We start from the raw sequence: 41,494 nt of genomic DNA on the forward strand, positions 1-41,494 counted from the left end.
TCCAAGAATGTACACAACTCTAGCTTGTTTCGTATCTAGTTTTCAAGGTGCAAGCCATCTTGAATGAAATAGTTCCTTTATTCCCTGATAGCTCAGTTGGTAGAGCACTCGACTGTTAATCGAGTTGTCACAGGTTCGAGTCCTGTTCGGGGAGCCATATGGAGAGGTGTCCGAGCTGGCCGAAGGAGCACGATTGGAAATCGTGTAGGCGTCACAAGCGTCTCGAGGGTTCGAATCCCTCTCTCTCCGTAGATTTTTTTTAACGAAAGGCCCGTTGGTCAAGGGGTTAAGACACCTCCCTTTCACGGAGGTAACAGGGGTTCGAATCCCCTACGGGTCACCAATTTAATATTGGTACAAGTAATGTTTTGTGGTATAATACCCATTATGGAGGCTTAGCTCAGCTGGGAGAGCATCTGCCTTACAAGCAGAGGGTCGGCGGTTCGATCCCGTCAGCCTCCACCATAGAAGTATATAATGACGCGGGGTGGAGCAGCCCGGTAGCTCGTCGGGCTCATAACCCGAAGGCCGCAGGTTCAAATCCTGCCCCCGCAACCAATTAACAAAAGTGTGGAGCCGTGGTGTAGAGGCCTAACATGCCTGCCTGTCACGCAGGAGACCGCGGGTTCGAATCCCGTCGGCTCCGCCATTTTTAAAAAACAAATAAGGCTCGGTAGCTCAGTCGGTAGAGCAGAGGACTGAAAATCCTCGTGTCGGCGGTTCGATTCCGTCCCGAGCCACCATTTTCTTGATAAATTTTTGCCGTTGTAGCTCAATTGGTAGAGCAACTGACTTGTAATCAGTAGGTTGGGGGTTCAAGTCCTCTCGACGGCACCAGTAGTATTCGGAGGCTTAGTGAAGTGGCTAAACACGGCAGACTGTAAATCTGCTCTCATCGAGTTCGGTGGTTCGAATCCATCAGCCTCCACCACTTTCATAGGGGCATAGTTTAAAGGTAGAACAAAGGTCTCCAAAACCTTTGGTGTGGGTTCGATTCCTGCTGCCCCTGCCAATATCATAATTGTGGCGGTCGTGGCGAAGGGGTTAACGCACTGGTCTGTGGCTCCAGCATTCGTGGGTTCAAGTCCCATCGATCGCCCCATTATTGTCTTGATTATTGGGGATTAGCCAAGCGGTAAGGCAACGGACTTTGACTCCGTCATGCCTAGGTTCGAATCCTAGATCCCCAGTTTATTATATGCGGAAGTGGCTCAGCGGTAGAGCATCGCCTTGCCAAGGCGAGGGTCGCGGGTTCGATTCCCGTCTTCCGCTCCATTTTATATTCTGGCGCCATAGCCAAGTGGTAAGGCAGAGCTCTGCAAAAGCTTTACCCCCAGTTCGAGTCTGGGTGGCGCCTCCATTCTTTTAACCCACTCGCCGGAGTGGCGGAATCGGCAGACGCACAGGACTTAAAATCCTGCGGTAGGTGACTACCGTACCAGTTCAAGTCTGGTCTTCGGCACCATGTAACAACTTAATATTATGCGTCCTTAGCTCAGCTGGATAGAGCGTTTGACTACGAATCAAAAGGCCAGGAGTTCGAATCTCTTAGGACGCGCCACCAAGCCGGTGTGGCGGAATTGGCAGACGCGCGCGACTCAAAATCGTGAGGGAAACCGTGGGGGTTCGAGTCCCTTCACCGGCATAAAAAGACCCGAGAAATCATTAATGATTTCTCGGGTCTTTTTCTTACCCAAATTAGTCGTCAAGATTCTCCTATTCATTTTAACTTGGTGGGCCTAAGCTAAAGCCGTGCGTAATATTGATTCAGTGAATCTAAAATTTCAACACAGTAGGTGGTCTCATCTTCTGTTTTCTCTGTATCCTCATCCTTACTGACTTGTTCAAAGCGTTGGACTAAAGCATCGGTAACAAACTCCGCACTAACACCATAATGCTTAATGATGGCGAAAAGACCTTCAAGATTCTTATGGTTGTCGATAATCTCGGATAAATGGCTCATCGGATAGCCTCCTTAGGGGTGGAATGTATTGGAATATTTCAATGTACATATAGAGTAAACAAAGTCTAGCCCATTGAATAGTTTTTGCAAAATGTGTTGTTTTATGTGGGGGTATAGCAAGCGGACTTTGGGTCCATCCTATCCTGTAAGACAAGAAAATACAAAAAGGAGATATGACGTTATGGCGAGACGAAGAAGCAGCGGCAGGCTAGTCGTGCCAGAGGCCTCTCAGGGTATGGAGAGGTTTAAAGGTGAAGTCATGAGCCGATATGGTTATCATGTTAATGCTAATGAACCGCAAAATGTAAAATATGAAGTAGCAAAAACATTGGGCATACCGCTGTCGAGTGAAGGGAATGGAAATTTAACAACCGAGCAGGCTGGAAAAATCGGGGGACAAATCGGTGGAACGATGGTCAAGGAAATGATAAGGTTGGCACAGCAAAAACTAGTAAACGAGCGCGGACGAGTCTGATTAGCAACAATAGCTGAATAGGAGCAAGCGAAAAAGTGAAGCAAGAATCTCTGGAAAGCGCGCAAGGGAAGACGAGCTCTGTAAGTAAAAGTGCTGAAAGCACGCAAGGATAGACGAACTCTGTAAGTAAAAGGGCTGAAGCACGCAAGGATAGATGAGCTCTATAAGCAGAAGGGTTGGAAAGCGCGCAAGGGAAGACGAGCTCTATAAGTAGAAGGGCTGGAAAGCGCGCAAGGGAAGAGGAGCTCTGTAAGAAAAAAGGACTGGAAAGCCAGTATGCGTAATTCTGTGAGCAACAATATTGTAATAAGCATTAGCGCAGGAGATTAATGGATTCATACAATGAATTAAAGATCATGAGATCATGCACGGTTCATTCATACTGCTGGCAAGAGCAAAAGTGGTTAGTCGATAAATGAAGGATGAAGAAGTAAGGGGCTGATTCATAACAATCGGGCCCCTTTTTCTTTTATAAATTAAGCTTTATTGTTGTTTGGAGACCTTCAGAAGTTCTGGTAACGTAACCAGATGATATCCACGGGACTGCAGTGACTCGATAATGGTCGGCAGTGCGGAGACCGTACCGGAAAGATTTTGTTCGGGGCCGCCACCGGAATGCTGTAAGATGATCGAGCCTGCTTTAGCATGGTTTAACACATTAGCCGTTACTTGAGCCTGATCCAGCTGCTTCCAATCCTTCGAGTCGACATTCCAATTCACAACAGTAAAATGATGACTGGTAGCCCACAGCAGTTGGCTTTCGGAAATTTCACCGTAGGGCGGGCGCAGCAGCTTTGGTGTGTAGCCTATGGTTGATTTCAACAGTTTTTGGGTTCTATTCACCTGAGCTTGAAACTGCTCGTCGCTTATACGGGTGAGAAGGGAATGGTTGAAGGTATGATTCCCGACGACGTGCCCTTCTTGCGCCATTCGTCTCACAACCCCTGGATGCTTCTCTACTAGCCGGCCAACGACGAAAAAGGTGGCTTTAACGTTATATTTTTTTAAAATGTTCAGCACTTGGGGTGTGTATTTCGTATCAGGGGCGTCATCAAACGTGAGAGCCACTTTATTCGACCCCATAGGCCCATGAAGCAGCAGCAGATCCGGGTATTTTTTGATCAACTGAGAGAGCGTCAGCCTCTTCTTGTTATGATTTTGATTTTGCTGTAAAGCTGTTGTACGCGACGGTTTATCCGGCTGTTTGGCTTTTTTGGGAGCAAGCTCGGCTGAAGGCGATGGCGGAGCCGGTTGAGATTGCTGTGGGGCCAAAGGGATTTGCCCCGTGTGTGTCGGGCCTTCGGCAGCCTGACCTTCCAGCTGGGTCGGGAACGGAGGCGGGTCTACTTTTTTATGATTTAACTCCTTGGCGGGAGCTTTGTAATCGGTCATGTCCACTTTTTCCAAGCCTGTATAGGTTATTGTAGTCGGATCAAGTGCATTTGGGTTTTGATAAGACGAATTCGGCTGTACCGACGGCGGAGACTGGGCTGTACAGGCTGTCAGCATGAAGGAAGCCGATAAGACAGTCCCTAAGCAGGCACGAAGATAGGATGATGTTGGCATAAAAAAACTCCCCTCGAACAAAAGATACACTTAGTGTTCGAGAAGAGGAGAAAGATTATCCTTCGGTTTTTGAAAATGTCAGGCCGCCGTGATTCCTTCCCAAATCATTTTGATGGCGACCAAGAAGAAGGTAATGCGCAGCACCCACATCAGCTTTTTCGTGCTCAGCTTACTGGCAATTTTGGCACCGAGCCAACCGCCTACGAGAGCGCTGGGAGCTAAGCCAAGCACCATCCAAAAATCCACCTCGCCAAGGCTCAAATGGGTAAAGCTTCCCATAATCGAGGAGAGGAAAATGACGAACATGGATGTAGCTGTTGCAATATGAGGCGGGTAACGGAAAATAATAACCATAGCCGGAACAAAAAGCGAGCCGCCGCCGATTCCGAACAAGCCGGAGACGATACCTACAGCCAAGCCGATGACAAGTGCGGAAACGATGCCATAGCCGTAAGAGTGGGTTGTCCCTTGGGCATCGGTAAAGCTTCTCTTGATCCTCCAGTCAATATCCAGCGGCTTGATATAGTCCCGCAAAATGAGCAGGGAAGCCATAAATAGCATGAAAATACCAAAGGATAACTGAAACGATTTCGCATTGACAAATTGGGTCAGGTAAGAACCGAGCATGGCTCCCGGACCGCAAGTAATAAAATAGAGCCATCCGCTTTTAAAATCCACTCTCTTTTGTTTGAGAAAGGTGAGGGTGGACGACAGAGCTGTGAAAATGAGCACAGCGAGCGAAGTTCCTACGGCGGTTGCCACCGAGATTTCTTTTCCGATCAACACAGGACCCAAATACACTAAAGCGGGGACGATGATGACGCCCCCGCCTAATCCAACCAAGCTGCCTAAAGTGGCAGCCAATAAACCGACTGCAGTGTAAAACAAAAAAACCATCTGACTGACCTTCTTCCGAAACATGATGAATTCATGTAAATTTTAACATAATTGCGGAGAAGGTCAATGCTCCATTTTATAGTGCCTCGCCAAGCAAAGGTTTGTTAGGCAAGTAATGATTCGAATGAATAAAACGAATCGTCCGGGTCTTGGCCCTCATGACAATAGAGTGCGTTTCGGCTCTTTGGTGGGCTGTGTACTGCACGCCTCCCAGAAACTCGCCCGGTGTGATACCGGTGGCGGCGAAGATGACATCTTGATTGCCCACCATGTCTTCCATCGTCAGCAGCTTCAACGGATCGGCAATCCCCATTTGGATGCAGCGCTGAAATTCCTCGTCATTGGAAGGCATCAGACGCCCTTGCAGCTCCCCGCCGAGGCAGCTCAAAGCGGCGGCGGCAAGTACGCCCTCTGGCGCTCCACCCGAGCCCACGTACATATCAATTCCCGATTCCGGCATGGCAGGTGCCATTGCACCGGCAACATCGCCGTCACTTAATAGCTTGATTCTAACACCGACGCGGCGCAGCGTTTGGATGATATCCTGATGTCTGTCACGATCCAAGATCATAATCGTCAGATTGCTCAGCGGTTTATCGAGATGTTTAGCAGCTTTTGCAAGCGTAAGCTCCAAAGGGTCGTCCAAACGAAGCTTCCCGGCTAGAGCAGGGCCGACGGCGAGCTTTTGCATATACATGTCCGGGGCATGCAGCAGGCAGCCTTTATCGGCAATGGCGATAACGGCCAATGCATTGTTCAAGCCTTTGGCGACGAGCTCGGTACCTTCCAGTGGGTCCACAGCGATATCGACTTCAGGTCCCTGCCCGTTCCCGACCTGCTCTCCGATGTACAGCATAGGGGCCTCGTCCATCTCTCCTTCACCGATCACGACGGTTCCCTGAACGGAAACGGAATCGAACATCGTACGCATGGCTGTAGTCGCGGCGCCATCCGCCTGATTCTTATCCCCACGGCCCATCCATTGCGCAGCAGATAGTGCAGCTAATTCGGTTACACGGACAATCTCCAATGCCAATTCTCTTTCCATTCGGTACAGCCTCCCTGAAACTTAGATATGGATCCAACGATCACTTGATGGTTTATCGAAAATCAAAAGAGCACACCATTCGTTGAATACAGTATAATAATTAAATATAAAGCGTGCAATAATTATTATTAATTTTCAAAAATTGTACACTATTAAGGCGGTAAATTGAGTTTATCATGATAAAGAGATATATGGAATGATATTTCTGATTTATATCACGGCATTTTTTTGGTAATATCAATAAGATAAAGGATTGAGGATTAGATTTTCCAGATGAGGGAGGTTACGGCCATCGAACTGACAGCTCGTCAATTGCACATCGTGGAGCTCGTTAAACAGCATGCCCCCATTACAGGGGAACAAATAGCTGAAATGCTCGGTCTGAGCCGTCCGACTTTGCGATCGGATTTAGCATTGCTCGTGATGCTGGGGCTCGTAGATGCCAAGCCTAAAGTCGGTTATTCTCCAGGCTCCGTAGTATCTTCGGGGGGAGAAGTATCGCGCAGACTTCAGGGGATGAAAGTAAAGGATATCCAGGCTATGCCTGTCATTATTCGTGAAAGTTCTTCGGTCCATGATGCGGTAGTCACACTTTTTATGGAAAATGTCGGAAGCCTGATTGTCGTAGATGAGGAGAGCTGTTTGTCCGGGGTGATCTCAAGAAAAGACCTGCTCAAGTTTACGCTCGGCAATCACAATGCGTCTTCCATGCCGGTCAGCATGGTGATGACGAGGGAGCCGAACGTAATCCACGTGTTTCCGGAGGATTCGGTCATTGAGGCGGCGAGAAAAATGATGCACCACCAAGTGGACAGCCTGCCTGTCGTAGCCCGTTCCAAGCAGGAATCCGCCCAAGCGCAAGGACGAATCCGCTGGGAGGTTGTCGGCCGGGTGACCAAGACGATCATGACCCAGCTGCTGCTGGATTTGGCGACAGAGGGCGTGTAGCGGCAAGGGTTGTAAATGCAATTGTAAACAAAGGAGAAGAACCGGATGACTGACCTTCAACATTATGAAATAACGATTTGCTCCGACTCTGTGGGAGAAACGGCTGAAGCAGTAGTAAAAGCAACCATGCGCCAATTTGAAGCGCAGCATGTCAAAACGAAACGGATCGGCCACATCAAGCATGAGGATGAAATCCGGGCGATTATGGAGGAAGCGGCCAACCGAGGGGGATTCGTAGCGTATACGCTGGTACAGCCGGAGCTTCGGGAGATGATGAGGGAGGAAGCGCTCCGGTTAGGTGTTCGGGCGGTAGATATTATGGGGCCGATGATGCAGGCCTTCATCGATACCTTCAATGATTCTCCTAAGCGCAAGCCGGGGCTTCTTCATGAGATGGATGAAGCGTATTTCAAACGCGTAGAGGCGATCGAATTTGCTGTCAAATGCGACGATGGCCGCGATACCAGTGCCCTGCTAAAGGCGGATATCGTACTGATCGGCGTGTCGAGAACGTCGAAAACGCCGCTCAGCATTTTTTTGGCGCACAAGGGGCTGAAGGTGACGAACCTGCCTTTGGTGCCTGAGGTTAAGCCGCCGAAGGAGCTGTTCATGCTTCCGGGCAACCGTATTGTAGGATTAATTATGGACCCGGAAAAGCTGCTGAAAATTCGTACGGAACGGCTGAAAGCGGTAGGACTGCCTTTTGGGGCCAAATACGCTGCGCTTGAACGGATCGTAGAGGAGCTTGATTATGCCCAAGCCCTCATGAAGCAGGTAGGTTGTCCGGTTATTAATGTGACGGACAAGGCTATTGAAGAAACAGCCGGTATTATTATGGGATATTTATAACTCTTTCAGAAGGAACATGCATGGATGTCTGCCGTTATTGGCGGGCTCCATGTTTTTTTTATGGGCTGAAGGCGATCATTTAAGGTTTTTGTAATATTTGCGGGCCGCCGGTATGATAAAATGAAGCTGCAGCTACCGTTACGGTTGGGAGCGATAGGATAACCGCGAACGGAGTGGAGATAAGCGGATGAGTCTGTCGATGCTCTGGATGGATACCGCCTATGTGAGCATGGATCTAGTGGTAGCAGATGGCAGTATGAAATAAAATAACCGGAAATGACCAAACCAAGGGGCCCCAATCTTACGTATACATAATAATCGCCCGGTGAGGAAAGCAGCTTCGCCGGACGCTGAATAAAAGAAGAAAGGCGGTGAATCCGATGGATTCATGGAGAAGCTGGTTAAAGGAGCCCTATGGCAAAAAGCTCGCCAAGCTGCACGCATGGAACGCTTGGCTGGTGCTTGCGCTTGCAGTGACAGGCTTGATCCTCTTCGTTCCATCCATTCGCGGGGATTTGGGGGCAGCGCGCGTTATTTTGAAGCAGGCGCACATTTATATAGGTATCGTCTCCATAGCTGTGCTTGCCTTGTATCTTCCCGTGCTGCCAAGACACTGGAAGCAAATTCAAGGGAAGCTGAATCAACGTTGGAACTTGAGCGGCGTCTTGTTTCTGCTTGCAGGCTGGAGCATTACGGGAGTGATCCTGTGGCAGTTCCGCAAGCTTCCGACGATATGGAGCAACAGCGCGCTGCTGCTGCATGATCTTTTTACGTGGGTTGGCGTCCCGTATGCGATTTATCACTCGATTTCCCGAAGCAGATGGTTGAAAACGGTGCGTCAGCAGGAGAAAAAGCGAGCTGCTGCCTCCCGGGAAGCTGCTGCACAAGCTGCGAAAACGCCGGATGGAAGGGCGGCTTCAGCGCACTTTGGGCCAGCTGCGGAGAAGAAAATGTCTCCTCAAGCGTTCGTCGAGTATTTGAAGAGAGCGCCGATTTCACGCGCTACCTTTCTTCGCACGGCAGCGGGATTGCTGCTTATTCTGGGAATAGGCCCGGCATTTTATCGTTGGATGAAGAGTGCGGCAGACAACGGCGGAACCGACATCGAGAAGCTTGCAGGCAGTGACGGTAATCGTATGGTGCCTGCTCCAACGGCCTTGGCGGAATCGAATCCTCCCATTGGCGGTGGGGGACAGGGGCAGTTTCGGATTTATACGGTTACCGAAATCCCTGCCTTTTCAAGCGAAACGTGGCAATTTGCCATTTCGGGGCTGGTGGATAAACCGCAGTCTTGGGATTGGGAAAGCTTTTTGAAGCTGACGCGCAGGGTACAGGTGAGCGACTTTCATTGCGTTACGGGCTGGTCGGTTTACAAGGTGACTTGGGAGGGAGTGCCTCTGTCAGAGCTGTTAAAGCTGGCAGGCGTAAAATCATCTGCCAAGTTCGCCAAGATGTATTCAGGAGATAAAGTGTACACGGATTGCCTATCACTGGATCAAGCGGGCATGGATGATGTGATGGTGGCGGTACTCATGGACGGCAAACCGATCCCGCAGCAGCTGGGGGGACCGGTACGCTTGATCGTCCCGAAGATGTATGCCTATAAATCAGTGAAGTGGCTGCAGGCTATCGAATTGATCGACAAGGAGCATATGGGCTACTGGGAGGTGCGTGGCTACGATAATGATGCATGGGTTCCGGGGAACCGGTTGTCTTAAGGCTTAATGAATCGCAGCCGGACGTGGGAATTGCTCTGGGGCATATGGGGGAAGGTGACAGTGTAAGCTTAAAGAGATAGATTCTGTCCCGCTTTTCTTATATAGTAAAGAAAAAGCCAGTTCTCGCAATAGACGGGGACAGGGAAAGGATGGATGAGTAGCTTATGCAGCTGTTGTCGTTGAATGTTGCAATGCCTGTAGAAATACAATATCAGGGAAAGCCGCTATCTACGGGGATCTATAAAAAGGCCGTGGAAGGAGCCGTATACCTATCCACCGTACAATTGGCTGGTGATGGTCAGGCCGATCTCGTGAATCATGGCGGGCCGGATAAAGCGGTATGCGTATACCCCTCCGAGCATTATTCGAGCTGGGAAGAAAGGCTGGAGAGGGACTTGGAGTTCGGCACGTTTGGCGAAAATTTTACAGTGAGCGGCCTTACGGAGACTCAGGTTCACATTGGCGATATATTCGAGTTGGGGGAGGCTCTGCTGCAGGTGAGTCAGCCGCGGCAGCCCTGCTTTAAGCTCGGCAAAAAGCTGGAGCTGGCGGAAATGCCCTTCTGGGTGCAGCAGACGGGGCATACCGGGTATTACTTCCGTGTACTTAAGGAAGGGCACGTCGAGTCCGGACAGCAATTTCGACTTGTGGAACAGGACGCAGCAGGTATCACTGTCGCTGAGGCGAACCGGCTGAAGTATCACGATAAATCGGATTGGGAAGGCATCCGTTCGTTATTGAAGGTTGAAGCGCTGTCTGAAAGCTGGCGCGATTCGTTCCAGAAGCGGCTGGACGCTGTGGAGAAGGGATGAGCGGGCGAGAGCAGCACAGCGTGAGCCGTGAGCGAGGCGAGAGCGGAGCAAGCGGCAGCGTGCAGGTGGGTGCGGACGCAGCGGCGAGCGGGCGAGAGCGGCACAGCGTGAGCCGGGAGCGAGGCGAGAGCGATGCAGGCGGAAGCGCGAAGGCGAGTCTGGACGGAGCGGGCGGGCGAGAGCGGCACAGCGAGAGCCGGGAGCGAGGCGAGAGCGGAGCAAGCGGAAGCGCGAAGGCGAGTGCGGACGGAGCGGGTAGCGGGCGAGAGCGGCACAGCGTGAGCCGGGAGCGAGGCGAGAGCGGAGCAAGCGGAAGCGCGAAGGTGAGTGCGGACGCCGCAGCGAGCGGCCTAACCGGCGTCGTGCTCGCCGGAGGGCAGAACCGGCGCATGGGCGGCCGGTTGAAGGCGCTGCTGCCGCTGGGCGGGCAGCTGTTCATCGAGCGCCAGCTGGAGGCGCTCGAGCGGGTGTGCAGCGACATCGTGATCGTCACGATGTCGCCGGAGCTGTTCGAGCCTGTGCTTGCCGAGCGCGAGCGCAAGCACAGGCTCGAACAGCAGGCCCGGGTGCGGGTCATCCCGGACCTGCACCCGGGCCTCGGGCCGCTGGCCGGGATGCAGGCAGCCATGGCGGCTTCGCAGAGCGAAGCGCTATGGATCGTCGCCTGCGACATGCCCTTCGCCTCCGCGGAGGCGGCCGGGGCGATGGCGGAGCTGCTGTATAGCGACGCCATCTGCGACGCGGTCGTGCCGCGCATAGGGCAGCGGCTGCACCCGCTGCACGCAGTGTACCGCAAGCGGTGCCTGCTTGCGGTGAACGGGCTGCTCGACGCGGGTACGCAGCGCGTAATGGAGCTGCTGCAGCGGCTGGAGGTCGCCGAAGCCGATGAGCGCTTTTTCACGGAGCGTGGCCTCACGACCGAATTTTGCTGCAACGTGAATGGGCAGGAGGATTGGAGCAAGCTGAATCCATAAAATTCATATGTAAGGTTTATTGACATTCACCTGTTTTTTTTATGCGAAATATGCGATAATAAGAAGATGTATTTCCCGGTATCCCCTGGATAAGCAGGGGCTGCCCGACTGTTTTGCTTGAAAACAATCGACACGTGAAACGGGGGTGAACGGTCGTGTCAGCTATATTAACGGATCGTTTTGGGCGTGTCCACGATTACTTGAGGATTTCGGTCACCGACCGCTGTAACCTGCGCTGCGTTTACTGTATGCCTGAAGAGGGGATGGAATTCGAGCCGGAAGACCATTTGCTAAGCTTTGACGAGATAGAAGAAGTGGTACGTGTGATGGCCGGGCTCGGCGTCCGCAAGCTTCGGATTACCGGTGGTGAGCCATTGGTAAGAAAAAACATCGAGGTCCTCATCGCCCGCTTGTCGGCTATCCCAGGGATTGAAGATATTGCTTTGACCACGAACGGTATCTTTTTTGCCGCCAAAGCCGAAAAGCTGCGTGCCGCAGGGTTAACACGCATGAACATTAGTCTCGATTCTCTCCGAGCCGACCGGTTCTCGTTCATAACCCGGGGCGGGGATATTCAAAGGGTGCTGGATAGCATTGATGCCGCCTATCGTGTCGGGCTGGACCCGATCAAGCTCAATGTCGTGCTCATGAAAGGCATAAACGACGATGAGATTGACGATTTTTTGCAAATGACAATCGAGCGCAAAGTACAAGTGCGCTTTATCGAATATATGCCGATCGGGCATGATGATGCCGGATGGAAAAGCAAATACGTGCCGCTCAGCACTGTCCTCGACCGTTGTTCGGAGCGGGGGTGGGAGGCAAGCCCGTTCGGCGAGGTGTACGGCAACGGGCCGTCGCAAAACTATAAAATCGATGGTGCCACAGGTACCTTCGGTCTTATTCATCCGGTCAGCGACCATTTTTGCCAAACCTGCAACCGGCTGCGGTTGACGGCCGACGGAAACATCAAGCCTTGCTTGTATTGGTCGGATGAATTTAATGTTCGCAAGCACATAGGGGACGACCGCGCTTTGGCGGACTTGTTCCTCAGAGCCTTGGATATTAAGCCGGAAAGCCATGAAATGGCCAAAGCATTAATGAATGAGCAGCAAAGCCATATGCCGACGCTGCGGAGAATGTCTCAGATCGGAGGCTAGTTGTGGTAGCCGGACTCAAATTTAACCGACAGCTGATTCAAGTGCGGGAAGCCCAGCAAGCGGTGCTGCACAACGTAAACATATTGCCGAGCGAAAAGATCCCGCTTGTGGAAAGCTTCGGACGCCGTTTGGCTCAGACGATCACGGCGGACCATCCGGTTCCGCCTTTTCGCCGTTCCGGTGTGGACGGTTATGCGATTGCCGCTGTCGACAGCGAAGGCGCGACGCTTGACAGCCCCAAATCGCTGCAGGTCGTCGAGACGATTCTGTGCGGGAGCCCTCCCGTCCGACCCATCGCCCCAGGACAAGCGTCGCGGATTATGACAGGGGCCGTTGTTCCGGAAGGGGCGGATTCAGTTATCATGCTGGAAGCGACGACCTCAGCGGAGGAGCAGGTGCATATTCGCAAGTCACTGAACCCGGGCGATAATGTAACTCCGATCGGGGGCGAAGTGCAGCCGGGTGAGCTGCTGCTGGAAGCGGGAAGACGGATTGGAGCGGGAGAGGCGGCCATTCTGGCCTCCTTCGGCTATGCGGAGGTTCCGGTTTACCGGAAGCCGCGGGTAGCTATCGTATCGACGGGTTCGGAGCTTCTGGAGGTTCAGGAGCCGCTGACCCCGGCCAAAATTCGCAACAGCAACAGCTACATGCTGGCTTGTCTTGTGCGGGAAGCAGGAGGAGAGCCGATTCTTCTGCCGATCCTGCCTGATGACCCCGCCCAAGTGGAGCGGGTGCTCCTTGATCATTGGGAGCAGGTGGATTTGGCGATCACGACCGGCGGTGTTTCTGTAGGGGATAAAGACGTGCTGGTTGATCTGTTCGAGCGCTGGGACGGCCAGCTTTTATTTAATAAGATCGCCATGCGTCCGGGCAGCCCGACCTCTGTTGGCGTATGGAGAGAAAAGCTTCTGTTTGCATTATCCGGTAATCCGGGTGCCTGCTTCGTCGGGTTTGAGCTGTTTGTGCGGCCCTTTTTGCGAGGGCTGTTGGGGCAGGAGGCCAGAGAACACCGCGAAACCGTGGGGTATTTGAATGCCGATTATTCCAAGGGCTCGGCCTACCCGCGTTATGTACGAGGCAAAATGATATTGGACAACGGTACAGTGCGGGTGCAGCCGGCCGGTCACGACAAGTCCAGTATTATGACTTCGATCAAAGATACCGACTGCCTGATATACATCCCGGCGGGGGGCCGGGGCGCTTCGCGGGACCAATTGGTTCGCTTGCTGCTGCTGGACGATTTTTAGCTTACAGGACAACAATGGAAAAACCCCCGGTAAAGCCAGATGCTTTACCGGGGGTTTTTAGGCATTAGTACACAAATGCACGGGAAACGATAACCAGCAAGATGAACAATACAAGAATTACACCTGTAGAAGTATAAAGTCCGCCAACAGCGCTCATTCGAAATCCCCCTTTCAGAAGACATGATATACCATATGTCGGGGAGATGGCTGCTGATTGGACGACAGCCCGATTGCCATTTAAAAAAGCAGCTGTCCTCTGGAGAAGGACGGCCTGCTCCAGGAATGCATTGAACTGCAAGCTCCCGGCTCACAGAGCGGCTTGGGATAATGGCGGTTAATTGCTAGAAGGTCGACCCGCCTTGAAGGAATCTGTATTCCCAAGCGGTCCCCGCAAAGGAATCGATCCGGACCCCGCCGGATGCCTGCGAATAAGTATGGAGAACCTGTCCGTTGCCCAAATAAATACCGACATGCGTAATTTTCTCGGTCGTTTTGTCAATGCCGGCATAATTTGCGGCGCTGGAGCCCTTATAGGACATGAAGAACATCAGGTCGCCCCGTTTGAGCTGGTGCCAGTCGGTCGTGGTTTTGCCTACGGCTGCAACATAACCCCATTGGCTTCGGGAATCGCCCGGCAACTGCTGGCCGATGCCTTCAAGGAAGGCTTGACGCACCAGATCGGAGCAGTCGAATGTGGACGTATCCGAACGGCTGGAGCCGAATTCGTAAGGCGTACCCAAATAGCGCGTAGCCGCATCGATGACTTTTTGCGCGGCAACAGCGGGATCCAACTGCTTGTACGGCTCGACAAAGGTAGAGTTTATGTATTTGGTACTGGTGCTGACGTAGCCGGTCACCCCGTTCTGATCCTGAGCTTTATACCAGTATGCATTGGTTTTGCTGATGATCAGCAGCTTTTCCCCGCTTTGCAAGTAACGTATCCGGCTTGCGCCGGTATCCGGTGCGGTACGGAATGACACGGAGCTGATGACGGTCGCATTCGGAGGTGCCGGGAAGGAGGCCTCCTCGCCGGTTTCCTCGCTTGCACCGGAGTTATCTTCCACACTTGGAGCTTGTCCGAAAGTTGTGCTTATGTATTGGGAACTGGTGCTGATGTAACCGATTACCTTATTTTTATCGGTAATTCTGTACCAGTAGCTGTTGACCTTCTCCAGGACGGTTACCGTTTCCCCGACCGATAAATAACGGATACGCGCTGCATCGGTGGAAGGGCTGGTACGGAACGACACGGAGCCTACGATTTCCCCAGTTCCAGTTGAAGGAGCGGTCATGGTTTGCAATTGGACGTAAGTGGGGGAGGAGGATACATAACCCGTTTGTCCCTTGGCATCTTTTACTTGAAGCCAGCTGCTGTTATAGGTACTGATGACATCCAAGGCTTCACCGGGCTGCAAATATCGGATTCGATTGCCGGAGGTGGAGGGCTGGTCACGAAAATTAACGGTCTGGACGATAATAGCTTTTTGAGTGTCTGTGCTGGCAGCCAGAGTGTGAACCGGAATAGCGGACATGGAAATGGCAGTTGTGACAACGAGGGCTAGAAGCTTGTTTCTCAAATGAATCGACCTCCATGCGGATGTGTTGGATGTTACGGGTTCTAAGGCGATCATATCATAGCTAATTTTGGTAGTTTACAAGTAAAATTTAACAAATCCCGACGGCAATTGCGGAGTCAGAAGGGTAAAAAGTAGCAATTTTCGTTGAAAAGGTGGTAAGTAACCAGAGATGGATAGGCTAAATATCCTGTTCTTTCCGAGGTTTGTTGTCCATGACGGGAAGGGAATGAAGTAATATGCAGCGTTCGGGAACAAATTGGTGCTTTAGACCTGCACATAAAAATACGATTATGCATAGGAGCTTGGATTCGCAAGGGCGTAATAGCAAGCCATTTTTCATAAATAGTTTCATAGTTTTATCTCTCCCTTATTTTTCATATAATGAGTAAGACTCATAGAGATGAATGCAGTCTCCGGGAACCGGTTCTACTAATGACAGCGTAGGCGTTGTTTTTTTGGGAACATTGAATGAGGAAATGGTGGGTACGGTGAAAAGCCGTGTGAGGCTGACGTTAAAGCTGCTCCGGCAGTGTTTGACCGATAGGGGAAGGAGGTTTTCGGTAATGAGTAACTTGTCAACGGATCGCTTGTGCGAGCTTGCCGAGCTGTATGCATTGGGCGGCTTGTCAGAAAAGGAAAAGGCTGCGTTCGAGCAGCACCTTCTGCAATGCGAAGCGTGCCGTGCACAACGGGAAGAGCTCAAAGGAATGGTAGAGCAGCTGCCTGAAGCTGCGGAGCCTATCGAGGGGCGGCGCGGCCGTGTGCCGGGGAACGTATCGGGGAGCAAAGTAAGCGGAAGGGAAGCGGCGGTTAAGGAGCCGGCCCCGGCTGACGGCGAACCTCTACCGATGCTTCCACGGGGGGCGAGACGAAGGGCAGCGTATGAAGCGGACAAAGCGGAGGGAACGGAGCCGGCCGTAAGCTATGAGAGTAGAAGCACAAAGACGCGAAAGCAGCCGGCAGCGCCGGTGGAGCTTGATGCAGCCGACAACCGGCCGGCGGGAAGCGCAGGCGAGCTCAGCCGCAGAACGGGAAGAGCGGAACGCAAATCAGGCTATTGGCGCTGGATGAGTGCAGCACTGTCCGCTGCAATCATCGGACTGAGCCTGTACGGCTACCAGCTGAAAGGAGAAATGAAGCAGCTGCGGACCGAGCTGGCCTCCAGGACCACGGAGCTGCACGGGGCTCAAGCGCAGCTGGGGAATGTAAATAAGCCGGCTGAGGCGCTGAAGGTGAATCAGATTGTCAGCTTGAATCCTGCGGCGGAAAATATCGTGTCCAAGGGATTGGCCTCAATCGTAAATGATGATAAAGGCACGCATCTCATCGTCCAGGCGGAAAATTTGCCGGAGCTGCAAACGGACCAAGCATTTCAGGTCTGGTTAATTAAGGACAACCAGCCTATTAACGCGGGCACTTTTTACCCTCATAATGGAAGTGGAGCTATTTATTACACATTCGAGCCCAAGGATTATGATACGGTTGCCATTACTTTGGAACCGGATGCCCATGGAGAAAAGCCGCGAGGAACCCTTATGTTAGCTGCTGGGCTGAAAGGCTGATCCGGCATTTCCCGGCTGCCCCTTGATTCCGCACCTGGCTGAAGTCAGCAGAGGCAAGAGAAGAAATACTTTCCCGGCCGCCGGCTTGGTGTTTTATGTACCTCAGAGCTATGCGAAAGAAGCATCTCTATAAAAAAGGGGGCATGTTTCTAGATTGGATCATTTATTGTTAAATGTACTGATCATATGGGCTTGCATTTTTTTATATCAGGTGCTTTGGGTGGATGGAATGAAGGAAGAAGGCCGACAGAACCGGGCTGTGATGGCGTCGCTGTTGTTTATCGGCATCGTGGCCTGCTTATGGTTTCCGATCAACGTATTCCCGGCTTATTCGTTTGACCTTCATGGCGTATTGCTGATTATGGGTTATTTGTACGGGGGGTTCATCGTCGGAGTCGTGCTGTCAGCCCTGGTCCTGTTCGTTCAGCTTGCGCATTTTACGCAAAAGCTTGCGTTGGTGCTGGTTCATTTGGTTTTCATTCATATGTTGATGCTGCTGACGCTGAGACGGTATATGTTTTTTGCGATAGGTAAAAAATTACTCGCCGCCATGCTGATCGCTACAAGCTCGGCGGCTTTGTTGGCCCTTGCCATGTATGCGCTTTTTCGGAGAGAGCGGCTCGGTATCCATCCTGCAGAACTGCTGGATACAGCGGGTTACTGCCTGTTTTATGGCTTACTCACTGCGCTCAGTGTCTATTTTATGGAGAAAATACGGGCAAACCGAGCCAGGCGCATCGAAATCAAACAGCGCGAAAAGCTGCAGCTGCTTGGGGAAATTGCCGCTGCCGTTGCGCATGAAATCCGCAATCCGATGACGGTTGCGCGAGGCTTCTTGCAGCTGATGAAGGGCAATGAGGCTGCAGCCAGCCGGTTCCAGGAGTTCGTGCCCATGATTATGGAGGAGATGGACCGCGCAGAGGCGGTGCTCCACGATTATTTAACCTTAGCCAAGCCTTTCGAAAGACAGGCGGAGGTGCTCGATCTGAAGGAGCAGTTAACCCACGTCGTTACTATTTTGTCGCCTTATGCGGCTCTGTACGAGGTAGAGATCCATTCGAATTGGCAGATCCCGCAGCTGCAAATCCATTTTGACCGAAAGCAATGGAGGCTGGTGTTAATTCATCTTATCAAAAATGGCATTGAAGCCATGTCCCAAGGGGGCAAGCTGGATGTGGAGCTGTACCGCGAGGGAGAGCACGCGGTCATCCGGATTCGGGATCGAGGCGTGGGGATGCATGAGGAAGAGCTCAAGCGGCTCGGCTCGCTCTTTTATTCGACGAAGGCCAAAGGAACCGGCAGGGGTCTTATGATTTGTTATAAAATCATAGAGGACGCTCAAGGGACGATTCACGTGGAGAGCGTCAAGGGCAAAGGAACGCTGGTCACGCTTCGTCTGCCATTATTCCTGGATAAACTCAAAAATGGAGGGTACATATGAGCCAAGTAACCATTCACCGTATTCCAAGTGGGCAATTTCCGGACAGTCTGGCACTGTCGGAATTTTCCTTTCAGTACAAAATTCCGCCCGAGGAATGGGAGAAGAAGCTGTCTCAGCTGAAGGAAAACGAACAGTGGGGGGCTTATGTCGACGGTAAGCTCGCAGCGAAACTAACGATTTTGGAGCTGCATACGTGGATTCAAGGAAAACGGTGGAAGCTGGGCGGCATCGCTTCGGTCGCGACTTGGCCGGAATACCGCAGGGGCGGCCTGGTGGCGGGCCTGCTGACGAATGCACTGAGGGTGATGCGGGAGGAGGGGCAATATATCTCCTTCCTGCATCCCTTTCAATTCGCATTTTACCGTAAATTCGGCTGGGAGACGTACACGGAAACGAAAAAGTACGAGATCGCTACGGCCCTCCTGCCTAAGCTTCCGTCCCAGCCGGGACGCGTTGTGCGGGTTGGGGAAGACAATGGGCTGCTCGGGAGCATCTATACATCGTTTGCACAAAGATATAACGGGACGCTGGACCGGGATGAGGCGTGGTGGACGAACCGGATCTTCCCGGTTCAACAAGGGACGGCCGCCGTGTATTACAACGAGGCCGGTGAACCTCGAGGCTATGTCCGTTATCAAATAAAGGATCGCGTCTGCGATATCCATGAACTGGTGTATTTGGACCGTGAATCGTGGAAAGGGCTTTGGAGGTTTATCGCCGACCATGACTCCATGATGGAGAAGGTAAAAATCAGCGCGCCGGGCGACGATCAGCTGCCTTTTCTGTTGGATAATCCGAGGATCAAGCAGGAGACGTCCCCCTATTTCATGGCACGACTGGTCGATGCTGCGAAGTTTATCGAGTTGTACCCGTTTATTCAGCCGCCGTCCGGTGCCGTGGTGTCTCTGGAGTTGAAGGTAACGGATTCCCATGCCGCTTGGAATGATGGGGTTTTCCTCATTGAAGTCAGGGCGGACGGTACGGCAAAAGTGGAGAAGCGGGAGCAGGCTGCCGGAGTTACGGGACGGCCGCAGGTCGAATGTGATATTTCCACGCTCTCGACCTTGCTGATGGGATACCAAAGCGCTTCATTTCTTTATGAAATCGAGAGGCTTCGAGGAAACGAAGAAGGAATAAGTTTATTGGAGGCGCTGATTCCGAAGCGGACGACGTATTTGCCTGACTTTTTTTGAAGAAGCGCAGCTTTCCGTCTGCGGTCAAATAGATAGAGGGATACCGATGATCGTTCGGTATCCCTCTTTTTTTCACATAGCCGGGCTGCTGCCGATTACTTGCTGTTTATAAGCTGAGATACAATCTCGTAGGAATGCAGCCGCTCCTGATGATCATAAATATGGGCGGCAACCATAATCTCATCCGCTTGCGTAACCTTAAGGAACGTGTGCAGCTTCTCCTTGACCGTCTCGGGACTGCCGATGATCGAGGACCCAAGCTGCCGCTCGACGGCGGCCTTCTCATACGCGTCCCACAGGCCGTCCATACTGTCGACCGGCGGCTTTAATTGGCCGGGTGTGCGCCCCCGGATCATGTCAAGGAACGTCTGGTACATGGAAGTCGCTGTGCGCCGGGCCTGCGCATCCGTATCTGCCGCTATAATATTAACGGCGACCATGGCGTAAGGGGCGTCCAGCACCTCTGACGGCTGAAAGCTGCTTCGGTACAGATCAAGAGCAGGCAGCATATATTCCGGTGAAAAATGGCTTGCAAACGCAAACGGGAGTCCAAGCTTTCCCGCCAGCTCTGCGCTGAACCCGCTGGAGCCGAGCAGCCAAATCGGGATATCCAGACCTTCCCCCGGAAAGGCCCGCACGGGAGCCGGTCCTGATGGCTTCAAATAGGAGCGAAGCTCGTTCAGCTGCTCCGGGAAATCGTGGCCGCTTCTGGCATCTCGGCGCAGCGCCATCATAGTGCGCTGATCGGAGCCTGGCGCGCGTCCGAGCCCAAGATCAATACGGCCTGGAAACAACGTTTCCAGGGTGCCGAACTGCTCGGCAATGACAAGCGGAGCATGATTGGGCAGCATAATGCCGCCCGAGCCGACACGGATCGTGGATGTACCCGCGGCGATATGCCCGATCAGGATGGACGTGGCGGAGCTGGCGATGCCCGGCATATTATGATGCTCCGCAAGCCAATAGCGGTTGTAGCCCCATTGCTCTGCACGCTGGGCCAGCTCCAGGCTGTTCCTAAATGCGTTGGCCGTTGTGCTGCCCGATACAACGGGTGCAAGGTCCAAGACGGATACGGTTAAATTGTGAAGCTGGTTACTACTTCTATTTGCAGTTGATTCTTGTGACATGTAGGGTTCCTCCTTCAGTTGGAAGCATGGTAACAGTTTTTTAAGTTCAACCTGATGATTCTGTAATATTTATAGTAACAGTTTGTTCGGCATGTGACAACTGTTCCTTTTATCTGAATAAAGTCCAGTGAGGATCTGTTTGTATCTGACGTGCTACCGGACGGTTTTTATTTACTTTATGTATCGAAGCAGTCCTTGCTCCTTTAGAAAATGTTCCGGGAATACGTCCAAGTCGATGACGTAGGGTTTGCCTTCATGGCTCAATAAGAGCAGGTAGGGCCGTTCTTTATGCTGAGGAGGCAGGAACAAATAAACCTCCGCTACCTTCGCTGAAAGCCAGCTCAGTTGAACCGAAAGAGGCGGCTTGAGCGGTATGCGTATCACAATTCCGTCGTCTGCTTCCAGCTTGGCGCGGCCTGACAGCTGTCCTGCGGACTCAATCCAGCGTTGAACCTGGCTGCGGAGGGCTGCGGAATTGGGGCGCGTCGTCAGAACACGCTCCTGCTGGATGTCGAACAGCTGAACGAGAGGAGCGTCCGTATCGGCATCCGGCTCGGAAGCTTGAAGCTGCTTGAGTATCCCGATGTCTTCTAATGGAGAGAGGGCCGTGTCCATGGCTGCGTGAACTCGAGATGGAAAGTTGTAAGGTACAAGCATTCCTGTGAAGAGCATAAGGGCTGGAGCAATCAGGCTCAGGCTGCGGCTGCAGCTGCGGCGAAGTCCCCTGCGTTTGGGTTGGATAAGGCTCATGCGATTGTTTTTCCGGTTCATTGTTTACAGTTTCCCTTCTGCAGATGAAGCTAGTGTTATGCGGCTTATTGTTTCCCAAAGGCGGGAAGAGCATCCCCTTGTTTCGGAGGTCTGGACAAGCCCCCGACTTTGGTCTAGGTACAAAAACCGCCGCAGGTCCGTTTTGGAAAATGCGCGAAAAACCTAGAATAAAGACATAACAAACGAGATCACAACGAAAGGCGGTGAGTACATAGCATGAAAATGAATCGTAACACGGGTTTGGCGCTGCTGCTCATCTTGTTCGGTGCCTTGATCCTATTCGGCCGGTTGGGAATGCATCACGGAGGACCTCATCTCATGAGCTTCCTGTTCCCGATTGCAATGGTAGGGCTCGGATGGCTCGGCATTAAAAACGGACGCACGATGATCGGTTGGATCCTGGCCATTATCGGAACCCTGGCTCTTCTGTCCAAGCTGTCCGGTCTGATCGCGATTGTGTTGGCCATCGGGCTGATCATCTACGGAGTCTCGCTTTTGAAAACAAAACGCAGCTCTTACTAACGAACCAAGACGAAGGACCGGCGCACGCGGCTGATACGAAAGTAAACAAATCAAAGAGGTGATTGGAGCATGAGTCTTGGCAAACGATTCAGAGATATTACGGTAGCATCGTTTAATGAAATGCTGGAGCAATCGGAAGATCCGGTTCGCTTGATCGATAAGTACTTAAGCGCTCAAGCGGAGCAAATCCGCGAGTCCGAGCGGCTGATGCAGCAATGCCTGGCCCACGCGGCGACGCTTCGCCAGCAGTACATGGCGGCGGCCCAGCTCAAGGAGCGCCGCGAGCAGCAGGCGATGATCGCCTTGAAAGCGGGCGAAGACGATGTAGCCCGCATCGCGCTGCAGGAGAAGCTGCAGCAGGAAGAGCGCAGCGCCCAATACAAGGCGCTGTACGATCAAAGCAAGCTCGGCTTGGTGGAGCTTGAGGAGCAGCTGAAGCAGATCAAGGCGGACTTTGATGAAGTCGCCGCGAAGCGAAGCTACTACATTGCAAGGCTGGAAAGCGTTAGGCTGCAGCAGCGGATGAACGAGCGTCTGCGCGGCATGGATGGCGGTCTGGGTGCCGGACAGCCCCGAATGTTCGATCGGCTGGAGGATCGCGTATCTGATATGGAGATGGCGGCACGCGCATTGAGGGATGTCAGGTCCCGCGGCCGGGAGGCGCTTCTGTATGCAGGCAATGCTGCGACGAGTGCGCTGGAGAATGAAATGGAGAAGCTGAAAGCGAAATTACAGCAGGAGGGTTGGATGCGGTCATGAGCAAACTATACCGTTCGCGTACGGATCGCAAAATAACAGGTCTGTGCGGCGGATTAGCCGAAACGTTACGAATTGATTCGAATTTGCTTCGCTTACTGCTGGTGATTACGGCATTCTTTAGCGGAGGGGTAGTTATTCCACTGTACTTCCTTGCCGTGATCGTCATCCCGAACGAGCCTTACCCGGACGGGCCTTACGGTTACGGTCCAGGTCCGGGGCCGGGAAGCTACGGCTACGGCGGCTGGAACGGAGCAGAGGCTGCCTGGGGCGGCAAGCAATGGCGCAAGCACGGTCGCTGCGGTTCCCGCCATGACCGTCATAGCTCGCACGGCGGACGCCACGAGTACGAGGCGGAATATGGGCAAGCAGGGCCGGGGTACCAAGGGCAGAAGCAGGGCCAAGCCGGTTCCGATCTCGACGATATGATGAAGGATATAGAGAAAAAAGCCATGTGGAAAGAAATCGAAGAGCTTCGTGCCAAATTAGCAAGCTACGAAAAACAACAACAATCTAAAGGAGATGTGTGACATGGGAGTATTTTCTAGAATTAAGGATATGACGAAAGCCTCGGTACATGAACTGCTGGATAAAGTGGAAGATCCGATTGTGATGCTCAATCAGTACCTTCGCGATATGGAAGAAGAGATTGCCCAGGCTGAAGTTACGGTAGCCCGTCAAATTGCGAACGAACGCAAGCTGAAGGAGCGTTACGAGGAAGCGGTTCGTCTGACGGCACAGCGTGAGGAGCAAGCGAAGGAAGCCCTTCGTAACGGCCAGGAAGCATCGGCCCGTCAAGCATTGGAGCAGAAGCTGTACTACGAAGGTAAAATTGCCGAGTATGCCGATATGCATGAGCAATCCAAAGCACAAGCCGAGCAATTGGTTCAGCAGCTGCATGAAATGAAGGATGCCTTCTATCAAATGCGTAACAAACGCAGCGAGTTAATCTCCCGCGCTCAGCTGGCCAAAGCGAAGAAGCAGATGGCGGAAGTGACGGTCAGCAACGTGATCGAAGGAGGCAGCGCTGTGAAAGGCTTCCGCCGGATGGAGGAGAAGATCGTCGCATTGGAAGTGGAAGCGGAAATTGCACGCACCCCTTATGTGAGCGGCTCCTATGCTTCTACAGCAGCCTACACGCCGACAGGTCCGGTTGGAGCGGACGCAGCCAAGCAGCAAAAGGTCGACGACCAGCTGCAGCTGCTGCGGGAAAAGCTGAGCGCTGAGCAATCGCAATAAGACGAAGAGGACAAAATCCTCTTTGAGCCCCAAATAAATTATGATATGCTAGGAAAGGCCAAAAGTCATATGGCACCTGAGGGCGCTAGCGACCTTGGCCTTTCCGGCAGTACATACTATGAATGCGCCTAGAACCGGCAGAGAGAGGAGGCAGGACGGATGAGAAGAAAACACCCATTTCGTAACAACAATCGTAATGTGGCGCTTCTTTTGATCGGCATCGGCATATTTTTACTGGCTGAAGACCATGTTAGCTTCTTCACCGTAGTTGCTCTCCTGCTTATTTTTGTCGGTATCAATAAGATTCGTTCTTCCTCTGTGCGCAAAGGCTACGTTCTGATCGGGATTGGGCTGATCATGTTGCTTGGCGGCAATCTTTCCTTGCTCCTTGCGGTTGTCCTGATCTCGCTTGGCTATTTCTACATCCGATCGAAGCAGCTGCACAGGGATGACAGCTACGTGAAGAAGCAGAGTCTGATCGAGAGCATCCGCTGGGGCCGCGAGCCTTGGATTTTGCGGAGCAGCTCGATTTGGAATATCGTCGGCGAGCTGCAAATTGATATGACGTATGCGATTCCCGAGCAGAAGGAGACGACCATCGTTCTACAGGGAGTCATTGCGGATGTAGATATTATCGTTCCCGAGGATATGGGGGTATCCGTTACTTCCTCTGTCCTGATGGGCCAATCGGATATCGGGCCGAACAAGGAAGCGGGCCTGCTGAACAAAACCGTGTGGCAGTCCCCGAACTATGAAACGGCCGAGCATCAGGTGAAAATTATTATTTCTTACATTATCGGAGATATCGATATTAAGGTTGTATAACCCTCAGGGAGGATTTGAATCCATGGAAGGGCATGATAAACGTCTGACGAATATGATATGGCGAAGCATGGGTGAGTCCGTTGTACTCAGCCTTCTTCTGTTTGGCGTCATCGTGTACTTTCTAAGTTCAAACGGCTACATTAAGGAGTTCACGTCGTGGCAGGAAGGCGTCAAGCTGAGCCTGATGCTGATTGTGATCGTCTCCTTCATCGGAGGGACCTACGGATTATGGTACAGCAGCAAGATGAAACGCCGGCTGGAGCAGCTTCGCGAAGCGATGCTTTCTTTGGAAAAAGGAAATCTGAGCCGTACCGTCCCGCCGCTTGGCGAGGATGAGATCGGTCGGCTCGGCGATCAGTTAAATGTGATTACCAAGAAGTGGGAGGAACAGGTCACTTCGCTGCAGCGCTTATCGAACAACAACGCCCAGCTTGCGCAGAAGGCGAAATATTCGGCCATCGTAGAGGAAAGGCAGCGCCTTGCCCGGGAGCTGCATGATGCGGTCAGCCAGCAGCTGTTCGCGATCTCGATGACGGCGACGGCGGTAGGGCGGACGCTGGAAAAAGATTTTGACAAAGCGCAGCGGCAAATTTACCTTATCGAGGAAATGGCTTCTGTGGCCCAATCCGAGATGCGGGCGCTGCTGCTGCATTTGCGGCCGGTTCATTTGGAAGGAAAGCATTTGGCCGAGGGTGTCGTCGAGCTGCTGCAAGAGCTGTCGTTGAAGGTGCCGATGGAAATTTCCTGGGAGCTGGATGAGCAGGTGCAGCTGCCGAAAGGCATTGAGGATCACCTGTTCCGTATTGTGCAGGAGGCGTTATCCAACGCGCTGCGGCATTCGAAGGCGACAAAGCTGGAGGTGCGGCTGACCCATCCGACAAGCGATGCGATCCGGCTGATGATCCGGGACAACGGAGTAGGCTTTGATCTGGATGCGAAAAAGCACGCTTCCTATGGGATTGTAACCATGAAAGAAAGAGTGAACGAAATCGGCGGATCGCTCAATCTGATAACGGCCGCGGGCAAAGGAACGCGGATCGATATTCGTGTGCCGATTATGGCGGAAGGAGGAGAAGGCTTTGGAGAACGAGACGGTGATTAAGGTGCTGCTGGTGGATGATCATGAAATGGTGCGCATCGGCCTGGCTGCCGTGCTGAGCACGGAGGACGATATTGAGGTGGTAGGCGAAGCGAGCAACGGTGCGGAGGGCATTCGGCTGGCGCAGGAGTACAAGCCCGATGTCGTATTGATGGACCTGGTGATGGAGGGGATGGACGGGATCGAAACGACCCGCCGCCTGCTGCAGCTGTACCCGGAATGCAAGGTCATCGTGCTGACGAGCTTTTTGGATGATGAGAAAATGTATCCCGTTATCGAAGCGGGGGCATTCAGCTACTTGCTCAAAACGTCGCGTGCCGCCGAAATCGCCCAAGCGATCCGCGCCGCGGTGAAAGGGCAGTCGATCCTGGAGTCCCAGGTGGCCTCCAAAATTATGAACCGGTTCCGCCAGCCGAAGCCTCAAGCCGCGGCGCACGAGGAGCTGACGGAGCGGGAGATGGAAGTGCTGCGCCTCATCGCCTCCGGCAAATCCAATCAAGATGTGGCGGATGAGCTGTTCATCGGCATTAAGACGGTCAAGTTCCATGTCACGAATATTTTGGCGAAGCTGGGGGTTGAGGACCGGACACAGGCGGCGATTTATGCATTCAAGAACGGGTTGGTTGAGTAACGCCGACCTTCGTTTGCCATCCCCCAAAAAACAGGCGAGTCGGTTCCTGAATTCCGCGCGTTCGTAATAATATAGCTGCAAAAAGCATCCATCCATGAAGGTTGATGTGATCAAGTCCCCAAGCAGTTCCTCCCGTAGGATACCTTCCTGTATACCCGCTTTGAAAATGACCTGAAGCCTATCGGTCAATGTCTTCTCCGAATCCATAAACCGGCGGTGCAGCTGCTCCTGCAAAAAGGACGGCGGAAACAGCATCGCCTGTTTGAGGAGGTCACCTTTTCTTCCTCTAACAAATGAATCCTCAACGGAGACTTAGAAGACCTGGCCGCCCATAGTGTTTATCGATATTAGTCATTAATTGCCGCGAGTAACAACGCGGCAATTTTTTATTTTCCGGATTTTCACTTTTTCCCTTTACTGGACAGTGTAAAGTTTCACGTTTAAGAAACAAGCGAAAAAGCGATTGACGCAAATAAGACACGACCGTCGTTTCCAGAGCCAGATCGGTGCTGACGAGAATCGAAAGACGGTCGCCGTGCCGAACAAGGACGTAGCGCAGCTCTTGATAGAGGCCCTGTCCCCATAACAAATCAAGTCAATATCGGTTTTGAATCAAGTCAGATCATCCCGAAGCGCGTCAATAATATTTTCTTTTTTGATCTTGCTAATGGCATACAGCATGGTAATGAACACGATAAAGAGCACGCTGAACACGCTGATTGCCATACTTCCCCATGGGAACACAAAACGGATATTATCTGCCCCGCCGATGACCATCTCTCTGTGAATCAGCCAAGAAGAGATTGCCGCTAGGGGAAGCCCGAACATGAGCGCCCTCATGCCATAAAAGGCACACTCAAAATTCATCATCTTTTGGAAATCGCGTTCAGACATCCCCACAGAGCGGAGCATAGCAAGCTCCCGTCGGCGCAGCTTGATATTCGTGGAAATCGTGTTGAACACATTGGCAACCGCAATCAGTGAAATCATAATGATAAAAGTATAAGCGAACACGTTGGCAATGAATATCATATTGCGGTTCTGATCAAGCAATTCAGAGAAATTGAGCAGGGTATAACTGGATGTAATTCCCTGATCCTGAATCATCGTTTTCATTTCAGCCGTCGACTGTGTAGGATGCTCTGACCGAAAGGTCAAGGCCTTAATAGCCACATGAGTACCTTGGGCTTCAAACTTCTCTATGAGCGAATAAGGGGCCATCACCTTAAAATAAAACGGATTCTTCGACCCGGAGTCTCCTGGGATCGGGGGGCCATCAGACGGCACGATATTGACGAACGTAATGCTTACATTTCGCCCCTGTTCCATTTTCGGCTTGCCATTTGTTTCGGGAGTGATGGTCAAATTCAAGGAAGAACTCTTGAACATATCACTTAGCTGGTCAACCTTCATCTGATTGGCCTTGTCTACCATTTTGGCAACGGCAATCAGTTTCGCGTTTTGCCCGGTATATTTCTCTGCAGGCAAGCCGAGGTCCTGGACAATATTCAGATAGGCGGTGTCATCAAGAAATTGGATGTTCATGGGTAGAAGAACCGTTTCGTCCGGCGAGTGGGAACTCTGGCTTTCCCAGTAAGCATCTGAAAGATCGCTTGCTTTGGCAACGCCTGAATACTTCATGAGCGCTTGATACGAGCTTTCGTAGACCCCGTCGGCGGTTTTAAGTTTGTCGTAAAGCGACAACATTTCGCTATCGCCCATGTCCTGCGTGGCCAAGCTGATGTCAATGTCAGTAGCCACTACTGCCCGCTTCGACGCCTGCTTCAGATCCGTTACAAAAGCACTTGCCGATATAAACAGCACTACGCTTAAAACAAGCGACAGCACAATGCTGCGATAGCGTTTCTTGTTTCTTTTAAAATTCTTTAGCGCAAGGGTTCCCTCCAAACCGTAAATACGCTGCGCCAGCTTTGACGTTTTCACGGCTTTGGATTCAACTTTGACCTCGTTCGTCTGGCGAATACTCTCCATCACGGGCGTATTTGCGGCCTTCCTGGCCGGGATATAGGCCGAAATCAGGATCGTAACCATGCTGACCGCCGCCGCAACGACAATGGCAGGGATGGACACCGTCAAGGTAAAAGGGACGTTGCTGTAGATAATACTTTCAAAATTTTTGGCTACAACGGAAATCACAAGCCCAATGCTGCCTATGCCAACGATAACGCCAATGGGTATACCTGCCGCACCGATACAAAGCCCCTCAAACAGCACCGAATTTCGCAGTTGCTTTGCCGTGGCTCCCACCGACGAAAGAATCCCGAACTGGCGTGTGCGTTCGTTCAGCGAGATGGTGAACGCGTTATAAATCAGAAATATCGAGCCGATCATGATGATGGTGACCACAATGCCGCCAACCGCGTACAAAAACGTGTTGAATATATTATCATCCGACAGACCCATAAAGCGCAGCACATTATCGTTAAATACATAAGCTTCGGTTCCGGCTGTGCTGCTTGCGTAAGCATGAACCCCACGCGGATTTGTAAGTTTGACAAATAGGCTGAAGCTGTCCGCTTTATCCCTAGTATCTGCTTTTGTGATCAAGGTATATCCCGGCGCGGAAGCCTCCTCAAAGTAGGCTTTTTGGTAGATACCGACAACCGTGTAAGTTCTCTTGGCTTTTGGTACAAGCGTTTCTTTTCCGGAAATGTAAGGGGCGTGTTGGCCGAGATTCTTGTCGCCATTCATGCGGCTTCCAACATCAAGTGAAAGCTTGTCACCAACCGGGAATTTAACGCCGCCCTTTACTTCGACGCTCATCGGAACAAGAATCTCTCCGCTGTTTTCAGGCAGCCTGCCGGACATCAGGTTGATGGGCACGGTATCGAAGGTTTTCTTGCTAAATCCGGTTATAAAAAGATACGGCTTGTTGGGGCTTTGCCCGCCATTAAGCGCTGCGTAGCCGATATTCTCAAATGCTGCAGTGTTAGCGACTCCCTTGTCGCGGGTTCGTTCCTGTACGAAAGAAGAATCAACGTCCACAAACTCAACGTGCCAATCGCCGTATTTCTGGGCCGCGCCGTTTGTCATATAGTTCAACAGAGAAACGCCAAAGGTGAGTACGCCCGTGATCATAGCAGCGGACAGAATAACTCCGATAATCGTGACAATCGTTCGGGTGCGACTCTTTTTCAAGCTTTGTAGGGTAACTTTGTTGAAAATGTTCATGGCCGTACCCTCTCGTCTCGCACGACTTTGCCGTCTGATATACCGATAATGCGGTCTGCTTGCAGCGCGATATTTTCGTCATGAGTGACGAGGAGCAGGGTCTGCCGATATTTTTGATTGCTTTCTTTCAGCAGCTTGATGATTTCATGACCATTCCGGCTGTCCAAACTGCCCGTGGGTTCGTCGGCAAGCATGACCGCTGGGGCGTTCATTAAAGCGCGTCCTATGGAAACGCGCTGCTGCTGACCGCCCGAAAGCTGATTGGGTAAATGCGTTTTGCGGTCTTTTAGCCCCAGCATTTCGAGTAGGTCATTCAGCCGTTCCTCGTTGACCTTCCGCTTGTCCATCAGGATAGGCAAAGTGATGTTTTCCACCACATTCAGCGTCGGAATGAGGTTGTGAAACTGGTAAATCAGCCCCACCTGCCGCCTGCGGAAAATGGCGAGTTTTTCATTACTTTGGGCATATACATCCTGCCCGTTCAAATACACCTTTCCGCTTGTCGGAACGTCCACGCCGCCGATGATGTGAAGCAATGTGGATTTACCGGAGCCGGAGGAGCCGATGATTGCGGTAAACTCCCCCTTTTCGATTGTAAGCGAAACATGGTCCAGCGCGGTAACTTGGCTTTCGCCCTTGCCGTAGACCTTGCATAAATTTTCAATTTTTAAGAACTCCATTAATTGAGTCTCCTTTTTGTGTTTTACCCATATAATAGAGCCTTCAACTTACATCTCTGTGACTTTCCGGTGAGAGATTAGTCACTTTGGGAAACGAATGGCAAAGTTCGCACCGCCCTGCGGGTGATTTTTTGCGGTAATCGTTCCTCCTTGCCGTGTTATAATCATCTTACAGAGAGCCAATCCAATCCCGTATCCTGTAGCGTTTGGGTTTTTCCCACGATAAAACCTGTCAAACAGGCAGGGTAAATCTTCTTTTTCAAAGCCCGCGCCGCTGTCGTGGATGACAATCTCGGTAAACAGTGGGCTCTCCCTGCAAACAATCTCAATCTTCCCGTTCTCGCCTGCGCTTTCTATGCAATTTTTGAGGATGTTTTGAATTGCTTCCGAAAGCCAACCTGAATCGCCCTGAATAATCATCCCTTTCGGTGCATCTATTTGCAAATCAATATCGTGCAGTTCCATTGGGATTAGGAACGGGCGAAGCGCGGCGCAGATCAAGTTGTTTACATCGATCTGCTTGCTTTGAAACACCACAATGCCCGCGTCCAAGCGGGATAATCTCAATAGAGAAGTAATCAGCCAATCCATCCGTACAAGCAATTCCTCTGTTTCCCGTACAAATGCTTTCCGCTCGTTTTCATCAGGGTTATTCGCTAACAATGACAGAATGAGGTTCGCGGATGTGAGCGGAGTTCGGAGTTGGTGGGCTATGTCGGCTAGCGAATCGGCAAGATGTTCTTTTTCTTTTTTCAGCGCGTCGTTCTGCTCGCGAATACGCAGCATCATTTTTGTTATCTCGCTGTGCAGAATGGAAAGTTCGCCCTCGTCTGATTCACCAATATACAGATGGTCAGCATTATGTAGCACAAGGTCGATTTGATTTGAAATCCGCGCAATGTTTTTGTATCGGGCTTTGGTAAACGCGAAAAACGCTGTGCCAAAGGCGGCGGCAGAAGCAATGGCAAGGATTCCTGCCGCCGTATTGATTGCAAATCCCAGCATTACAGCGGCGGCGGCCAGTAAGGAGAAACAAATGGTAAACTGCCGAAACTCTTTATTCCGAAGCATACTCGCCTCCCAATCTATACCCCGTCCCGCGAACGGTCAGAATGATTTGCGGGCTTGCCGGGTCGTTCTCTATCTTCTCCCGCAAGCGTTTGATGTACACGGTCAGTGTATTGTCATTGACAAACTCGCCCGCCGCGTCCCACAATTCGTCAAGTAGCCTGCCCCTCGTGATAATACTTTTGGGGTTGCTAATAAACACCAGCAACAAGCGGTATTCTAATGCTGAAAGAAAAACCTCGTTGCCGTTTTTTTTCACAACACCGCTTGCCGTATCGACATGAAGCCCGCGAATTTCAAAATCCGACCTGGAACGCCCGCTTTTTCGCAGGGCAGTGCCAATTCGCGCAATCAATTCACGCGGACGAAAAGGCTTGGTGATATAGTCGTCCGCGCCCATGTTCAGCCCGGTAACAACACTCGCCTCATCGCCGGAAGCCGTCAGAAAGATAACGGGAATATCTTGCGTTTCTTTGATTTCCGTGCAAACCGTAAAGCCATTTCCGTCAGGCAAAGAAATATCAATCAACGCCAAGTCAAATTTATTCCCGGCGAGCGCAGCAAGCGCGGCACCCCGCGTAGGGGCGTGGGTGACTGTAAATCCCTCCGAGCGGAGCAAAAGTATAAGGTTTTTCGCGATTGCCTTATCGTCCTCAACCAAAAATATCCGTGGCATTAGTCAGACCTCCATTTCTTTATCCATTCTTTTGACGAATCTCTCGATGGCCTGGAGAGTTTGACGAATCCACTTTTGATCCCGCTCGTCCTCCATCTGCTCGATCGGATGGTTGTCGGACTTATACAGGTAGCGCTTCAACTACGGCATAGGCACGACATGGGAAGTCCGACTTCGTGAAAGGCGGCTTGCCTGGAGAAGCAGGAACGAAATTCCTGTACGATTCTATCGAGGTATTTCAGGAACTCTTCACTGTCCAGTTCCTTTATAACATGACATGCGTTATATCTCTGTATAGGCCTAGTTCACAAACAACTCAGGACCAAGCATCTTTTGAAATACTCCCGTCCCGATCCGCCTGATCAATAATCGATGGCCTCCATCAGCTCAAACCCCCACTATTGATCAATTGTATATTACTACAATGGAATGGCATTCCACCACAAAATCCAAATAGCCGTTATTTGCTTTTTGGTAAGCGTTCTGAGCGGTTACGGTAAAAATGAACCGGCATCGGCCGGCAACTCCGGCAGCACCGGTGCGGATGGGAGTAAAGCTCCCATCAAGCTGGCCTTGAATCCATGGCCGGGCTAGTTTGTCTGGTGCTTGGTCAAAGAAAAACATGCCGGAGACGGCTTTTGTTCCGTTGATTATGGTGTGGGCCGGCATTGGGGAGGGGGCGGAAATTTTAGTTATTTTCGTCGGCAGCTTTTTTCAGCTGGTGCTGATGGTGGCGGATAAGACGCGGGCGGTTTCGAACGACCTGCTGCAAGTATCCTATACGATGGGCGCGAAGTGTTGGCAGGTGATCGAACGGGTGCTGATCCCGGCGCTGCTGTTGCCGGTTTTGATGAACACGCTCAGGCTTATTATCGGCTGGGCATGGACGTACTTGGTTGTGGCGGGGCTGATTGCAGTGAACAACGGACTCGGGTTTGCCATTATGAAGGCGCAGCGGTTTTTGAATACGGATTTGATCTTCGTCTTCATTGACGTGCACAAACGCCATCCGCGGCACAGGTCCGGGATGGCGTTTTTTGGCCGTTGGCTTAACTCCGCAGAGCTTGAGCATTTTTATGGCTAAAACATACGGTTCACGAGCATGCCCGATAAAGGCAAGGGCAAATAGGTGCGAAGGCTGCCCCAAGGCCGGAACTGGTAGCTGGCAAACGACCGGTAGGCGGCTTTTCTTTTGTCCAGCAGCTCTTCCGTAGGCAAGGACAAAAGGCGGTTCAGCGAGCGGACCAATGTGCTGACCGGCCCTTCCGGGGCGCGAAGCTGAGCCTGCCACTCCGTGAAGCGTGCAGCAAGCAGCTGCTCCAATGCAGCAGCATCCACTTGTAGTGTGCCATCAGGAAATTGGCTGAGTCCGATCCGGTTCCATGGCGTGTCGGGGAGAGGCTCGGCCTCCTGTTCCTGCCCCTCGGCCTGCTCGTCGGGGGCTTCCACGGCTGCAACGACGGGGACGGGGTTCAGCGCCAGGCTTAGCCCGAGCCCCTCCGCCTCCTCGAATGCCCGGTTCACGTTCGGCCGGTTCAAAAACCGGAGACCGTGCTGGAGTGCTGCCAACAGCTCGTTGTACCGAGCTGTAACCTGGTGCAGCCCTTGGCTCGCCATGAAGCTATCCGGAAGTATCGACAGCTCCACAGGCAGTTCAGAGGCCTCCAGCAGCGTCAGCGTCACTTTACCGTTATCGAGCATGACTTGGTTGGCTGCGGACACGATTTGTTCTCCGTCATCGACGCGGTAATGCGCATCCTTTCCGGTATAGGGAAACGGTCCGATACCGGTCAGGTGGGCCGCACTGCCGTATACATCGGTAATGGCAAAGGTGTGGCCGCTTCCGGTCATTGTGCCTTCGACTCGGAGCCGGACGGTTCCTTCGTCATCGTCTAGGATCAGAGAGGCTTTGACAGGCAAAGACATCTGATTCAGCGCCGCCTGAATTTTCCTCAGCGCCTGCAGGTTCGTATCCGAGCGCACAATATAGACGGAGAACGGCGCCGTTCCGTCCACATAGGTGAGCTTCATCTGATTCGAGCCTACCGCAATAGCCGTCTCCGCCTGGCTGGGCAGAACGGTTCCTTCGACAAGGGGAGCGGCAGCGGCCTGATCCACTTGGATGGTGTAGGAACGGATCTGAGCCCCGGGAGCGGCGAAGGCGGATAATACATCAGGATGGCTGATGCGGACCGTTCTCTGGTCCAGCGCCGCCATTTGCGAATCCGCTGCCAGCTTGCGTACCGCCTGCTTGACGCGCACCGCCGCATTCAATACGGCAGCAAGGCCTTGAGTCGTCTCGAGGGCAAATTGCTCGAAGGAGGAGGGGACTACGGCTCCTGGGACGGGCGCGGAACGTTTCGGCTCGACTGGAGCCATAAGGCGGGATGGCAGGGAACGCCCGCGTTGTCTCCAGGCCTCCTCTCCGGAGTGCCATAGGGCGTTGGCCCGGTACGTCCGCGCCACCTGCATAACATTGAAGTACATATACGACACTCCTCTGATCTGTTAAAATAACGTGCCATCGGCCTGCTGCAGTCAATATAAAGTACACGAGTAGTAAGTGCTCCCATTATACATGATCGGACAAATTCCGTAAATTGGTTATTGACAATTTGCGAAATTCTAAAGTATGATGTTAAATTAACTTATAAAAAGGGGCATTGACCATGGAATGGACACAAATCGCTGTCATTGCAATAGTTATTGTAGTCAGCCTCCTGTTTTTAGCCTTTGTCGGGAAAAAGTATTTGAAATAATAGCAGAGCCTCTCCTTGCTTCATAAGATAAAGCAACGGTTTGATAAGGAGGCGACCTCTTTTGATACGCAAACGGATTCCGCACCAAGACGACCCGGTCATTTACCAATGGGTTGTGCAGCTGCTCGTTCCCTTTGCTTTGGAAACACAGCCGGACTTGCGCGTGGATATGGCTACGATTCGGAAAAGGCTGAAGCCCAATGTGACCTTTGTGGACACCGGCGGGGGAAGGGCTGCGAGAGGATTTATTTCCCTGCGAATGGCCAAGGATAAAATGTATATCGATATGCTTGCCGTGGACCCTCGATGGCAGGGGAAGGGAGTCGGCTCGTTATTAATGAAGCATGCGGAACGGACGGGAATCGTGGCCGGCTACCGCGAGGTAAACTTGTGGGTGGACGAGGCGAACGTCCAGGCGCAGCGGTTCTACGCTTCCAAAGGATATGAGGCGATGCATTTTGACGCGGGTCTGCGCTGCTATTTTTTGTCCAAACCGCTTCAGATGAAGTCGGTTCGGTATTAGGCGTCGCTCAAGGTCAGGCTGGACCTCCCTGATGTGTGCCGGAGGACCAATACATTTACCTGGCAAGGCTGATCATACTGCGGGCGGTTTATCGTATGTAGATGCTTTGCTGCGTTAGCAATGCACAACGGAAACAGGGGAGAGCGACAACGTCCGTCCTCCCCTCGGTTGGCCGAAACCTTCCGGTCCAAGCCTAAATCAGTACGAATAGCAGTGCGATCAGAGCCAGGTCGAGAACGATAGGGGCACCGTAGGCGTAAGGTGTATATGGATTTTCTCCCAGGGGAGCGCCTTCGTTATAGGCGGATACGACGATATTTTTTTTCTTCGCAACGGACGATTTCTTCCGTTTCTTTCCATGGGTAATGCTGCTTAAGCTGCTCCTGTTGCTTTTGTGCGCTGCTTGTGCAGACGGTTCCCCGTTCAGAATGATCTTGTCTTGATCGTATCTGCTTAAAACGCCCACCAGCTCGCTGCCGTCTCTCAATATAACAAGCACCGGCTTGCCGTAATGCTCTCTGCACTGCTCCTCGCTAATCGGGTGAATGTGCTTCATGGGTACACCTCCAGTATTGACTTTCCATTTCACCATATGCGGGCCGCAGCCCGGCGGATTGGATAGGGGCCTATACATGAATGCCTAATTTATTGAATAAACCCTATGGGTTGGGGGAAACCTGTTACGAGATTACTAGAGTTACATGTTGAATCCTGAGGCAGATTTCGTTATGCTAAAGGGGTTCGATGGTTCAAATATTTAAGACAATATGCCAAAAAATACATATAAAGAAAGAATGATGAGAACATGACCAATACCGTATTTTTGCTTTTCGGGGCTACGGGAGATTTGGCTCGCCGTAAGCTGTACCCGGCTATTTACAGCTTGTACCGTGAACGTAAGCTTGGTGACCGCTTTGCTGTCGTCGGCTTGGCTCGCCGTAACCGGACCAATGAGCAGTTCCGCGAGGATGTGCTCGATTCTATCAAGGAGTTTGCGCGTTACAATGTAACGAAGGATGAGAAGTGGGACTCGTTCGCAGAGCATTTCGAGTACATGTCGCTTGATATTAATAATGTAGAAGGCTTCCGGGCTTTGAGCGAGCTGACGAACCAATTGGATCAAAAGTTCGATATCGGCGGCAACCGATTGTTTTATTTGGCGCTTGCGCCTGAGCTGTTCGGCAGCGTATCGCACAATTTGCAGGCGGGTGGTCTGCTTGAAACTTCGGGCTGGACACGTCTTGTCATCGAGAAGCCTTTCGGCTACGACCTGCCTTCAGCCGAGAAGCTGAACAGTGAAATCCGTCAAGTGTTCGATGAGAAGGACATTTACCGTATCGACCATTACCTCGGGAAGGAAATGGTACAGAACATTAATGTCGTTCGCTTCGCGAATGCGTTCTTCGAGCCGCTATGGAATAACAAGTATATTGCCAATATTCAAATTACATTGAGTGAAACAGTAGGCGTCGAGGAGCGTGGAGGGTATTACGACCATTCCGGGGCGCTGCGCGATATGGGGCAGAACCATATGCTGCAAATGCTGGCGATGATGGCGATGGAGCCGCCAAGCCGGCAGACGCCGGAGGATATCCGTGACGAGAAGGTAAAGGTGTTCAAAGCGCTGCGAGGCTTCCAAACGGCGGCAGAGGCTCGCGCCAATACGGTTCGCGGTCAGTATGCTTCAGGTAATGTGAAGGGCAAGCAGGTTCCCGGATACCGTGCCGAGGAGTCGGTGAATCCGGATTCCACTACAGAGACGTACTTTGCAGCCCGTGTTTTCGTCGACAATTTCCGTTGGGCCGGCGTACCGTTCTACATCCGTACGGGCAAACGTCTACCGGTGAAGACGACGGAGGTCGTTGTGGAATTCAAGAACGTGCCGAACAACGTCTATTTGTCCAAAAAGCACAAGCTCGAGCCGAACCTGCTCGTTTTCCGCGTCAACCCGATGGAAGGCATCTATTTCAAAATGAATGCCAAGCAGCCGGGCTCCGAAGGAACGATTATCCCGGTGGCGATGGACTTCTGCCAAAGCTGCCAGGTCGGTCTGAACACGCCCGAGGCGTACGAGGGTCTGTTATATGATGCGGCGCGGGGGGACTCCACCTACTTTACCCGCTGGGATGAAGTGGCGCTCGCATGGCAGTATGTGGACAAGATCGCCTCGGCATGGGGAGAGCGTACGGACAACCTTCACCTGTACCCGGCGGGAACCTGGGGACCGGATCAAGCGCAGCAGCTGGTGTCCGAGGACGGCTTCAAGTGGTGGCCGGTGAACGGTCAGGACGAGGGCGAAGTGGCGTGGGAGTTTACACAACGCTAAAATCATGCAATGGCCTCCTGGTGCCAGGGGGCTATCGCGTGATGCGAAAAGCTGCTCATGCGTGATCGCTGTGGGGGGCTTTGACCCGCCTGGAGCCCTGCTCAAAGGGCGGGATAAGAGGCATCCAAAGGAGAGGGCCGTACTTACCGGGTACAGGCCCTTTTTTTCAGTCAGTAGAGCGTGCCCAGAGACACGCATCTTCTAGCCGGTGAAAATCCGGTCGCGGGAGGGCCAAGCCCCCGCGTAGCTAGGATGCCTGCGTACGGCGAAATCTGTGCGTAGAAGCGCATCGATGAAAGTACCTGTCGGAGACAGGTTGAGCAAGATAGCAGTCCGTAACATGAAGTGAATCCTGCCGCGTCGTCAAAAAGGCCTCGCAAGAGGGGGGAGAGGAAGTCGAACCCCGTCTATATGGGTGAAGACCACGGGAAGCCGGTTTTCCCTGATGCATACGTTGAGCCAAAAAGCTATAATAGAGATTGGTCACTTAGAAAGAAGAGAACGAACGGGGGTATTTCCACATGTCACGTCGGGCTTTTATCCGCTGGATGCTCGGATTGCTCGTGTTAATCGCGGCCGCGTTGACCGGCCTTATGAAATTGCTCCAGCGTTCCGTGGAAGCGCAGGATGGAGCCAAAGCTGCGTCCGGGGATGCATTGGTTCTGCCCAAGTCGGAGCAAGTCGTGGCCGGTACAGAAACAGCGGCAGAGGACGGCAAAAGCCCGCTGTTCTCGTTTATGATCCTGAGCGATCTTCATATTTCGGTCTATGATCCGAATACGATCCAGCATATGAAGCAGGCGCTGGAGGATATTAAGCAGTTCGAATCTCCCGTAGAGGCCATTATGCTGACGGGGGACTTAACGGATTTCGGCGGCACGGACGGCTACAAGGAGCTGCAAAAGCTGCTGTCGGCCTACAAGCTTCCTCCGCTGTACGCGAATATGGGCAATCATGATTATTATGATATTTGGGTCGATAAGAAGGGGGCGTTCAATAAGGATACGGCCCCGAACGGCAAAACGGACTGGCAGTCACGCGAGCGGTTCCAGAAGTTTTTCGGGCTGGACAAATGCTACCATTCCGCTGAAATCAAGGAATTCCGGGTCATTTTGCTGTCTCAGGAGGCTTATGTGCAGGAGAAGAAGGAAGTGGGCGAAGGCGCATGGTATTCGGACGACCAGATGAACTGGTTCAAGGAGCAGCTGGCCAAGAATAAAACCGGCAAGCCGATGTTCGTCATGACGCACCAGCCCCTGCCGCCTGCCGGCTCCGACGGAGGCAGTCATCAGTTGATCCGCGCGAAGCAGTTCCGGGAATTGTTAAAGCCGTACAAGAACGTCTTCGTCTTCTGCGGCCACCGGCATCAAGATTTCCAAAACGGTACGGAGCACTACGTAAAGGAAACGTTTCACTATTTTCACAATTCTTCGGTCGGCCGCGTGCTGAACCGGAATTTTCAGAATGAGGCCAAGGATAAGGCGCAGGGCCTTTATGTCCAGGTGTATAAAGACCGGGTGACGGTGCGCGGACGCGAGTTCAGCAACCGCAGCTGGTTGAAGGAAGCGAATTGGAGCATTAAGCTCACCTAAGGTACGGCTCACACAACGATAAGGAAGGACTACCAAACCATGAGCAAGAATATGCTGGATAAAATGAGGGAAGAGGTGCTGAAACGGCGCACCTTTGCTATTATTTCTCACCCTGATGCGGGGAAAACGACACTGACCGAGAAGCTGCTCCTGTTCGGGGGCGCGATCCGCTTGGCGGGTACGGTTAAGGGCCGCAAGGCAAGCAAGCATGCGACCTCCGACTGGATGGAGATCGAGAAGCAAAGAGGGATCTCAGTCACGTCGAGTGTAATGCAGTTCGACTATGAAGGGCATCGCGTTAATATTTTGGATACCCCGGGTCACCAGGACTTTTCCGAGGATACGTACCGTACGTTAACCGCGGCGGACAGCGCCGTGATGCTGATCGACTCCGCCAAAGGGGTCGAGGCGCAGACGAAGAAGCTGTTCCAGGTATGCCGCAAGCGCGGGATTCCGATCTTTACCTTTATTAACAAAATGGACCGCGAAGGGCAAAATCCGTTCGAGCTGCTGGAAGAGTTGGAGCAGGTGCTCGGCATCCGGTCTTATCCGATGAATTGGCCGATCGGCTCAGGCAAGCAGTTCCGCGGCGTTTATGACCGCAAGATGACGCAGGTCGAGCTGTTCCAGGGAGATGACCACAAAGAGATTCAAGTGGAGAAGGTTGAAGGCTACGAGGATCCGCTCGTGAAAAAAATCGCAGGCGAGTTTTTTTACGACCAGCTGGTGCAGGATCTGGAGCTGCTCGATGTCGCAGGCGACGAGTTCGATATGGAGAAGGTGCGCAGCGGCGAGCTGACACCGGTCTTTTTCGGCAGTGCGATCAATAACTTCGGTGTGCAGACGTTCCTCGAAAACTTCCTGGAGCTGGCACCAACACCGACGCCGCGCAGAAGCACCGATGGTGAAATCGATCCGATGGACGACAAGTTCACCGGCTATATTTTCAAAATTCAAGCGAACATGAACCCGGCTCACCGCGACCGGATCGCTTTCCTGCGGATTTGCTCAGGGAAGTTCGAGCGCGGGATGGCTGTGAAGCATGTGCGCGTAGGCAAAGAGATCAAGCTGGCGCAGCCGCAGCAGTTTTTGGCGCAGGACCGCGATATCGTCGAGGAAGCGTATCCTGGCGATATCATTGGCTTGTTCGATCCGGGCATCTTCCGTCTGGGTGATTCGCTCAGCCAGGGCCGCAATGTGGAGTTCGATGAGCTGCCGACCTTCTCGCCGGAGCTGTTCTGCAAGGTGACCGTCAAAAACGCGCTGAAGCATAAGCAGTTCCAGAAGGGTGTCGATCAGCTGACGGAGGAAGGAACGATTCAAGTGTACCGGACGATCGGCTTCGACGATATGATTCTTGGCGTCGTCGGTCAGCTCCAGTTCGAGGTGTTTGAATACCGGATGAAAGCTGAATATGGCGTTGACGTCCAACTGCAGCGGTTGAACTTTCAGTTTGCCCGTTGGATCATCGATGAGAATGTGGATCCAAGCAAGTTTCGAATCAATTCCCAGCTGGTGAAAGATAAGAAGGACAATTATGTGGTGCTGTTCGAGAGCGAATATGCGATGCGTTCCGCGATGGAGAAATACCCTAACGCGAAGTTCTTGGAGCAGGCGCCTTAAAACGAAGGAGTGTGGCTGAGCATGCAGCACTTGGGTACAACGGTCGGGATTACGGCCTTTGTCGGATTCATGCTGTACCGCCGGTTCAAACGAACCGTCGGTTTTCAGAAGCTGACGCCGTCCCGGTTCCGGTTCCGGATCACCGTGTTCGGCATCATAGGCTGTCTGTTTCTGTATCTCGGTTTTTTGCATCCTGTGAATTTGATAGCCGATGGAGTAGGGCTGGTCTGCGGTTTGGTGCTGAGCCATTTTGCGATCAAGCACACGCAGCTGGAGAAGCGGGAGGACGGCTGGTATTACAGCACACATCTGGGCGTACAGGTTGCAGTGCTTCTGCTGCTGGTAGCCCGCATCGGCTATAAGCTGCTGACGATGTATACGATGCCGCCCGAGGTGCTGGCAGCTGCAAATGCCGATCCGGCGCAGCAATTCACGAAGGACCCGCTGACCGTCGGCGTGTTCTTCGTGCTTGTGTCTTTTTACATCCGTTTTCTGCTTCATTTGCTCAGTGAAGTGAAGTGCCGCGGGAACGGCGGGGATTCCGCCGATCCGACTAAAATTTAAAAAACTATTATTAAATAGGGGTTTCACATATTAGTCATATCTAATATGTGAAACCCCTTATTTTTAAATTAGCATAGGATGAGGCGGGTGA

The 41,494-nt window shown here is 52.3% G+C and carries 39 protein-coding genes and 17 tRNA genes; 42 read left to right on the top strand and 14 right to left on the bottom strand.

All coding sequences use genetic code 11. From position 1 onward, the window contains the following. Nucleotides 1-81: 81 nt before the first annotated feature. From CF651_RS25940 to CF651_RS26020, 17 genes are all read left to right on the top strand, one after another. A tRNA-Asn gene (locus CF651_RS25940) sits at nt 82-157 on the top strand. A gap of 3 nt (nt 158-160) precedes the next feature. Further along, a tRNA-Ser gene (locus CF651_RS25945) sits at nt 161-249 on the top strand. Between the two features lie 19 nt (nt 250-268). Beyond that, nucleotides 269-343: transfer RNA gene (locus CF651_RS25950), tRNA-Glu, on the top strand. A gap of 46 nt (nt 344-389) precedes the next feature. Next, nucleotides 390-465, top strand: a tRNA-Val gene (locus CF651_RS25955). 16 nt (nt 466-481) lie between these two features. Next, nucleotides 482-558: transfer RNA gene (locus CF651_RS25960), tRNA-Met, on the top strand. A 14-nt stretch (nt 559-572) separates the two neighbouring features. Further along, a tRNA-Asp gene (locus tag CF651_RS25965) sits at nt 573-649 on the top strand. A gap of 18 nt (nt 650-667) precedes the next feature. Further along, nucleotides 668-743, top strand: a tRNA-Phe gene (locus CF651_RS25970). A gap of 18 nt (nt 744-761) precedes the next feature. Beyond that, nucleotides 762-837: transfer RNA gene (locus CF651_RS25975), tRNA-Thr, on the top strand. A 9-nt stretch (nt 838-846) separates the two neighbouring features. Beyond that, nucleotides 847-931 (top strand) — tRNA-Tyr (locus CF651_RS25980). Nucleotides 932-938: 7 nt separating this feature from the next. Further along, nucleotides 939-1,012: transfer RNA gene (locus tag CF651_RS25985), tRNA-Trp, on the top strand. A gap of 14 nt (nt 1,013-1,026) precedes the next feature. Next, a tRNA-His gene (locus CF651_RS25990) sits at nt 1,027-1,102 on the top strand. A 16-nt stretch (nt 1,103-1,118) separates the two neighbouring features. Continuing rightward, nucleotides 1,119-1,190, top strand: a tRNA-Gln gene (locus CF651_RS25995). Nucleotides 1,191-1,200: 10 nt separating this feature from the next. After that, a tRNA-Gly gene (locus tag CF651_RS26000) sits at nt 1,201-1,275 on the top strand. 11 nt (nt 1,276-1,286) lie between these two features. Further along, nucleotides 1,287-1,360: transfer RNA gene (locus CF651_RS26005), tRNA-Cys, on the top strand. Nucleotides 1,361-1,376: 16 nt separating this feature from the next. Continuing rightward, nucleotides 1,377-1,465: transfer RNA gene (locus tag CF651_RS26010), tRNA-Leu, on the top strand. 19 nt (nt 1,466-1,484) lie between these two features. After that, a tRNA-Arg gene (locus CF651_RS26015) sits at nt 1,485-1,561 on the top strand. Between the two features lie 4 nt (nt 1,562-1,565). Next, nucleotides 1,566-1,645 (top strand) — tRNA-Leu (locus CF651_RS26020). A gap of 99 nt (nt 1,646-1,744) precedes the next feature. On the opposite strand, the gene CF651_RS26025 is transcribed toward CF651_RS26020, so the two are convergent. After that, on the bottom strand, nt 1,745-1,963 hold the full coding sequence (locus tag CF651_RS26025; RefSeq protein WP_094017784.1) for a hypothetical protein: 219 nt from the start codon (nt 1,961-1,963) through the stop codon (nt 1,745-1,747). A 181-nt stretch (nt 1,964-2,144) separates the two neighbouring features. Here CF651_RS26025 and CF651_RS26030 point away from each other — a divergent pair, with 181 nt between their 5' ends. Beyond that, nucleotides 2,145-2,438: an alpha/beta-type small acid-soluble spore protein gene (locus CF651_RS26030; RefSeq protein WP_094017785.1), complete on the top strand. Its 294-nt coding sequence runs from the start codon at nt 2,145-2,147 to the stop codon at nt 2,436-2,438. A 483-nt stretch (nt 2,439-2,921) separates the two neighbouring features. Here the strand turns inward: CF651_RS26030 and CF651_RS26035 are convergent, their stop codons facing one another. The 3 genes from CF651_RS26035 to glpX form a co-directional block, all read right to left on the bottom strand. Beyond that, entirely contained in the window at nt 2,922-4,004 is a 1,083-nt protein-coding gene (locus CF651_RS26035) for a polysaccharide deacetylase family protein (RefSeq protein ID WP_245856164.1), read from the bottom strand. A 78-nt stretch (nt 4,005-4,082) separates the two neighbouring features. Beyond that, complete coding sequence (locus CF651_RS26040) at nt 4,083-4,901, bottom strand: sulfite exporter TauE/SafE family protein (protein WP_094017786.1); 819 nt, start codon at nt 4,899-4,901, stop codon at nt 4,083-4,085. A gap of 76 nt (nt 4,902-4,977) precedes the next feature. Further along, entirely contained in the window at nt 4,978-5,949 is a 972-nt protein-coding gene (glpX, locus tag CF651_RS26045) for a class II fructose-bisphosphatase (RefSeq protein WP_094017787.1), read from the bottom strand. A 273-nt stretch (nt 5,950-6,222) separates the two neighbouring features. On the opposite strand from glpX, the gene CF651_RS26050 reads away from it, so the two are divergent. The 8 genes from CF651_RS26050 (at nt 6,223) to CF651_RS26080 (ending at nt 13,657) form a co-directional block, all read left to right on the top strand. After that, nucleotides 6,223-6,897: a helix-turn-helix transcriptional regulator gene (locus tag CF651_RS26050; protein WP_179233002.1), complete on the top strand. Its 675-nt coding sequence runs from the start codon at nt 6,223-6,225 to the stop codon at nt 6,895-6,897. A gap of 45 nt (nt 6,898-6,942) precedes the next feature. Next, nucleotides 6,943-7,746: a pyruvate, water dikinase regulatory protein gene (locus tag CF651_RS26055; RefSeq protein ID WP_094017788.1), complete on the top strand. Its 804-nt coding sequence runs from the start codon at nt 6,943-6,945 to the stop codon at nt 7,744-7,746. Between the two features lie 380 nt (nt 7,747-8,126). Next, nucleotides 8,127-9,464 (top strand): molybdopterin-dependent oxidoreductase, encoded by a 1,338-nt coding sequence (locus CF651_RS26060; protein ID WP_094017789.1) that lies wholly within the window; start codon nt 8,127-8,129, stop codon nt 9,462-9,464. Nucleotides 9,465-9,628: 164 nt separating this feature from the next. Beyond that, entirely contained in the window at nt 9,629-10,276 is a 648-nt protein-coding gene (locus CF651_RS26065; protein WP_094017790.1) for an MOSC domain-containing protein, read from the top strand. Nucleotides 10,277-10,408: 132 nt separating this feature from the next. Then, entirely contained in the window at nt 10,409-10,558 is a 150-nt protein-coding gene (locus CF651_RS32530) for a hypothetical protein (RefSeq protein WP_179233003.1), read from the top strand. A 41-nt stretch (nt 10,559-10,599) separates the two neighbouring features. After that, on the top strand, nt 10,600-11,250 hold the full coding sequence (mobA, locus tag CF651_RS26070) for a molybdenum cofactor guanylyltransferase (protein WP_179233004.1): 651 nt from the start codon (nt 10,600-10,602) through the stop codon (nt 11,248-11,250). A 155-nt stretch (nt 11,251-11,405) separates the two neighbouring features. After that, entirely contained in the window at nt 11,406-12,410 is a 1,005-nt protein-coding gene (moaA, locus tag CF651_RS26075) for a GTP 3',8-cyclase MoaA (RefSeq protein ID WP_094017792.1), read from the top strand. A 2-nt stretch (nt 12,411-12,412) separates the two neighbouring features. Beyond that, nucleotides 12,413-13,657 (top strand): molybdopterin molybdotransferase MoeA, encoded by a 1,245-nt coding sequence (locus tag CF651_RS26080; protein ID WP_094017793.1) that lies wholly within the window; start codon nt 12,413-12,415, stop codon nt 13,655-13,657. 64 nt (nt 13,658-13,721) lie between these two features. Here the strand turns inward: CF651_RS26080 and CF651_RS26085 are convergent, their stop codons facing one another. Both CF651_RS26085 and CF651_RS26090 read right to left on the bottom strand, forming a co-directional pair. After that, on the bottom strand, nt 13,722-13,814 hold the full coding sequence (locus CF651_RS26085; RefSeq protein ID WP_094017794.1) for a sporulation protein YjcZ: 93 nt from the start codon (nt 13,812-13,814) through the stop codon (nt 13,722-13,724). 184 nt (nt 13,815-13,998) lie between these two features. Continuing rightward, on the bottom strand, nt 13,999-15,234 hold the full coding sequence (locus CF651_RS26090; protein WP_094017795.1) for a C40 family peptidase: 1,236 nt from the start codon (nt 15,232-15,234) through the stop codon (nt 13,999-14,001). Between the two features lie 563 nt (nt 15,235-15,797). Here CF651_RS26090 and CF651_RS26095 point away from each other — a divergent pair. From CF651_RS26095 to CF651_RS26105, 3 genes are all read left to right on the top strand, one after another. After that, the gene (locus tag CF651_RS26095; RefSeq protein WP_094017796.1) at nt 15,798-16,796 is read left to right on the top strand and encodes an anti-sigma factor; all 999 of its coding nucleotides are present in this window, start codon (nt 15,798-15,800) and stop codon (nt 16,794-16,796) included. Between the two features lie 154 nt (nt 16,797-16,950). Then, a complete protein-coding gene (locus tag CF651_RS26100; protein ID WP_094017797.1) occupies nt 16,951-18,237 on the top strand; it encodes an ATP-binding protein in 1,287 nt (428 codons plus the stop codon). Beyond that, nucleotides 18,234-19,430, top strand: a complete 1,197-nt coding sequence (locus CF651_RS26105; RefSeq protein ID WP_094017798.1) for a GNAT family N-acetyltransferase — start codon at nt 18,234-18,236, stop codon at nt 19,428-19,430. Before CF651_RS26100 ends, CF651_RS26105 begins: the two co-directional genes overlap by 4 nt. Before the next feature lie 95 nt (nt 19,431-19,525). On the opposite strand, the gene CF651_RS26110 is transcribed toward CF651_RS26105, so the two are convergent. Together CF651_RS26110 and CF651_RS26115 are read right to left on the bottom strand one after the other, a co-directional pair. Further along, nucleotides 19,526-20,557 carry an LLM class flavin-dependent oxidoreductase gene (locus CF651_RS26110; protein ID WP_094017799.1) on the bottom strand — a complete coding sequence of 344 codons (1,032 nt, stop codon included), beginning with the start codon at nt 20,555-20,557 and terminating at the stop codon, nt 19,526-19,528. A 171-nt stretch (nt 20,558-20,728) separates the two neighbouring features. After that, a complete protein-coding gene (locus tag CF651_RS26115; RefSeq protein WP_094017800.1) occupies nt 20,729-21,328 on the bottom strand; it encodes a hypothetical protein in 600 nt (199 codons plus the stop codon). A gap of 216 nt (nt 21,329-21,544) precedes the next feature. Here CF651_RS26115 and CF651_RS26120 point away from each other — a divergent pair, with 216 nt between their 5' ends. The 7 genes from CF651_RS26120 (at nt 21,545) to CF651_RS26150 (ending at nt 26,400) form a co-directional block, all read left to right on the top strand. Then, the gene (locus CF651_RS26120; protein WP_094017801.1) at nt 21,545-21,850 is read left to right on the top strand and encodes a LiaF transmembrane domain-containing protein; all 306 of its coding nucleotides are present in this window, start codon (nt 21,545-21,547) and stop codon (nt 21,848-21,850) included. 69 nt (nt 21,851-21,919) lie between these two features. Beyond that, entirely contained in the window at nt 21,920-22,609 is a 690-nt protein-coding gene (locus CF651_RS26125; RefSeq protein WP_094017802.1) for a PspA/IM30 family protein, read from the top strand. Further along, complete coding sequence (locus CF651_RS26130) at nt 22,606-23,136, top strand: PspC domain-containing protein (protein ID WP_094017803.1); 531 nt, start codon at nt 22,606-22,608, stop codon at nt 23,134-23,136. Before CF651_RS26125 ends, CF651_RS26130 begins: the two co-directional genes overlap by 4 nt. 1 nt (nt 23,137) lies before the next feature. Continuing rightward, a complete protein-coding gene (locus tag CF651_RS26135) occupies nt 23,138-23,845 on the top strand; it encodes a PspA/IM30 family protein (RefSeq protein WP_094017804.1) in 708 nt (235 codons plus the stop codon). Between the two features lie 159 nt (nt 23,846-24,004). After that, nucleotides 24,005-24,670: a cell wall-active antibiotics response protein LiaF gene (liaF, locus tag CF651_RS26140; protein WP_094017805.1), complete on the top strand. Its 666-nt coding sequence runs from the start codon at nt 24,005-24,007 to the stop codon at nt 24,668-24,670. A 22-nt stretch (nt 24,671-24,692) separates the two neighbouring features. Then, nucleotides 24,693-25,772 carry a sensor histidine kinase gene (locus CF651_RS26145; RefSeq protein WP_094017806.1) on the top strand — a complete coding sequence of 360 codons (1,080 nt, stop codon included), beginning with the start codon at nt 24,693-24,695 and terminating at the stop codon, nt 25,770-25,772. After that, nucleotides 25,750-26,400: a response regulator gene (locus CF651_RS26150; RefSeq protein WP_094017807.1), complete on the top strand. Its 651-nt coding sequence runs from the start codon at nt 25,750-25,752 to the stop codon at nt 26,398-26,400. The genes CF651_RS26145 and CF651_RS26150 overlap by 23 nt, the downstream gene beginning before the upstream one ends. 612 nt (nt 26,401-27,012) lie before the next feature. On the opposite strand, the gene CF651_RS26160 is transcribed toward CF651_RS26150, so the two are convergent. The 4 genes from CF651_RS26160 to CF651_RS26175 all read right to left on the bottom strand — a co-directional run bounded on the left by CF651_RS26160 (nt 27,013) and on the right by CF651_RS26175 (nt 32,016). Then, nucleotides 27,013-29,592, bottom strand: coding sequence for an ABC transporter permease (locus tag CF651_RS26160; RefSeq protein ID WP_094017809.1), 2,580 nt, complete (start codon nt 29,590-29,592; stop codon nt 27,013-27,015). Next, nucleotides 29,589-30,272: an ABC transporter ATP-binding protein gene (locus tag CF651_RS26165; RefSeq protein WP_094017810.1), complete on the bottom strand. Its 684-nt coding sequence runs from the start codon at nt 30,270-30,272 to the stop codon at nt 29,589-29,591. The genes CF651_RS26160 and CF651_RS26165 overlap by 4 nt, the downstream gene beginning before the upstream one ends. Before the next feature lie 81 nt (nt 30,273-30,353). Continuing rightward, nucleotides 30,354-31,343: a sensor histidine kinase gene (locus CF651_RS26170; RefSeq protein WP_094017811.1), complete on the bottom strand. Its 990-nt coding sequence runs from the start codon at nt 31,341-31,343 to the stop codon at nt 30,354-30,356. Continuing rightward, a complete protein-coding gene (locus CF651_RS26175; protein ID WP_094017812.1) occupies nt 31,330-32,016 on the bottom strand; it encodes a response regulator transcription factor in 687 nt (228 codons plus the stop codon). The genes CF651_RS26170 and CF651_RS26175 overlap by 14 nt, the downstream gene beginning before the upstream one ends. 622 nt (nt 32,017-32,638) lie before the next feature. On the opposite strand from CF651_RS26175, the gene CF651_RS26185 reads away from it, so the two are divergent. Then, nucleotides 32,639-33,100, top strand: coding sequence for an ABC transporter permease (locus tag CF651_RS26185; RefSeq protein ID WP_094017814.1), 462 nt, complete (start codon nt 32,639-32,641; stop codon nt 33,098-33,100). Here the strand turns inward: CF651_RS26185 and CF651_RS26190 are convergent. Further along, entirely contained in the window at nt 33,097-34,503 is a 1,407-nt protein-coding gene (locus CF651_RS26190) for a hypothetical protein (protein WP_094017815.1), read from the bottom strand. The two genes, CF651_RS26185 and CF651_RS26190, sit on opposite strands and share 4 nt — an antisense overlap. A gap of 333 nt (nt 34,504-34,836) precedes the next feature. Here CF651_RS26190 and CF651_RS26195 point away from each other — a divergent pair, with 333 nt between their 5' ends. Next, nucleotides 34,837-35,298, top strand: a complete 462-nt coding sequence (locus tag CF651_RS26195; RefSeq protein WP_094017816.1) for a GNAT family N-acetyltransferase — start codon at nt 34,837-34,839, stop codon at nt 35,296-35,298. A gap of 193 nt (nt 35,299-35,491) precedes the next feature. Here CF651_RS26195 and CF651_RS26200 read toward each other — a convergent pair whose 3' ends face one another. Beyond that, entirely contained in the window at nt 35,492-35,854 is a 363-nt protein-coding gene (locus tag CF651_RS26200; protein ID WP_094017817.1) for an LSm family protein, read from the bottom strand. A 249-nt stretch (nt 35,855-36,103) separates the two neighbouring features. On the opposite strand from CF651_RS26200, the gene zwf reads away from it, so the two are divergent. The 4 genes from zwf to CF651_RS26220 all read left to right on the top strand — a co-directional run bounded on the left by zwf (nt 36,104) and on the right by CF651_RS26220 (nt 41,403). Next, nucleotides 36,104-37,624: a glucose-6-phosphate dehydrogenase gene (zwf, locus tag CF651_RS26205; RefSeq protein ID WP_094017818.1), complete on the top strand. Its 1,521-nt coding sequence runs from the start codon at nt 36,104-36,106 to the stop codon at nt 37,622-37,624. 521 nt (nt 37,625-38,145) lie between these two features. Beyond that, nucleotides 38,146-39,216 (top strand): metallophosphoesterase family protein, encoded by a 1,071-nt coding sequence (locus CF651_RS26210; protein WP_094017819.1) that lies wholly within the window; start codon nt 38,146-38,148, stop codon nt 39,214-39,216. A gap of 39 nt (nt 39,217-39,255) precedes the next feature. Next, entirely contained in the window at nt 39,256-40,839 is a 1,584-nt protein-coding gene (locus CF651_RS26215; RefSeq protein WP_094017820.1) for a peptide chain release factor 3, read from the top strand. Between the two features lie 21 nt (nt 40,840-40,860). Further along, on the top strand, nt 40,861-41,403 hold the full coding sequence (locus CF651_RS26220; protein WP_094017821.1) for a CcdC protein domain-containing protein: 543 nt from the start codon (nt 40,861-40,863) through the stop codon (nt 41,401-41,403). Nucleotides 41,404-41,494 lie beyond the last annotated feature (91 nt).

The organism is Paenibacillus rigui, assembly GCF_002234615.1.
Lineage (GTDB): Bacteria > Bacillota > Bacilli > Paenibacillales > NBRC-103111 > Paenibacillus_S > Paenibacillus_S rigui.

Bases quoted from the DNA above. Each gene is read 5' to 3' on its own strand.
- CF651_RS26025 (WP_094017784.1), bottom strand. From the start codon at position 1,963: ATGAGCCATTTATCCGAGATTATCGACAACCATAAGAATCTTGAAGGT.
- CF651_RS26030 (WP_094017785.1), top strand. From the start codon at position 2,145: ATGGCGAGACGAAGAAGCAGCGGCAGGCTAGTCGTGCCAGAGGCCTCT.
- CF651_RS26035 (WP_245856164.1), bottom strand. From the start codon at position 4,004: ATGCCAACATCATCCTATCTTCGTGCCTGCTTAGGGACTGTCTTATCG.
- CF651_RS26040 (WP_094017786.1), bottom strand. From the start codon at position 4,901: ATGGTTTTTTTGTTTTACACTGCAGTCGGTTTATTGGCTGCCACTTTA.
- glpX (WP_094017787.1), bottom strand. From the start codon at position 5,949: ATGGAAAGAGAATTGGCATTGGAGATTGTCCGTGTAACCGAATTAGCT.
- CF651_RS26050 (WP_179233002.1), top strand. From the start codon at position 6,223: ATGAGGGAGGTTACGGCCATCGAACTGACAGCTCGTCAATTGCACATC.
- CF651_RS26055 (WP_094017788.1), top strand. From the start codon at position 6,943: ATGACTGACCTTCAACATTATGAAATAACGATTTGCTCCGACTCTGTG.
- CF651_RS26060 (WP_094017789.1), top strand. From the start codon at position 8,127: ATGGATTCATGGAGAAGCTGGTTAAAGGAGCCCTATGGCAAAAAGCTC.
- CF651_RS26065 (WP_094017790.1), top strand. From the start codon at position 9,629: ATGCAGCTGTTGTCGTTGAATGTTGCAATGCCTGTAGAAATACAATAT.
- CF651_RS32530 (WP_179233003.1), top strand. From the start codon at position 10,409: ATGCAGGCGGAAGCGCGAAGGCGAGTCTGGACGGAGCGGGCGGGCGAG.
- CF651_RS26085 (WP_094017794.1), bottom strand. From the start codon at position 13,814: ATGAGCGCTGTTGGCGGACTTTATACTTCTACAGGTGTAATTCTTGTA.
- CF651_RS26095 (WP_094017796.1), top strand. From the start codon at position 15,798: ATGAGTAACTTGTCAACGGATCGCTTGTGCGAGCTTGCCGAGCTGTAT.
- CF651_RS26105 (WP_094017798.1), top strand. From the start codon at position 18,234: ATGAGCCAAGTAACCATTCACCGTATTCCAAGTGGGCAATTTCCGGAC.
- CF651_RS26110 (WP_094017799.1), bottom strand. From the start codon at position 20,557: ATGTCACAAGAATCAACTGCAAATAGAAGTAGTAACCAGCTTCACAAT.
- CF651_RS26115 (WP_094017800.1), bottom strand. From the start codon at position 21,328: ATGAACCGGAAAAACAATCGCATGAGCCTTATCCAACCCAAACGCAGG.
- CF651_RS26120 (WP_094017801.1), top strand. From the start codon at position 21,545: ATGAAAATGAATCGTAACACGGGTTTGGCGCTGCTGCTCATCTTGTTC.
- CF651_RS26125 (WP_094017802.1), top strand. From the start codon at position 21,920: ATGAGTCTTGGCAAACGATTCAGAGATATTACGGTAGCATCGTTTAAT.
- CF651_RS26130 (WP_094017803.1), top strand. From the start codon at position 22,606: ATGAGCAAACTATACCGTTCGCGTACGGATCGCAAAATAACAGGTCTG.
- CF651_RS26135 (WP_094017804.1), top strand. From the start codon at position 23,138: ATGGGAGTATTTTCTAGAATTAAGGATATGACGAAAGCCTCGGTACAT.
- liaF (WP_094017805.1), top strand. From the start codon at position 24,005: ATGAGAAGAAAACACCCATTTCGTAACAACAATCGTAATGTGGCGCTT.
- CF651_RS26145 (WP_094017806.1), top strand. From the start codon at position 24,693: ATGGAAGGGCATGATAAACGTCTGACGAATATGATATGGCGAAGCATG.
- CF651_RS26160 (WP_094017809.1), bottom strand. From the start codon at position 29,592: ATGAACATTTTCAACAAAGTTACCCTACAAAGCTTGAAAAAGAGTCGC.
- CF651_RS26165 (WP_094017810.1), bottom strand. From the start codon at position 30,272: ATGGAGTTCTTAAAAATTGAAAATTTATGCAAGGTCTACGGCAAGGGC.
- CF651_RS26170 (WP_094017811.1), bottom strand. From the start codon at position 31,343: ATGCTTCGGAATAAAGAGTTTCGGCAGTTTACCATTTGTTTCTCCTTA.
- CF651_RS26175 (WP_094017812.1), bottom strand. From the start codon at position 32,016: ATGCCACGGATATTTTTGGTTGAGGACGATAAGGCAATCGCGAAAAAC.
- CF651_RS26185 (WP_094017814.1), top strand. From the start codon at position 32,639: ATGCCGGAGACGGCTTTTGTTCCGTTGATTATGGTGTGGGCCGGCATT.
- CF651_RS26190 (WP_094017815.1), bottom strand. From the start codon at position 34,503: ATGTACTTCAATGTTATGCAGGTGGCGCGGACGTACCGGGCCAACGCC.
- CF651_RS26200 (WP_094017817.1), bottom strand. From the start codon at position 35,854: ATGAAGCACATTCACCCGATTAGCGAGGAGCAGTGCAGAGAGCATTAC.
- zwf (WP_094017818.1), top strand. From the start codon at position 36,104: ATGACCAATACCGTATTTTTGCTTTTCGGGGCTACGGGAGATTTGGCT.
- CF651_RS26210 (WP_094017819.1), top strand. From the start codon at position 38,146: ATGTCACGTCGGGCTTTTATCCGCTGGATGCTCGGATTGCTCGTGTTA.
- CF651_RS26215 (WP_094017820.1), top strand. From the start codon at position 39,256: ATGAGCAAGAATATGCTGGATAAAATGAGGGAAGAGGTGCTGAAACGG.
- CF651_RS26220 (WP_094017821.1), top strand. From the start codon at position 40,861: ATGCAGCACTTGGGTACAACGGTCGGGATTACGGCCTTTGTCGGATTC.